The sequence below is a fragment of the Lysinibacillus sp. NPDC047702 genome, from assembly GCF_050272555.1.
In the GTDB taxonomy this organism is placed as follows: Bacteria; Bacillota; Bacilli; order Bacillales_A; family Planococcaceae; genus Lysinibacillus.
This window is the reverse complement of sequence record NZ_JBNNMG010000040.1, coordinates 1-48,838: the sequence shown is the minus strand read 5'-3', so window position 1 is coordinate 48,838 and position 48,838 is coordinate 1. Positions and strand designations below refer to the sequence as shown.

Here is a 48,838-nt window from a genome sequence, read left to right as displayed (position 1 = left end):
GAAGCCTTGCTCTGCGCGAAAGCGAAGCGTCAGCGGCAAAGCGAGTAGCCTGGAACGGAAATCACCTTCATTTAACTTAGTAGTGTTCACAAAGAGTCCCTTGACCATTTAGTTTTTCAACACAATGAAAACAGTATGATGTTTAAATAATCATACTGTTTTGGAGTTTCTTCCTATCATATCGTTACAATGATTCACGAATAACCTTTTTATAATAGCCAACAGAGAGGATTGCAAAGATAGCATATAAAGTTATATAGCAGCTCATAGCGATCCATAACGGTGCTGTTAACTCTGAACCAAATAAAAACCATCCTGATTTTACTGCAAAATAACTATGAAGTAGCCCAATGATTAATGGAACACCAAAGTTAAAGGCCTGTTTCATATAAATTCCTTTCATAATATCTCTTTCGGCAAAGCCTATTTTTCTTAATATTGTGTAAGACCCACGCTCTTCTTCTGCCTCAGACATTTGCTTAAAGTATAAAATGCTGCCTGTTGTCATTAAAAATGCTAAGCCTAAAAACGCAGTCGTAAAGATAGTTAGCCCTAAATCTTCAATATTCTCTTTGTGTTCGCTCTCAAAAGATGATTGAATATATTGTTTTGATGAACCATCACTATTCAACGCTAAAATAACCCCTGCACCTGTTTGAATATATAGTTTCTCTGCTGTTGTTATGTCTTCCTTTGATTTTAAATTAATTGTAGCTTGTTTATGCCAAAGAAAAGGCTCTGATTGTGCTCCTAGCTTTTCAAACATTTCATCTGTAACGACAAAAATGGGTCCTCCACCGCCAGCTGTTACAATTCCACTTATGATACTTTTATCTTGAACATCTATAACATGAAATGTCTCCTCATGTTTACCAGTCGATACTACAACCTCACGATCCTTTTCTAATGGAAACATCTCTGCCATGTAACCGCCATAGTTTGTTAATATCACACTATTGCCAGACAATTTTGCCTCAGGTACACTTTGCTGATAATCACTTAGCGGGATAGTATATATTGTTCCTTTCATGGTATAAAATGGGCTGTCCTTCTGATCTTTAGACATTAATTGGGCTATAGAAGCTGTTACCGCCTGCAAACGGTAATCTACTTTGTCATAAGAAATATTGCTTTCCTCAAGTTCTTTCAAAAATTCCTGACCATTGTCCTCAAGTAAGATAAAATCTCCAGGTACTCGGCTAAATGCTGACGACTCTGAGGAATAATACCCAATATATGATAGTGTTGTAATCCCAAGAGAAACACCCGTTAAAACTGTAATTAATGTTAAGGATTTTGCGTTACTTTTCATACGATGCATAATGGGTGTTAATGCTAAAACATCGAGAACTGTTAAATGTCCATTTTTCTTTAAACGGATAGAGTTCATTATAAACGCTACAGAGAAGCGGAATACTAAAAATGTCCCGCCTATAGTAGTAGCTAAAATTATCATCATATTAACAAATAAGTTGCCAGGAGTTTCAATATCGAAGAGCTTTGTTGATGCATAGTAGCCATATACAATCAATACAAGCCCTATAAAACCGATCGCCATTTGTAATGGGCTAAAACGTTTGACACGCTCGTCTGCTTGCTTAGCAGCGCTGAATAAAGATAGCAGTGACACACGGTGAATCATCCAAGCCATCTGAACAAGCACAATTACTAAGAGTATAGCGAAGACGATAATAGATTTCTGTAATGCCTCGATACTAAATGTCATCGTGACAAGCGCCTCTTTTTCTAGAACACGTAATAATATCATGGCAAATAATCGAGAACTAAAGAAGCCTGCGAGCATACCTAAAACCACTGCACCAACAAATAATAAAATACTTTCAATTGCTAATAAACGTACAATTAAACCCTTTGTCATACCGATTAGTTGATACAAGCCAATTTCTTTACTACGACGCCTCATAAATAAATGGTTTGCATACAGTACGAAGAATAACACGATAAAATACAATATATATGTTGCTGCTTCAAATCCCGCTGTGGCTGTACCACTCTTATTAACAGTTTCCAGTACATCAGCATTGTTTTGCAAAGTCACAAAGGAAAAATATAAAGTCACACTGAAAATAAGGGCAAAGAAATATAAGTAATAGTGCTTCATATTTTTCTTCATGCTACGTAATACAAGCTTACTAAGACTCATAACCGTCACCACCTAGCACACTTTGCGTATGCATGATTTCCTGGAAAAACGCCTGCCTTGTTTTATCACCTTTATATAACTCACTATAAATAAGCCCATCCTTTAAGAATAAAACACGCGTGCAAAAGCTTGCTGCTACTGCATCATGCGTAACCATCATAATTGTAGCCTTTTTCGCCTCATTAATACTTTGTAGATTTTTTAAAAGTGCTGTGGCTGATTTGGAGTCAAGTGCACCAGTAGGCTCGTCTGCAAATACTAGCGATGGATTTGTAATTAGCGCACGAGCTGCAGATGTACGTTGTTTTTGCCCACCTGATATTTCATTGGGATATTTATTTAGAATCTCAGCAATCCCCAATAAATGTGTAAGCTCTTTTACACGACTGTCTGCAACAGCCTTTGGTAGCTTGCCAATAGCTAACGGTAATAGTATATTTTCTTTTACCGTTAATGTATCTAATAAATTATAATCCTGAAATATAAAACCTAATTGCTCACGACGGAAATTAGCTAGTGCCTTTTCCTTCATTCCTCGTAAGTTTTGACCATTTATTTCAATAACACCTTCTGTTGCAAAATCAATAGAGCACAGAACGTTTAATAATGTTGTTTTTCCAGAACCTGATGAACCCATAATCCCAACAAATTCTCCTTGATTAACCTCTAAATCTATACCCTTCAAAACCTCTTGAGCTGTTGATTTTTTACCATAGACCTTCTTTACTTTACGACCAATTAAAACTGTCACTTATAAACGCCCCTTTCTATAGTTCAAGTGTACCCTGTCTTCTTTGCTTATTCGTGCGTTTTACATGACAATATAAAAAGGTAGGTGACAATTTCGTCATCTACCTGTTAGTTTGACATATTCATTTTGTAATGGAAAACGCAAGGTAAATATGGAGCCTTCCCCTACATTGGATTGAACCGTAATACGAATCCCAATCTTCTGTGCGACATTATGTGCTAAGTATAAACCCATACCTGTTGACTGACTAGATTCCCTTCCAGCTGTCCCTGTATATGACTTCTGGAAAATTCGGGGTAAATCCTCTTTACGAATGCCCATACCATTATCCTTAATATGTAATAGTGTTGCTCCGTTTGGGTCTACCTCTGTAAATATGAATATTTCTGAGTTAGTGGGACTATATTTAATCGCATTAGACAAAATTTGTCGAACGATAAAGGCTAGCCATTTACCGTCTGTCATCACTGTATCTGTTAACTCTTCAACATCAAAACCGATACCCTTTTCAATGCACCATGCCTGCATAGCTTTTATTTCATTATAGACAGCAGCTCGTAGCTCCATTTCTAACATATAATTATCTTTTTCAATGGAAGATAATCGTGTTTGGTGCAGCTGCTGATCAACCAATAAATGTAGCCTTAGCCACTCTGCCTCTAATTTACGACGTAATGACAAATCTTCTATATGATCCAGCATTAGATTAATAGTTGTTAATGGGGCTTTTACTTCATGAACCCATGCGAGAAGCTCATCAGTATACTCTTGTAATTGAACTTTTGCTTGATTTAGCTCTGCATTTTTATCATAAAAAATATCTTCTATTTTCGTAAAGTAAGCTGTTTGAAAAGGGGAAAGCACCAGGCTTCTGCTATGTGCATCATCGAGTTGACTATCTACATTTCCCAGGAAATCATTAAGTTGCTTTATCTCGACTACATATCTCCAAAAAAGAAACATTATAAAACTAACAAGCAAAATCACATTTACATACCAAATAGATACCCCTACTAGACCAACGTCTAATGAAAATAAAATGTTGAGTACAGCAATCATAAATAGAAAGTAACTTATCCATGCTAAGCGTTCTCTTATAAATAATAATGGCATCTTCATCACGTCCCTTGTATGACGGCAATATAACCAAGTCCCTTTTTGGTTAAAATAACATCCTGTAAACCTATATCCTCAAGCTTAGAACGTAAACGATTAACATTCACTGACAAAGTGTTATCATTAACAAAGCGCTCATCATCCCATAACTTTCTCATCAAATCATCTCTAGAAACAATTTGATTTGTTTTTTCCACTAAAATACGTAAAATAAAGAGTTCGTTTTTAGTTAAGGAGGCAATGTTTCCATTATACATAATCTCACTTCTAGCATAGTCAATAACCGCACCATTGAATCGTGTAACATCCAAAGATTCTTCTATATAATCATACGTACGACGTAAAATAGCCTGAACCTTAGCTAGCAATACTTCCATGTGGAAAGGTTTTTGCACAAAATCATCAGCACCCATTTGCATTGACATAACCATATCCATCGGATGGTCTCTTGATGATAGAAAGAGGATTGGCACCTTTGATATATGACGAATTTCACGACACCAATGAAAACCATCATAGGCTGGTAATTGAATATCAATTATGACTAGATGCGGCTTTTCCTCAATAAAATCATCCATCACCTTTTGAAAATTTTTAGGTCCAACCACCTGTAACGACCACTGCGTAAATCTTGTCTGAATCATTTCAAAAATTGATGGATCATCCTCTATCAATAATATCTTCAACTCCATTTTAAAGCACTCCTTTTTAACAAGTAGGATATCTTGCTTTTAACGTTGCAAGCCCGAAAATATCAGTTAATTTAACTTAAATAAGTTATCATAATGCAGTCTGTTATTAACCACACTAAATGAACATAAAACAATTTAATTTAAATGTAAATTGTATATTTGTTAGCTATATTAATTTTAACATAAAAAACCAATCTGTAAGCGTCCCTACAGATTGGTTTAGAAAAATTAGCTTAAGCTAAAATTATTTTTGGATAGTAGCTACTACGCCAGCGCCTACAGTACGGCCACCCTCACGGATAGAGAATTTAGTACCTTCTTCAAGAGCGATTGGAGCAATAAGTTCTACTGTCATTTCAATGTTATCACCAGGCATTACCATTTCAACGCCTTCTGGTAAGTTACAGATACCTGTTACGTCAGTTGTACGGAAGTAGAACTGAGGACGGTAGTTAGAGAAGAATGGAGTATGACGGCCACCCTCTTCTTTTGATAAAACGTAAACTTCAGCTTTGAAGTTAGTGTGTGGAGTGATTGAGCCTGGTTTAGCTAATACTTGACCACGTTGGATTTCTTCACGAGCTACACCACGAAGTAATGCACCGATGTTGTCACCAGCTTCAGCGTAGTCTAATAATTTACGGAACATTTCTACACCAGTTACAGTTGTAGATTTTGCTTCTTCAGTAATACCAACGATTTCGATTACATCGCCGACTTTAACTTGACCACGTTCAACACGGCCAGTTGCTACTGTACCACGACCAGTGATAGAGAATACATCCTCTACTGGCATCATGAATGGTTTGTCAGTTTGACGTTCTGGAGTTGGGATATAAGAATCTACAGCGTCCATTAATTCAACGATTTTTTCTTCCCATTCTGCTTCGCCTTCAAGAGCTTTAAGAGCAGAACCTTTAATTACAGGGATATCATCGCCTGGGAAGTCATATTCAGATAGTAGGTCACGGATTTCCATTTCCACTAATTCTAATAATTCTTCGTCGTCAACCATATCACATTTGTTCATGAATACTACTAAGTATGGAACACCAACTTGACGAGATAAAAGGATGTGTTCACGAGTTTGTGGCATTGGACCATCAGCAGCAGATACTACTAAGATACCACCGTCCATTTGTGCAGCACCAGTGATCATGTTTTTAACATAGTCAGCGTGTCCTGGGCAGTCAACGTGTGCATAGTGACGAGATTCTGTTTCGTATTCTACGTGAGAAGTATTGATTGTGATACCACGTTCTTTTTCTTCTGGTGCGTTATCGATGTCAGCGTAAGATTTAGCTGTACCACCCATTTTTTTAGAAAGAACTGTAGCAATTGCAGCAGTTAAAGTAGTTTTACCATGGTCAACGTGTCCGATTGTACCAATGTTAGCATGCGTTTTTGAACGGTCAAATTTTTCTTTAGCCATTAGAGATTGCCTCCTCAAAATTATATGTTTTATTTTTGGAATTTATAGAATGAATGCTGATAGAGAACGGGCCCATCCCCTATCCTGCAATCATAGCTTACAAATTAGTTATACTTTATGCAAGATGAAAATTCAATTATTCACCTTTATTTTTTTTGATGATTTCAGCAGCGATTGATTTTGGTACTTCTTCATAATGATCAAATGTCATTGAGAATACACCACGACCTTGCGTTGCAGAACGAAGAGTCGTTGCATAACCAAACATTTCCGCTAAAGGAACCATTGCACGAACAACTTGTGAGTTACCGCGAGCATCCATACCCTCAACGCGTCCACGACGAGAAGTAATGTTACCCATGATATCACCAAGATATTCTTCTGGAATTACAACTTCAACTTTCATCATTGGTTCTAAGATAACAGCGTCACATTGTTTCGCAGCTTCTTTAAGTGCCATAGATGCAGCAATTTTGAACGCCATCTCATTCGAGTCAACGTCATGGTAAGAACCGAATACTAATTTCGCCTTAATGTCGATTAGTGGGTATCCAGCAACTACACCGCGGTCAAGAGAGTCACGAAGACCAGCTTCTACTGCAGGAATGTATTCACGAGGTACTACACCACCAACGATAGCGTTTTCGAATTCAAAGCCTTTACCTTCTTCATTTGGAGAGAACTCAATCGTTACGTCTCCGTATTGTCCACGACCACCAGATTGGCGAGTGAATTTACCTTGAACTTTTGCAGAGCCACGGAATGTTTCACGGTAAGATACCATTGGAGCACCTACGTTAGCTTCTACTTTAAATTCACGGCGCATACGGTCAACTAAGATATCAAGGTGAAGCTCACCCATACCTGAGATGATTGTTTGTCCAGTTTCTGTGTCAGTGTGAGCACGGAAAGTTGGATCCTCTTCTTGAAGTTTAGCTAAAGCTTGACCCATTTTATCTTGGTCAGCTTTTGATTTTGGTTCTACAGAAAGAGAAATTACTGGCTCAGGGAATTCCATTGATTCAAGAATAACTAGGTTTTTCTCGTCACATAGAGTGTCACCAGTAGTAGTATCTTTAAGACCTACTGCTGCTGCGATGTCCCCAGCGAATACTTTAGAAATCTCTTCACGAGAGTTAGCGTGCATTTGTAGGATACGACCAACACGTTCACGTTTACCTTTAGAAGAGTTTTGTACGTATGAACCTGAATCTAATGTTCCAGAGTACACACGGAAGAATGTTAATTTACCTACGAATGGGTCAGTCATAACTTTGAATGCAAGAGCTGAGAATGGCTCTTCATCAGAAGATTTACGTTCTAACTCTTCGTCACCATCAACTGTAGTACCTTTGATTGCTGGTACATCAACTGGAGATGGTAAGTAATCGATAACTGCATTTAACATTGGGCGTACGCCTTTGTGTTTGAATGCTGTACCACAGATTACTGGGTAGAATTCTACTGCGATTGTAGCACGACGAATAGCCGCTTTTAGCTCAGCAACAGTAATTTCTTCGCCTTCTAAATATTTTTCCATGATTTCTTCATCAACACTTGCAACGGCGTCGATTAATTTTTCACGGTATTCTTCAGCTTGTTCACGGTATTCTGCAGGAATTTCTCCTTCAGTTACTGCTGTACCCTTCTCATCACCGTAGAAAGTAGCTTTCATTTCAACTAAGTCAATGATAGCAGAGAACTGATCTTCAGCTCCGATAGGTAATTGGACAGGGTGAGCATTTGCTTGTAATCGCTCATGTAGAGTTCCTACAGAGTATAAGAAATCTGCTCCTGTTTTATCCATTTTGTTAATGAATACAATACGTGGAACACCATATGTTGTAGCTTGACGCCATACAGTTTCAGTTTGAGGCTCAACACCTGATTGAGCATCAAGTACTGTTACAGCACCGTCAAGTACGCGTAATGAACGTTCTACTTCTACAGTGAAGTCTACGTGTCCAGGAGTATCGATGATGTTTACACGGTGACCTGCCCATTGTGCTGTTGTTGCAGCAGAAGTGATTGTAATACCACGTTCTTGCTCTTGCTCCATCCAGTCCATTTGAGAAGCGCCTTCATGTGTTTCACCGATTTTGTGAATCTTACCAGTGTAATAAAGGATACGCTCAGTTGTTGTTGTTTTACCAGCATCAATGTGAGCCATGATCCCAATATTACGAGTATTCTCAAGTGAGAATTCGCGTTTCATAGGAAATTTCTCCTTCCATATTGGGGTAAAGATTGTATAAAAGACCTTGTGTTAGCCAATTAGCTAACACATAGGTTAAATTACCAACGGTAGTGAGCGAATGCTTTGTTCGCTTCTGCCATTTTGTGCATATCTTCACGTTTCTTAACTGATGCACCAGTGTTGTTTGAAGCATCTAGAATTTCGTTAGCTAAACGCTCTTCCATAGTTTTTTCACCACGAAGACGAGAATAGTTAACTAGGTAACGAAGACCTAAAGTTGTACGACGTTCTGGACGTACTTCAACTGGTACTTGGTAGTTAGAACCACCAACACGGCGAGCGCGTACTTCAAGAACTGGCATTACGTTATTTAGAGCAGCTTCGAATACTTCAATTGGATTTTCACCAGAACGTTCTTTAACAATCTCGAACGCACCGTATAAAATCTTTTGAGAAGTACCTCTTTTACCATCAACCATCATTTTATTGATTAAACGAGTTACTAGTTTTGAACTATAAATTGGATCTGGTAACACGTCACGTTTGGAAACAGGACCTTTACGAGGCATGTGTTTTCCTCCTTTCGAATAGTTATCGATTTATTTTTATAAAGTTGACCTTGTCGTATTTGTCAGTCAATATCAAATCTGCTAGCAAGATTTGATATTTGTGACAACTAGTATGAGGCTCATTTATGAAATAACGTTAATTAAACGTTAAATTATTTTTTCTCTTTAGGGCGTTTTGTTCCGTATTTAGAACGTGATTGTAAACGACCGTTTACACCAGCTGTATCAAGAGCTCCACGTACGATATGGTAACGAACACCCGCTAAGTCTTTTACGCGTCCGCCACGGATAAGAACAACACTGTGCTCTTGTAAGTTGTGGCCTTCACCTGGGATATAAGCTGTAACCTCAATTTGGTTAGTTAAACGTACACGAGCGTATTTACGTAACGCTGAGTTTGGTTTACGAGGTGTCATTGTACCAACACGAGTACAAACACCGCGTTTTTGTGGAGACTTAACATCAGTTAAAGATTTTTTAAATGAGTTATATCCTTTGTTTAACGCTGGTGATTTTGATTTCGTGCTTTTAGATTGACGAGGCTTACGTACTAATTGGTTAATTGTAGGCATCGGTATTTCCTCCCTTCATTTATTCCTTGTTAATACCACACATCCAGGTGGTTCATTTTTTGGGTAAAAACAAAGTCTTTGTGTTTTATACACAAAAACTACTCTACAGCAATAGCAACAACCGCTGCTCCAACGTGGATTCCACAGGCCTTGCCCAGTTCCTTTTTGGACTCAACAAGAATAACTGGCACACCGATTTCTCTCGCGAAAGTAATGGCCAAATCGGTTACCCAATTGTCTGCATCAAGTGCCACAAAAAGTTCTTTCACTGAACCATCGCGCATTGCTTTTACTGCTTGCTTTGTACCTATGATTGTTTTACTAGCCCTTACTTTATCATAAGACATTTGCATATCCTCCGAAGTACAGACAGTTAACTATCAACCTTCAATATATTATCATTACCAATTACCACTGTCAACTAATATCTTTAAAAAGTCCGAAGAGATGGGTTTTTACCATCTCTCCGGAGCTCATTTTAATAGTTATTCAGCAGAAATAGTTTCTTCTAAATCAAGCTCATCTTTTTCAATGCGGATTTGACGGTAACGTTGCATACCAGTACCTGCAGGAACAAGTTTACCGATAATTACGTTCTCTTTTAATCCTAGAAGTTCGTCACGTTTACCTTTAATTGCAGCATCTGTTAAGACACGAGTTGTTTCTTGGAATGATGCGGCAGATAAGAACGATTCTGTTTCAAGTGAAGCTTTTGTAATACCAAGAATTACAGGACGGCAAGTTGCAGGGTTTTTGCCGTTTATAACAGCATCTGCATTTGCCTCTGAGAATTGGTGGATATCTAGTAATGAACCAGGTAATAATTCTGTATCACCAGCTTCAATTACACGCACTTTACGAAGCATTTGACGTACCATTACTTCGATATGTTTATCTCCAATTTCTACCCCTTGCATACGGTATACTTTTTGTACTTCTTTTAACAGATACTCTTGAACTGTTGAAACGTCTTTAACTTTTAGTAATTGTTTTGGATCGATAGAACCTTCTGTCAATACCTGACCACGTTCTACAAAGTCGCCTTCTTGTACTTTCAGACGCGCATTGTAAGGTGCTGGGTATTTACGTGTTTCTACATCACCTTCAATTGTAATTTCTTTTAGACCTTCACGGATTTCAGTGATGTCTGAAACAGTACCCGCGATATCAGAAATAACTGATTGACCTTTAGGATTACGTGCTTCAAAGATCTCTTGGATACGCGGAAGACCTTGTGTAATATCATCCCCGGCAACCCCACCTGTATGGAATGTACGCATTGTTAACTGTGTACCTGGTTCACCGATTGATTGAGCAGCAATGATACCAACTGCTTCTCCAACTTCAACCTCTTCACCTGTTGCTAAGTTCATGCCGTAACATTTTTTACATACGCCATGTTTTGTATTACATGTAAATGCAGAACGAATTGTTACTTCTTCAATACCTAACTCAGTAATAATACGAGCGATATCTTGATCGATTAATCCGTCTTTTGCTAAAATCACTTCGCCTGTTTCTGGATGATAGATTGTTTTCTTCGTATGACGACCAACAATACGTTCGTCTAACGCTTCAATTAACTCTGTACCTTCCATTAACGCGCCGATTGTTAAACCGCGGTCAGTTCCACAATCATCTTCACGAACGATAACATCCTGTGCTACGTCTACTAGACGACGAGTTAAGTAACCTGAATCGGCAGTTTTTAGGGCTGTATCGGCAAGACCTTTACGGGCACCATGTGTAGAGATGAAGTATTCCAATACCGTTAAACCTTCACGGAATGAAGATTTGATTGGAAGTTCAATGATACGACCAGCCGGATTGGCCATCAGACCACGCATACCTGCTAATTGTGTAAAGTTAGAGGCATTACCACGGGCACCTGAATCAGACATCATGAAGATTGGGTTTGTTTTCTCAAGTGATTTCATTAGTTTTGATTGGATTTCATCTTTCGCAGCACTCCAACTAGAGATAACGCGGTCATAACGTTCTTCCTCTGTGATGAAACCACGACGGAATTGTGCTTGCACTTTATCTACTTTGTCTTGTGCTATTGCTAAAATATCGCCTTTATCTGGTAATACAACAATGTCAGAAACACCAACTGTAATACCAGCGCGTGTTGAATATTTGAATCCTAGGTTTTTCATGCGGTCAAGCATTTTAGATGTTTCTGTAATGTGGAAACGTTTAAATACTTCGGCAATGATATTTCCTAAGAATTTTTTACGGAACGGGTTCACAACTGGTACTGATGCAAAGTATTTGCGTAGTACAGCTATACGTTGTGCATTAATTTTGCCCTTTTCATCAAGTGCATTATAAGTCGCATCAGCCTCAAGCTCTTTTAACGTTTCTTCGTCAATTGTTAAGTTAACAAAGAATTTGTCTGGTGTTTCTTGCTCTAAGTTGAAATCAGTTGGCTCATTAATATACGGGAATGATTTAGGCAAGATTTCGTTAAAGATTACTTTCCCAACAGTTGTTAATAAGAATTTATTATTTTGTTCTTCTGTAAATCTTGGATTGCTTAACGAACTTGCTTTAATGGCAATACGAGTATGCAAGTGAACATGACCTGTATCATATGCAATTAACACTTCGTTTGGACCATAGAAAACAGAGCCTTCCCCTCGAGCACCTTCACGCTCAAGTGTTAAGTAATAGTTTCCTAATACCATATCTTGAGAAGGTGTTACAACTGGTTTACCGTCTTTCGGGTTAAGGATATTTTGTGCAGCAAGCATTAATAGACGAGCTTCTGCTTGTGCTTCAGCTGATAATGGTACGTGAACCGCCATTTGGTCACCATCGAAGTCAGCGTTGTAAGCTGTACATACCAATGGATGAAGACGAATAGCACGACCTTCAACTAATGTTGGTTCGAACGCTTGAATACCAAGACGGTGAAGTGTAGGTGCACGATTCAGTAACACTGGATGCTCACGAATTACATCTTCTAAAACGTCCCATACGTCGTTGTTTAAACGTTCGATTTTACGTTTAGCAGATTTAATATTATGAGCAAGACCACGTTCAACTAATTCTTTCATAACAAACGGCTTGAATAATTCAATAGCCATTTCTTTTGGTAGACCACATTGATACATTTTTAAGTTTGGACCTACTACAATAACGGAACGACCAGAGTAGTCAACACGTTTACCTAGTAAGTTTTGACGGAAACGACCTTGTTTACCTTTTAGCATATGTGAAAGTGATTTTAGCGGACGATTACCTGGACCTGTTACAGGACGACCACGACGACCGTTATCAATTAATGCATCAACAGCTTCTTGTAACATACGTTTTTCATTTTGAACGATAATGCTTGGAGCACCAAGGTCTAGTAAACGTTTTAAACGGTTGTTACGGTTGATTACACGACGATATAAATCGTTTAAGTCAGAAGTAGCGAAACGACCACCATCTAATTGCACCATTGGACGAAGCTCTGGTGGAATAACAGGTAGTACATCTAAAATCATCCATTCAGGTGAGTTACCTGAGTTACGGAAAGATTCAACAACTTCTAGACGTTTGATGGCACGCGTACGACGTTGACCTTGTGCAGATTTCAGCTCTTCTTTTAAAGATTGGGTTTCATCCTCAAGATCAATTTTGCCCAATAATTTCTTGATTGCTTCTGCACCCATAGATGCTTCGAATGTGTTACCGAATTTTTCACGATATGCACGATACTCTTTTTCAGAAAGTAGTTGTTTGCTTTCTAAGTTTGTTGCACCTGGCTCAATAACAACATAGGATGCAAAGTAAATTACCTCTTCTAATGCACGTGGGGACATATCTAAAATAAGACCCATACGGCTAGGAATACCTTTGAAGTACCAGATATGAGAAACTGGTGCTGCTAATTCGATGTGGCCCATACGTTCACGACGTACTTTAGCACGTGTTACCTCAACACCACAACGATCACAAACTACGCCTTTATAGCGTACACGTTTGTACTTACCACAATGACATTCCCAGTCCTTTGTTGGACCGAAAATACGCTCACAGAATAAACCATCTTTTTCTGGTTTTAATGTACGATAGTTAATTGTTTCTGGTTTTTTTACTTCACCGTATGACCAAGAGCGAATCTTGTCAGGAGAAGCTAAACCAATTTTCATATATTCAAATTCATTAACGTCTATCAAGGAGCCTACCTCCCTCTAGTATAGGTCTTTATAAAGACTCTTTTACGCAGCTCGACAATCGTTTGCAAAAAAATGTACTTCTTTGACAAAAGATTAAAATAGTTATTCATTAAAAAGAAAAAGTCGGACAGGGCATTAAATCCTGCCCGACTAATTTGAAATTAATTATTCAAATGACTCTACTGGCTCTTCTTCTTTATCTACATTTGGTGCAATGTTAAGAGCATCAGCTGGCTGAAGATCTTCTTCTTCGTCTAAATCACGAAGCTCTACTTCTTCATCATTGATTGTTAACATTTTTACATCCATACCTAGAGATTGAAGTTCTTTAATCAATACTTTGAATGATTCAGGAACGCCTGGCTCTGGTACACTTTCACCCTTAACGATGGCTTCGTATGTTTTCACACGACCAACAACATCATCGGATTTAACTGTTAAGATTTCTTGAAGTGTGTAAGCAGCACCGTATGCTTCAAGTGCCCATACCTCCATCTCACCAAAGCGTTGTCCACCGAACTGTGCTTTACCACCAAGCGGTTGTTGGGTTACAAGTGAATAAGGCCCTGTTGAACGTGCGTGAAGTTTATCATCAACCATGTGAGCAAGTTTAATCATATACATGATACCTACTGATACACGGTTATCGAACGGTTCACCTGAACGTCCATCATACAGGATTGTTTTACCATCACGATTCATGCCAGCCTCTTCCATTGTTTCCCAAACATCTTCCTCGTTGGCACCATCGAATACTGGTGTTGCCATATGAACGCCTAGGTAACGGGAAGCCATACCTAAGTGTAGTTCTAAAACTTGTCCGATATTCATACGAGATGGTACACCAAGTGGATTTAACATAATATCGACAGGCGTTCCATCTGGCATGAATGGCATATCTTCTTCTGGTAAGATACGAGAGATAACCCCTTTATTACCGTGACGTCCGGCCATTTTATCCCCAACACGTATTTTACGTTTTTGAACAATGTAAGCACGAACTAATTGGTTAACACCTGGTGGTAATTCATCGCCATCTTCACGATTAAATACCTTCACGTCAAGAATAATACCGCCTGCACCATGTGGTACACGTAACGAAGTATCACGAACTTCACGCGCTTTTTCACCGAAGATCGCATGTAATAAGCGTTCTTCTGCTGTTAATTCTGTAACCCCTTTAGGCGTTACTTTACCAACAAGAATATCACCATCACGTACCTCAGCACCGATGCGGATGATTCCACGTTCGTCTAAATTACGAAGTGCATCTTCCCCAACGTTTGGAATATCACGTGTGATTTCTTCAGGTCCTAATTTTGTATCACGAGACTCTGATTCATATTCTTCAATATGAACAGATGTATAAACATCGTCTTTTACAAGGCGTTCGCTCATAATAACAGCATCCTCATAGTTAAAGCCATTCCATGTCATGAACGCAACAAGTACGTTACGACCAAGAGCAAGTTCGCCTTTTTCCATAGAAGGACCATCTGCTAAAATATCACGAGGCTTCACACGTTCCCCAACTTTAACAAGTGGACGTTGGTTGTATGAAGTACCTTGGTTTGAACGAATGAATTTTTGTAATTTATATTTTGTTAAATCGCCTTTAACCTCTTTACCTTCAACGACTTCAATTCGGCGAACATGGATAGAGCGAGCTTCGACATGCTCAACGATACCGTCATATTTCGCCACGACAGCCGCACCTGAGTCACGCGCATCAACATGTTCCATACCAGTACCAACGAATGGTGCTTCTGGGTTAAGTAGAGGAACCGCTTGACGTTGCATGTTGGCACCCATAAGTGCACGGTTAGAGTCATCGTTTTCTAAGAACGGGATACATGCAGTCGCAGCCGAAACTACTTGTTTTGGTGAAACGTCCATGTAGTCCATTTGCGCTTTATTGAATACTGTATTATCCCCACGGAAACGGCCTACTACTTCGTCATTCGCAAATGTACCATCAGGATTTAATGGTGAGTTTGCTTGTGCTACATAGTAGTTGTCTTCTTCGTCAGCTGTTAAGTAATCAATTTGATCTGTTACTTTACCTGTTTCATGATCAATACGACGATAAGGTGTTTCAATGAATCCAAATTTATTAACTTTGGCAAATGAAGATAATGAGTTAATTAAACCAATGTTTGGACCCTCTGGCGTTTCAATTGGACACATACGCCCATAGTGAGAATAGTGAACGTCACGCACTTCGAAACCTGCGCGCTCACGTGTTAAACCACCAGGCCCTAATGCGGAAAGACGGCGTTTATGTGTTAACTCTGCCAATGGGTTTGTTTGGTCCATGAATTGTGATAATTGAGAGCTACCGAAGAACTCTTTAATTGACGCAATTACTGGACGAATATTAATTAATTGCTGTGGCACAATAGCAGCTGTATCATTAATGGACATACGCTCTCGTACTACACGCTCCATACGAGATAAACCGATTCGGAATTGATTTTGTAATAACTCCCCAACCGAGCGCAGACGACGATTGCCTAAGTGGTCAATATCATCTGTAGCCCCTACATGGTACAGTAAGTTAAAGAAGTAACTTACAGAAGCTAATACATCAGCAGGCGTGATATTTTTCACTTCCTCATCAATATACGCATTACCAATAATATTGATTTCTTTTTGTGCTTCATCTTTAGGTGCATAAATTTTAATAGATTGGATTGTTACATCATCTTCAAGCACTCCACCAACTTGTGATAAAGCACGGTAACCAATACCTTTAGATGAATCCTCAAGGAAAGGTAAGATTTTATCTAACGTACGACGATCAAGAACTGTACCCTTCTCTACTAAAATTTCGCCTGTTTCTGGGTCTACAAGCGTTTCAGCAATCGTTTGGTTAAATAAACGATTTTTAATATGAAGCTTTTTATTCATTTTATAGCGACCAACATTCGCTAAATCATAGCGTTTTGCATCGAAGAAGCGAGAGTATAATAAGCTCTTTGCACTTTCAACTGTTGGCGGCTCACCTGGACGTAAACGTTCATAGATTTCTAAAAGCGCTTTTTCAGTACTTTCAGAGTTATCCTTTTCTAACGTATTACGTAAATACTCGTTATCACCAATAATATCGATAATTTCTTGGTCTGAACCAAACCCTAATGCACGAAGTAACACTGTTACTGGTAGCTTACGAGTACGATCGATACGTACATACACTACATCCTTTGCATCAGTTTCATATTCTAACCACGCACCGCGGTTCGGAATAACTGTAGCTCCAAAACCTTTTTTACCGTTTTTATCAGTTTTATCATGGAAATACACACTCGGTGATCGGACTAATTGTGAAACGATTACACGTTCAGCACCATTGATAATGAACGTACCTGTTTCAGTCATTAATGGGAAATCACCCATGAATACATCTTGTTCTTTCACTTCGTCTGTTTCTTTGTTATAAAGACGTACTTTCACACGTAATGGAGCTGCGTAAGTAACATCTCGCTCTTTACACTCATCGACTTCATACTTAGGATCTCCTAATGAATAATCAATGAATTCTAATGAAAGATTGCCTGTAAAGTCCTCGATCGGCGAAATGTCACGGAACATTTCACGTAAACCTTCTTCAAGGAACCACTCGTAAGACGCCGTTTGAATCTCAATCAGATTTGGAAGCTCAAGCACCTCTTTAATACGCGCAAAGCTTCTACGCTGGCGGTGTTGTCCATACTGAACTAGTTGACCTGTCAACTCATTCACCCCTCAATAAAGCGATATTAGGTCTTTGCAAAATCATACAAATAGTGTATGATTTCGAAAGACAAAAAGAAAACGAGTCTTCAAAAAGATCTCATTTTCGGTTAACTAAACTTATCTTGGCAAGTATACCCATATTAAAACAATCATATACAAAAAGGGCACACGACCTCAAAATAATATTTTTGCATTGTATCATATTATCATAGCCAATTTGTCAAGTCAATATTTTATACATATTTCATTTATTTTTTTGCACATACTATCCAATACCCTTTTTTCTTCTCCACAACATCGACTTCAGAAAATTTTTCTTCTAAGTAACTTACTGTTGATGGCGCACCTTGTTTTTTCTGAATTACTACCCACAGCTCACCAGATGACACTAACTTATCGTAAGCTCCATCGTAAAAACGGAAAATGGTTTCTTTTCCTGCGCGAATTGGAGGATTGGTTAAAATAGCTGCGGCTTTTACATCCTTGTCAACCATCGATAGTCCGTCACTCACAAATATCCGTACATTTTGAACACCGTTTACTTGCGCATTTTTTTGTGAGAGTGCAACTGCACGCTCGTTTATATCCATCATAAAAACAGTACGATCTGGATTTGCTTTGGCAATCGATAAACCGATTGGTCCATACCCACACCCCACATCAAAAATTGCACCATCAATATCAGGCATTTGAAAAGCATCTATTAACACACGGGATCCAAAATCTACTTCGCTTTTACTAAAAACACCTGCATCCGTCTCAAAGGAAAACGAATGTCCCAATAATTTGAATGTCCAGTGGCGAGGTTTACTTTCAGCTTGAGGCTTATTTGTATAATAGTGATCTGCCATTTTCACGCCTCCTCAGAATGAAGAAAAAAGCTCGCCAAAATGACGAGCTTTCCTTTTGTTAAAAAGTAACGCGAGATTACTTAACTTCTACAGAAGCGCCAACTTCTTCAAGTTTAGCCTTGATTTCATCAGCTTCATTTTTAGAGATGCCTTCTTTAAGAGCTTTAGGAGCGTTATCAACTACTTCTTTAGCTTCTTTAAGACCTAAACCAGTGATTTCACGAACCACTTTGATTACTTTGATTTTTTCTGCACCAGCAGATGCTAATACTACATCAAATTCTGTTTTTTCTTCAGCAGCGCCAGCAGCACCACCAGCAACTACAGCTACAGGAGCTGCAGCTGTTACACCGAATTCTTCTTCGATAGCTTTTACTAAATCGTTTAATTCAAGAACTGTCATAGCTTTGATAGCTTCTAAGATTTGCTCTTTATTCATTATAATTTCCTCCTAAATTGGATAGTATTTGTTTTTGCGGTTTAAGCCGCAGAAGTAATGATGCGTTTAAAATTATGCACCTTGTTCTTCTTTTTGTTCTGCAACAGCTTTTGTTGCAAGTGCGAAGTTACGCACTGGAGCTTGAAGTACAGATAAAAGCATTGAAAGAAGACCTTCGCGTGATGGAAGTTCTGCAAGTGCTTTAACATCTTCAACTGAAGAAACAGTACCTTCGATAATACCTGCTTTAATTTCTAAAGCGTCATTTTTCTTTGCGAACTCGTTGATGATTTTAGCAGGAGCTATTACATCTTCATTTGAGAACGCAATTGCGTTAGGACCAACTAATACGTCGTTGATTCCTTCAAGACCAGCAGCTTCAGTAGCACGACGAGTTAATGTATTTTTGTATACTTTGAACTCAACGCCAGCTTCACGAAGTTGTTTACGAAGCTCTGTCACTTGTGCAACATTAAGACCACGGTAATCCACAACTACTACAGAAGCAGCGTTTTGGAATTTTTCAGTAATCTCTTGAACTTGTACTTGTTTGTTTTCGATTGCTTTGCTCATTATGACACCTCCTATAAGAATGGGTCATTTATACCGACAAAAGAAAAGCCTCTGGGTCAAAATAGACACAGAGGCTGAAAGTCATCATCTTTAAATAAGAATCCGAATTCCGATGTCCTCGGTAGGAACATTAAGTGACAAGTCACTCCTACTGTCTACGGTACAAATGGATGATTCACAACAGCAAACATCATATCATAGATACAAGTTCACTGTCAATATATTTATATGAAAAGTTAGATTGATTATTTTACCACTACGTTAGAAGCATCGATTTTAACAGCTGGACCCATTGTAGTTGTAACGTTTACAGATTTCATGTAAGTACCTTTAGCAGCTGCAGGCTTTGCTTTTTGTACTACATCAAATACAGTTAAGAAGTTTTCTACTAATTTATCTGCTGCAAAAGAAACTTTACCAATTGGAGCGTGGATGATACCAGCTTTATCAGCACGGTATTCTACTTTACCAGCTTTAATTTCTTCGATTGCTTTTGTTACATCAAAAGTAACTGTACCAGTTTTAGGGTTTGGCATTAAGCCTTTTGGTCCTAAAACGCGACCAAGTTTACCAACTTCACCCATCATGTCAGGTGTTGCTACGATTACATCGAAATCAAACCAACCTTGTTGGATCTTTTGGATGTACTCTGCATCGCCTACATAATCAGCACCAGCTGCTTCAGCTTCTTTAAGTTTTTCGCCTTTAGCAAATACTAATACGCGTTGAGTTTTACCAGTACCGTTTGGTAGTACTACAGCACCACGGATTTGTTGGTCGTTTTTACGAGTATCAATACCTAGACGGAAAGCAACTTCTACAGTAGCGTCGAAGTTTACTGTGCTAGTTTTTTGAGCAAGTTCAATTGCCTCTTGTGCGCTGTAAAGTGTGTTACGATCGATTAATTTTGCTGCATCTTGCAGTTTTTTACCTTTTTTAGCCATTATATAATTCCTCCTTGATTGTGGTTGTAGCGGATTTTACCTCCCACGAATAAAGGTTGCGCGTTCACAAAGAAACTTCGCAACCTTCCAAAAAACAAAACATCAAGTAACAGGGATTAGTCTTCGATAACAATTCCCATGCTTCGTGCAGTACCTTCAACCATTAACATAGCAGCTTCTACTGAAGCAGCGTTAAGGTCTGGCATTTTAGTTTCAGCGATTTCGCGAACTTTATCACGTTTAACCGTTGCCACTTTTTTACGGTTTGGTTCACCAGATCCAGATTGGATACCAGCTGCTACTTTAAGTAGAACTGCTGCAGGTGGAGTTTTTGTAATGAAAGTGAAAGAACGGTCTTCGAATACTGAAATTTCAACTGGAATAATAAGACCAGCTTGATCAGCCGTACGCGCATTGAATTCTTTACAGAATCCCATGATATTCACACCTGCTTGACCTAATGCAGGACCAACCGGTGGAGCTGGATTTGCTTTACCAGCAGGGATTTGAAGTTTTACAACTTTAATAACTTTTTTAGCCACGAGACACACCTCCTTAAGTCCGTGATGTGGTAATTGGGTTGCCCCTCCCACTCAATATCTGTCTGTCAGCTAAGTGCCGATAACATTAAAATTATCATTGCAGACGCCAAAACAAAGTATGACAGTCTGACCTATGAAATGATACCACTTTTAATTTTTTTAAGCAAGTAGTAATTTACAAAATCTGCGAAACTTACATCTAAGTATTTTACAATGCGGTTTCTCACATTAGATTTTCTTTATTTGTTCAAAACTTAGCTCCATAATTGTTTCACGACCAAACATATCAACAGTCACTTTCACTTTTCCTTTTTCGGTGTCAATTTCTTCAACACGTCCTTGGAAGTGTGCAAAAGGCCCTTCCAATACTTCGACAGCCTCTCCCACCGAAATATCTACTTCAACAACTTTTTCAGACATACCCATTTGTTGTAGCAGACGATCCGCTTCTTCCGGTAATAAAGGTGTTGGTTTTGCACCACCGCCCGACGAACCGATAAAGCCCGTTACACCTGGTGTATTACGTACAACATACCAAGAGTCATCCGTCATGATTAGTTCTACTAATACATATCCCGGAAAGACTTTACGCATCATTGTACGTTTTTTTCCATCCTTCATTTCTGTTTCCTCATGTTCAGGCACGATTACACGGAAAATCTTATCTTGCATCCCCATTGTTTCAACACGTTTTTCTAGGTTTGCTTTTACACGATTTTCATACCCTGAATACGTATGAACAACATACCAATTTTTCTCCATAACTACTAGGACTTCTCGTCCGTCCCTCCCTTACAAATAAAAGTGAAAATGAATCGCAAAATGCTAAAGCACCCATCACTCTTTTCACAAACTACTCATTTAGAAAAACATAGCTTTCGCTAATAGCTAGCGAAAGCCTGATGATATATACCGAAACTAGCATAGTCATCTATAGCTACGCTCATACTCTCACTCGTAGCCTACTTAATCATAATGAGAATATTTTACTGCTGTTTACTTCATAAAACAAACGAAAAAACCCGTTATTGCATTGGACGGGCTATTTCAGAAGTATTAACATGCTATTTACTAAATTATAAATCTAAGTACCAGCGGAATAATGATGAAATACCTAGGTCTACTAACACAAAAAATAAAGCCATAATTACAACAGTTGAAATTACAACGACTGTATATTTCGTCAGTTCTTTACTTTTTGGCCAGCTTGTTTTGCGCATTTCCGACATTACATTGCTCAAAAAGTCTTTAATTTTGCCCATTCTAGCCTAACCTCCGAATCAATCATATCTGTCTATTTACAAGTTACTTTATAGCGTTTGTTTATGCACTGTATGTTCATTGCAATGCGAGCAAAATTTCTTTAATTCGAGGCGTACAGTTGAGCCTTCTTTAGCTGGTAACGTGTAATTTCTCGACCCGCATTTTCCACAATTTAACACGACTTTTTTTGCCATATAATCACCTTTTCGGCACTTTGTCTTTTAAAGACTACCACCTAAAATTGCCCATGTCAACAAAGGTATGCAATCGTTAGGACATTTCCTCGAGGACTAAATGCCTCTCTAATTTACGCTTTACTCTTTGCAGTGCATTGTCAATGGACTTCACATGGCGATTTAATTTAGCAGAAATCTCATGATAAGATTGTCCATCTAAGTATAAAGCTAGTACTTGTAATTCTAGTTCACTTAAAATCTCACTCATCTTTTCTTCTAAATAGCCAAACTCTTCTCTATGAATCATCAATTCTTCTGGATCATCCATAATAGCGCCTGTTAACACATCCATTAACGTGCGATCTGATTCTTCATCAAAAATCGGCTTGTCCAAGGATACATAAGAATTAAGTGGAATATGTTTTTGTCTAGTTGCAGTTTTAATCGCTGTAATAATTTGCCTTGTAATACACAGCTCAGCAAATGCTCTAAAAGAAGCCAGCTTATCTCCTTTAAAATCTCGTATCGCTTTATACAAGCCAATCATACCTTCTTGCACAATGTCTTCCTTATCTGCTCCAATTAAAAAATAGGATCTTGCCTTCGCTCTTACTAATAAACGGTATTTTGTAATTAAATAATCTAACGCATCTGTATTACCTTGATGCACCATTTCAATAAGTTCTTCATCATTGAATCGTTCAAAATCTTGTGTCACTTGTACAATGCTATTTTTAAACATGGTATCACCTCAGCCACAACAGATAATTAGGAACAGTATAACGGAATTGGAAAATATGCGTCAATCAATCATTTCAAACCACGTCGCCATTTTTCAAAGGCTAATGCAACATCTGGCTTTAATTCTATGCGAGAAGGCGGTTTGGTATCTTGTTTCCGCTTTACATCATGTGAAATTTTTTGTTGGATAATGCCCATATCAATTTCGAGCTCTCTTGCGGATTTTCGTAAAGCACCATTACCAAAAATAACGCTTTGCTCCGCCATATCAGAAGTTGCTACATAGATTTGAACATTTCTAGCCTTTAATTCATGTGTCATTTTTTCAATACGTTCATCTGCTGTTTCGTTTTTCCGTGTATAAATGACTTCCACATCATTTTCTATATAAGATTGCTCCACACCTGGTACAAGATGTGCATCAAAAACGATAATGACACGCCATCCCATTGCTGCCTTATACTCGGCCATCAATTCACTCAATCTTCTACGCGCATCTGCAAAATTCGCATCACGTAAAGGCCGCAGCTCTTTCCAAGCCCCAATCATATTATAGCCGTCAACAAGCAAAATGTTTTTCATGCCTACTCAATCGCTTCTTGACGTTTACGATACACTTCGTACATTAAGAGTGCAGCAGCTACTGATGCATTTAGTGATGTGACATGCCCAACCATGGGTAGATGGTACAAAAAGTCACATTTCTCTTTTAGCAGGCGACCCATTCCCTTGCCTTCACTACCAATAATAATCGCAAGCGGTAATGTAGCATCCATTTTTCGATAGTCTGCAGAACCCTTTGCATCTGTACCAGCTATCCATACACCTCGTTCTTTAAGTTCATCGACTGTCTGAGCAAGGTTATTCACACGTACTACAGGTACATGCTCAATAGCTCCTGTCGAAGCCTTTGCCACCACTGCCGTTAAGCTTACTGAACGACGCTTTGGTATTATAATCCCATGTGCTCCTATCGCATCCGCAGTTCGCATAATAGAACCTAGATTATGGGGGTCCTCCAGCTCATCTAATATTAAAAAAAATGGATCCTCCTGTTTATTTACTGCTGCAGCAAATAAATCCTCTAGCTCTGCATATTTATATGCTGCAACGGAGGCAACAATTCCTTGGTGATTAGCATCTGATAATTGATCAACCTTTTTTTTCGGGACAAATTGAACAATGACACCACGTTCTCGTGCTAAATCAAGTAATTCATTTACGCCTGATTTTTTCACACCTTCTGCAATCCATACTTTATTCATATCACGGCCTGAACGAAGTGCTTCTAACACTGGGTTTTTACCGGCAATTATTTCACCATTTTGCTCTGCCATTATTTCGACACTCCTTTCGATTCCTCGATTATTTGAATAGCGTATGCAATAATTTCATAAACGCGTTCTAGTTCATTTAACAAATACAAACTTCCAAGCACTGCCTCAAAACCTGAGCTATTACGATAAGTTTGAACATCTGTATTTTTTGGCACAGAGCCGGATTTGGCATTGCGTCCGCGACGGAACACAGCCAATTCCTCCTCTGTTAAAAAGCTTTCCTCTATCATCCGATGAACAATCATAGATTGCGCTTTTGCTGACACATAATGTGTGGCTTCTTTATGAAGCGTGTTTGGTTTGACACGGCCAGCGCGTAGTAAATGCTCACGAACCTTTTGTTCTAAAACGGCATCTCCCATATAGGCTAACGCTAGCGCATTCAATTGTTTAACATCTTTGTTACGGAGTTTATCCAAGTTACTTACCCTCGTTTCCATCTAGTTCCTTGTCGCGTATCTTCTAAAATGATACCTTGTGCTTGCAAATGGTCACGAATTTCATCTGAACGGGCAAAATCACGGTTTTTACGTGCCTCTACACGCTCTTGTAAAAGGGCTTCAATTTCTTCATCTAACAGCTCTTCTTCTTTAGCAAATTCAATACCTAAGACGTCACCTAGCGCCTCAAAAGTTTCCATAAAATGCGATAATACTTTTTCATTAGTGTTTGTTTCATTTAAATAAATATTAGCAATACGGGCTAATTCAAACAATACAGAAATACCATTGGCTGTATTAAAATCATCATCCATTGCTTCTTCAAAATGAGCTTTTTGTTCCTCAATTTTTTCAAGCCATTGTTCTGAATGATCACCTAAGCTAGCAGTAGCTGTTAATCGATGCTTGATATTGTTGTAAGCAGTTAGGATTCGTTCTAATCCAGTTGCAGCAGCATCCACTAAATCTTTTGAAAAGTTAATTGGGTGACGATAGTGCACAGAAAGCATAAAGAATCTTAAAATTTGTGGGTTAATTTGTTTGCGGATATCATTGACAAGTATAAAATTCCCTAGAGATTTGGACATCTTTTCATTGTCAATATTAATATACCCATTGTGCATCCAATAACGCGCAAATGTTTTATCATTATGAGCTTCAGATTGAGCAATTTCATTTTCATGATGTGGGAATGTTAAATCTTGGCCACCAGCATGAATATCAATTGTATCTCCCAGATGCTCTCTAGCCATTACAGAGCACTCTATATGCCAGCCAGGACGACCTTTTCCCCATGGACTCTCCCAGTAAATTTCACCTGGTTTAACAGCTTTCCATAAAGCAAAATCTAATGCATCGTCTTTCTTCTCACCAGCTTCAATACGAGCACCGATTTTTAAATCATCAACTGATTGATGGGACAATTTACCGTACCCATTAAATTTACGCGTTCGATAGTACACATCACCAGCAGACTCATAAGCATAACCCTTATCCATTAACACCTGAATGAATTCAATGATATCATCCATATGCTCTGTAACGCGTGGATGCACGTCAGCTTTTTTACAGCCTAAAGCTATAACATCTTCAAAATATGCGTTAATAAAGCGCTCTGTTAATTCATGAACTTCTTCACCTAGCTCGTTAGCAGCCTTTATAATTTTGTCATCTACATCTGTGAAATTTGATACAAACTTCACATCATACCCTTTGTACTGAAAATATCGGCGTACTGTATCATAGACAATTACAGGTCGTGAATTCCCAATATGAATATAGTTATAAACCGTGGGACCACAAACGTACATTTTCACTTTGCCTTCTTCTAGCGGTACGAAAGGTTCTTTTTGTCGTGTTAATGAGTTAAAGATTTGTATACTCATCGTGTTTCTCTCTCCTTTTGTAAGCGTTCGATCTCTTGTTACAAGGTAGCAATCTGCTTCTCGAAAACTTGACAACGTTCTTCTACTAAATCAGGTATATTTTGATGGTCAAGTTTTTTCTCTAGACGAATTCCATCCTTAATCACTATTTTACCAGGTATACCGACAACTGTAGCATTTGGTGGCACTTCTTTTAAAACAACTGAGCCTGCGCCAATTTTACTATTCTCACCAATTGTAATCGAGCCTAATACTTTTGCGCCTGTTGCCACAAGTACATTATCCTCTAATGTCGGATGACGTTTTCCTTTTTCTTTACCTGTACCGCCTAAAGTCACACCTTGATATAAAGTTACATTATCGCCAATTTCACATGTTTCACCAATCACAACGCCCATCCCATGATCTATGAAGAAACGTCGACCAATCTTCGCCCCAGGATGAATTTCAATTCCAGTGAAGAAGCGACTAATTTGTGAAATGGTACGGGCTATAAAATAAAAACGCTTTTTAAAGAACCAGTGAGCAACTCGATGCGCCCAAGTAGCGTGCAGCCCCGAATATGTTAGCACAACTTCAAGCACACTGCGCGCAGCTGGATCATTTTCAAAAATGGTTTCTACATCTTCCTTCATTCTTTTAAACACAAAAAACTCCCCCTTTTCTTTTTGATCTGCCTTGATCCTTTGAAATTTTCACATAATCAACTGCATCCTTGGACTTTGAAATACTGTGCTGATGTTGATTGTTCTACAGAGTTAACTAGGATGCGAAGATTTTTAGGCTAACATCCTTTTATTCATTCCTTTGAAAATCCGTGACATCCGCCAGAGGCTTTGGGCCAACATATGTTTTTTGTGCGAAAGCGTAGTGCTAACGTAGCGGCAGCAACATATGTTGAGCACTCAGTCGTGTGTTGCTGCCGCTTCGCTTTCGCACAGATAAATTGCCACAGGACGTGGCTTTCTTAGACTGAGTTCCTCTATTTCAGTTGGTGTTTGGACACCCACTGAAAAGGAAACAAAACTGCATTCATCTCACCACCTGTAGAGGTGGGAGTCTTCTGTATCTGCCGCTGCCGCTATGCTTACACGCATAAAACATCTGCCGCTATGCTTTCGATACAAAAAACATTTGCTGAATGAAGATAAATAAAAAACGTCCCCATCATTCCCATAAGGAATGACAGAGACGCTAAATTTAAATTGCGCGGTTCCACTCTGATTGAAGGCATAGCCCTCCACTCTGGACGTTCTGTAACGGGAACGAATCGATAAAGCCTACTATTGTTCAGCCTTATGCTCAAAGGTGCATTTCAGTTTTGCCTAGGCTCAGACCACTTTCAGCCGGTGATGGTCCTCTCTTTAGAGCATGCGCCACTTACTTCTCCTTATCAACGCTTTCTCAATGTAAATTCATTTTACAACGAACTAATAAATTGTCAATAAAATTCTATTTATTGCGCAAATTTTTCTACACGGTCAATTGCTTTCTCTTTACCAATTAAACAAATAGCATTTGGTAGCTCTGGGCCGTGAGTTTCTCCAGTTGTGACAACACGGATTGGCATAAATAAATTTTTACCTTTATGACCCGTCGCTTTTTGCACAACTTTAATAGCAGCTTTTACTGCATCTGGTGTAAATTCTTCTAGCTCTTCAAGCTGTGACTTAAATGCTGCCATGACCTCAGGTACTTGCTCACCTGCTAAAACAGCTTTTGCTTCTTCATCATATTCAATATGATCGTTAAAGAATAGGCTGGATAAATCTACTATTTCAGCACCAAAGCTCATTTGGTCATGATACAGTGCAATTAAATCTGTTGCCCATGCATGTTGTTCTGGTGTCAGCTCTTCTGGTAATAAGCCGGCTTTCTGTAAGTGCGGTAAAGATAATACCACCACTTCTTCTAAAGATAATTTTTTAATGTATTGGTTATTCATCCATGTAAGTTTTTGCTTATCAAACATTGATGGTGATTTTGACAGACGTTTCTCATCAAAGATTTTAATAAATTCTTCTTTGGAGAAAATCTCATCTTCTCCTTCTGGAGACCAGCCAAGTAATGCAAAGAAATTAAACATTGCCTCAGGAAGGTAGCCTAAATCTTTATATTGCGTTACGAATTGAATAATGGATTCATCACGTTTTGATAATTTTTTACGGTTTTCATTAATGATCAATGTCATATGGCCAAAGCTTGGATACTCCCAGCCAAATGCATCAAAAATCATCATTTGTTTTGGTGTGTTAGATAAATGCTCTTCGCCTCGGAAAACATGAGAGATTTCCATGAAGTGATCATCTAGAACTACAGCATAGTTATATGTTGGAATACCGTTTGCTTTAACAATTACCCAGTCACCAATATCTTTTGATTCAAATGTAACTTGTCCACGTACTAAATCCTCAAACTCATAAGTTACATTCTCAGGTACACGCATACGTATTGTATAAGTTTCACCAGCAGCCTCTTTAGCAGCAACTTCCTCTGCTGATAAATGACGACAAGTACCGTCATACGTTGGTGCAGCTACTCCTCGTGCCTTTTGCTCTTCACGAGATGCTTCTAATTTTTCAGAAGAACAGAAGCATTTATAAGCTACGCCCTGCTCTAAAAGCTTTTCAGCATGCTCTTTATAAATATCAAGACGCTCCATTTGACGATAAGGTGCGTATGGTCCACCAATATCGATGGATTCATCGTATTCAATACCTAACCATTTTAGGTTATCTAGCTGAGACGCTTCTCCGCCCTCTACATTACGCTCAATATCTGTATCCTCAATACGTACGATGAATTTACCGTTATGATGTTTTGCATATAAATAATTGAATAACGCTGTACGCGCACCACCGATATGTAAGTAACCAGTAGGGGATGGCGCGTAACGAACACGAACTTCTTTCGCCATAATTAAAAGCCTCCTAAATTTTCGATCAAAAATTGATTTTGTTCATTTTACCACTCTGCTACAGGAAATAAAAGCGCTGATAGCCTGCTTTTACTTCTTAATCAATAGAATTGTCGCCATTGCGGCAATCCCTTCCTCACGACCTGTAAAACCTAATCGTTCAGTTGTTGTCGCCTTGACATTAACTTGTGAGGGCTCTGCGTTCAACAATTCCGCAATACGATTTTGCATTTGCTCAATATACGGTGCCATTTTAGGTCGCTGCGCCATGATAGTGCAATCAACATTACCTAGAACATACCCTTTATCCTCAACAATTTTCCAGATGTGCTCTAATAATTTTGCTGAATCTGCATCTTTAAATGCAGGGTCTGTATCTGGAAAGTGTCGACCAATATCTCCTTCTCCAATAGCCCCTAATGCTGCATCTGTTACAGTATGTAATAAAACATCTGCGTCAGAATGGCCTACTAGCCCTTTTTCATGAGGAATTGTTATACCTCCGATAATTAATGGACGTCCTTCTTCAAATGCGTGTACGTCAAATCCTTGTCCAACTCGAAACATATTCATCTTCCTTTAATTAATATTTATCATTATCATATCAAAGTTTGCCAAAGGGTGTTTGAAAAGCGCTTTAATAATTATCCTCCTCTAGCAGTAATGGGCAGTTTAGAAAGCTATACTCCCTAGACTGCCCAACGTTTTTTAAATATGATACTCTATATTTTTCATTTGACTATTGCTAATATTCGGTGATGGCTGTGAATTATAAACACGCGAATAAGGGGGAACAGAATGTGTTAGCCAAATATTGCTCCCTAAGACGGAATCATGCCCAATCGTCGTCTCGCCCCCTAAAATCGTAGCACCAGCATAAATGACAACATTGTCCGCAATATTCGGATGACGCTTAATGCCCTTAATCGGATTACCATTTTCATCTAATGGGAAGCTTAATGCACCTAATGTTACACCTTGATAAATTTTCACATTCTTTCCGATAGCACAAGTTTCACCTATGACGACACCTGTTCCGTGGTCAATAAAGAATGATTCCCCTATGGTAGCCCCCGGATGAATATCGATACCAGTTAACCGATGCGCATATTCTGACATAATACGAGGTACAATTTGTACGCCCATCTCATATAGCTCATGCGCGATTCGGTGAATATAAACAGCCACAATAGATGGATAGCTTAGCAAAATTTCTTCTGTGGAAAGAGCTGCTGGGTCACCATTATATGCCGCTTGAATATCTGTTTGTAAAACTTGGCGAATGGCAGGAAACCGATTAATCAAATCCATAACAATTTTATCTGCTTGTTCACGACAATACTTCTCGCAATTGGCAGGATCACGGTCCTCCATATTATAAAACAATACTTTTTCGATAATATCCCGTAAATCTAATGCTGTTTCACGCAGCTTATTACTGCAAACTACATTCACCCTTGTTTCATCAATAGGCTTTACCGTAAAAATGCCCGGAAACAGTACTTCATGAAAATTATCTATTATTTTAAAAACACTATCTCGTCCAACAAAGCCTATTGAATTGTCAACGTCGATGTACTGTTTATTTATACTAGTTAATGAACCTGTAATTTCTGGAACCTTTTGATTTAACCATTCATTTAATGACACAATAAACACCCCTCACATCTTTTTCATCTATTCTATTACCTTATTAAACATATATCCACTATTTCATTTTACACGTAAAAATCCCTTTCTTGATCGTTTTGAAACTCTTAGTATACAAGGAGTCACGCTGACTCCACTCCAATCAACAAGTATTTTATTAAAATGTCATCCCTAACTTTTGATGATGATCCATATTATGTAATATATCCTGAGCACAAAAATGTCTTTTTCAAAGGGTATACTTAGACACAGCGAAGGTTTTTCATCAAAATTTCATCGAGTTCATTTTTCTTATTCACCCAAAAATATAATTGAGACAAAAAAAGAATCGCATTTAGCCAAATTGTCAAATGCGATATAACATATTTTTAAATAAGCACCCTATTGATTTTGGCAAATGACCTTTTTATCGTTTAAAAATTATTGTGCAAAAAAATCAACACGTATCCTCCAATACTCTTCATACTATATACCCTTTGCCCATCATTTTTGATATTCTTGTTCTAAAGGCATAACAAAATGGGGGTTTCCATGAACATTAACACTTTCGAAAAACAATTCAACAAAACCATTTTAAAACGTGGACTCGATTATTATACAAACGGCCTTGTAGAGGATATCATACAAATTGACGAACATAATTGGCAAGCTGAAGTCGCTGGCTCATCTACATACATTGTCGATATACGCATGAATAGGAAAGGAGATATTTTATATGCTGATTGTGATTGCCCCTATGATGATGATTGTAAACATATCGCTGCCGCCTTATATGCAATTCAGCATCAGCAGGGCACTACCTCAGTACAAACAACAGCCAAACCATCGCTTCAACAATTATTACAATCACAAACGAAAGAACAATTAGTAGAAATCATTATGAAAGTAGGGAAAAATCACCCTACCTTTATAAAAGAGTTGGAGATGCTCATCACAGCACCGGATGACGCTTTAAATGCTGCTGAAAAGTTAATCGTACATCATATCAATGCCGTCCAAGATCGCCGCAGCAGTTTCATTCCATGGAACCAATCGTCTAAAGCATTACGGGGAGTCAAAACGATACAAGGTCACATCGGAGAACACATCGAAAATGGTGAATATTTCACCGCCATTCAACTTAGCCTACTCTGTTTCAAACATACATTCGATGCTTTACACTATAGTGATGACTCAAATGGTGATTTCGGTGATTCTATAGAAGAAAGCCTAGCATTTATTGAAGACGCCATTAGGGAGGGTGGAGATGTTTGGAATACAGAGCAGTATGAAACAGTGTATGAATTAATTATAAAAGAAGCGATGCATACAGGTTTAGACAGCTGGCCGGACTGGCGTATATCCTTCCTCCAATCATGCATTCCTTTATGCCACGATGATGCGATCGAAAAGAAATACGTTGCCCTCCTACATTCTCTTAGTACACAAGGAGATAGTTGGAATGCTAATTATATGAATAAACAACTAAAAGAATTGCAATTCCAAATAATATCCTCCAAATATAGCAACGAAGATGTGGAGAAGTTTTTAGAGCAAAATATAGAAGATGCAGGTATGCGTGAACGGGTTATTTTATCTGCTATAGAGCAAGGTGATTATGCAAAAGTATTGCAACTTTCTCAAGATGGTCAACAACACAACCATGATTTCCCAGGAATCGTGAATGAATGGAAGCGCTATGCCTTTACAGCACATAAAGCATTAGATAATAAAGAAGATATGTGCGAATTAGCCTTACAGTTATTGTTAGACGGTGACAACGAATATTATGACGAATTCAAAAAACTCCATTCAGCACAGCAATGGTCAAAAACATTCAACCAACTACTAGAGCAATTAAAAAAGCACAATCCCTACTTTTATGCCACACTCATTGTAGAGGAAAAACAATACGCACACATTCTGGACTATTGCAAAGAACGACCAATGCGAATCGAACAGTACTATCCACATATTAGAGAGCATTATTACGAAGAAGTTTGCGCACTTTTCATCGATACTGTTACTTCAAGCGCAAAGCAAGCATCCGACCGCAGACGCTATCAAGAAGTTTGCCGTACTATTACAATCATGCGTAAAGCCGGCTATATGCTCGAAGCAACCCAACTAATTGCAGATCTACTACAAAGCTATCCAAAACGCCGTGCTTTTGTGGATGAATTGCGGAAGTTGAAGTGATGAGCAAGGACAACTTGCAAATGAAGAAGAGTAAACCACTAAAATTAGAGTCTTTTTCTTTTTTTATAGGACTGTCGAGTGATCATAATTGTGTAGGTGTTCCTGTTTTTCGTCTTAAACATAATTGGATAAACATAGCATAAAAGGGACTTTATTCGACTAACACCCACCATCATAATTTTGGAAATAGCCACCTCACTATGGCACCAGATGATGGCTATTTCTTTTTGTTTTGATGAAACAAACGACTTATTACTTAATCTTCTCTAATTCCTTCGCCATTTATACTAACCGATCTTCCTCTCACAGCCATAGTATTCAATACCCGTTCTGAGTACATTTTCATCTTCTATGGGAAGCGCTGATTTTTGCGCTACATGGATGGTTAACAGGGCTTTGGTTCAATAAAGGTAAACAAATTGATCGAGCTTTTTTTATAAATGGATTCATTTAATTTATAATTAAGTCAATGTTCTTGTGAAATTATTAATCAAACTTTAATTTCAAGCTACAGTTAAATATTAAATATATAAATAATATTTCTTAAAGATTGCATGATCCACGCTTACGCAAGATTGCCTCACCAAATACTAAGTCTTCTTGCGTCGTCATTTTTACATTTTCATAACTACTTTCTATGATGTGTACTTGGTGTCCAAGACGCTCCATCAACATCGCCTCATCTGTACCGAGAAAACCTACTTTTTCAGCTACGTCCTCCGCTTCCATAATTAACTCAAAACGGAATGCTTGTGGTGTTTGCACCATCCATAGGCTTTCGCGATCAACCGTTTCCTCAATAATGCCATTCGTTGATACTTTTTTCATCGTATCCTTCGCTCGAACCCCTGCAATAGCTGCACCGAGTTCATGTGCGCTTTGTACAAGATTAGCGATAATATCATGTGTAATAAAAGGGCGTGCTGCATCGTGTACAAGCACAATATCTACCTGTTGCATCTCTTTCATACACGAATGAACCGAATGTTGACGCTCAGCACCACCATCAGGCAAGCCCTTCACTTTTGTAATTTCAAATTGCTCTAGCAGTTTTTGAATATGCGCACGTTCTTCTGGTTTTACAGCCAGCCAAATACCTGTGCAAGATGGATCTTGCTGAAACACTTCTAGCGTGTGTATCAGAATAGGCTTCTCCAAAAGTTTTAGAAATAATTTATTTTGCCCTGCACCCATGCGCTTTCCACTTCCTGCTGCAGGTAGAACTACTTCATATTGCATTTTCTCACATCCTAATCATCCTTCGGCTTCGCAAATATCATACGACCTGCTGATGTTTGCAGCACACTTGTTACCGTAACCGTTATTGCCTGTCCGATATAGCTGCGTCCACCTTCAACCACAATCATTGTGCCATCGTCTAAATAAGCCACTCCCTGATTATGCTCTTTACCATCTTTAATAACCATTACTTGCATATTCTCTCCAGGGATAACAACAGGCTTTACAGCATTAGCTAAATCGTTGATGTTTAAGACTCTTACGTGGTGTAGCTCGCATACTTTATTAAGATTGAAATCATTTGTAACAATCTGTGTATCATTGCTCATTTTCTTTGCAAGACGCACTAATTTTAAGTCAACTTCCTGCACATCCTCAAAATCCTCTTCGGATATTTCCACATTCGTCATACGCTCATCTTGCAATTTTTTCAAAATATCTAAGCCACGACGACCTCTTGTACGTTTTAAAGTATCAGAAGAATCTGCAATATGCTGAAGCTCTGTAAGAACAAATTGAGGAACCACTAATATACCTTCTATAAACCCTGTTTCAGAAATATCCGCAATACGACCATCAATAATAACACTTGTATCCAGCAGCTTGTAGCTCCCTTTTACTTCTTGGGCTTCTACACCCTCTACTAGCTTTTTCTTTGTATTGTTACCACGCAATGTAAAGAGCTGGATTAATTCATCACGCTTCTTAAAGCCCACACGGAATCCTAAATAACCAAGTACAAAGGACATGATAATCGGTAAAATCTCTGAAACGAATCCCAGTTGAACACTTTCAATGGCAAAGCCTAAGAAATAGGCAACAATCAGCCCAATTATAAGCCAGAGCGTTCCAAATAATAAGTCTCCTACAGGTACCTTAAATAGCACCTCTTCCATCCAGCCAATGAGTCGCACAAAATAATCCGAAAAGGCAAACGATAATGTAAACAATAAAATTGCCCCTAAAGCTACTGATACATAGGGATTATCAAGCCAAGGATTAGAAGATAAGTGAAGCAATTCGTATAATGGCGGTAAGAAAACAAAGCCTAATGCTCCCCCAATTAGTAAAAAGGCAATTTGAACAAATTTTTTCATAAGCTGTCACCTCCAATTCTTAGCTATAATTATACATAGTTTACTTTAGAAAATCTTTCATGAGCCTAACAAACCCCGTTAAATTTCTTTTCTTTTTAACCGCTGGCAGCACCTTCAAAGAGAGGTGGAAATAAAGAGGTTTTCTTTAAACAAAAATGCCAGCTATAACGTTGTAAATAGAGGTATCGTATTAGGGTGTTATGTAGGACGCTTAAAACCCTTTTTTAGTTCCGTTTTTTACACTAACCATCTAAAAAACGATTGAAAAGGAAAGTGCATGTCAGAAACTTGTCCAACATGCACGCTTCGTTTATAGCTCCCTAAAGCACGCATTCAGTGCATCTTTAATTGTTTCTACCCCAACAATCTCGATACCTTGCGGAAAATCCCAGCCGCCAATATTTGAAGCTGGTATAAACACTCGCTTAAATCCTAGCTTTGCCGCCTCTATTACACGTTGTTCAATACGGGAAACACGGCGTACCTCCCCGGTCAATCCCACTTCTCCAACAAAACAATCTGTAGCTCTAACAGCTTGATCCTTAAAGCTCGAGACAATGCTTGTCAACACTGCTAAATCAATGGCAGGTTCATCTAGCTTTACACCGCCAGCGACTTTAATATATGCATCCTGAGCCTGCAGCATGAGGCCCATTCTCTTTTCAAGAACAGCCATTAATAGCTGCACACGATTTTGATCTACACCCGTTGTCATACGCTTTGGATAGTTAAAGCTTGTAGGTGTTACGAGTGACTGAATTTCAACAAGAATTGGCCGTGTACCCTCCATAGAAGCCACTATGGTTGACCCCGCTGCACCCTGTGAACGTTCCTGTAAAAAAAGCTCAGATGGATTTAATACTTCCTTTAAGCCCCCCTGAAGCATTTCAAATATAGCAATCTCGTTTGTTGAGCCAAAACGGTTCTTTTGACTGCGCAAAATACGGTGATTATGATGGCGCTCCCCCTCAAAATACAGTACAGTATCCACCATATGCTCCAAAATACGTGGTCCTGCAATTTGGCCCTCTTTTGTTACATGCCCAACTAAAAATATAGCGATTCCTTTCGTTTTAGCGATTCTCATCAACTCTGCTGTACACTCACGTACCTGTGATACACTGCCAGGGGCACTGGTTACCTCAGGATGAAACACAGTTTGAATGGAATCGACAATGACAAACTTTGGTTGTACATCCTCAATAGTTTGATTTAAAAATTCTAAATTTGTTTCTGAATAGATATAAAGCTCCTGTGATACCACTCCTAAACGCTCCGCACGCAGCTTTGTTTGACGGATTGATTCCTCACCAGAAATGTAAAGCACACGATGACCATTATTTGAAAGTAAAGCGGACACTTGTAATAATAACGTCGACTTCCCAATACCAGGGTCACCTCCTATTAGTACAAGAGAGCCTGGTACGATTCCTCCGCCTAGCACTCGGTTAAGCTCACCCATTTCTGTTGTAATTCGAGACTCCTCAGCAGCCTCAATCTGCATAATAGGAAGAGCTTTTTGCGTAACTGTCGCAGAATGCTGGAAGGCTCCGCGAGGTCCTTTTGCTACGACCTCTACTTCTTCAACCATCTTATTCCATTCCCCGCAGCCTGGACATCTTCCCATCCATTTTGCAGATTCATAGCCGCAGCCTGAGCATACAAATTTCGTTTTTTTCTTTGCCAAATCACATTCACCTCGAATATTTGTTCTTATTATCAATTGTACATAAAAAAGGACAGCTTGGCACTATAGCCTGCTGTCCTTTTGAGATGAAGCGTAGCCGTTAGAAATTAATTAGATGCAGAAACGCCCTCTTTTTTCTTTACTACAAAATCTTCATTCACATAATCAATAATCACCTGATTGCCCTTCTCTACATTGCCTTTCAGTAATTCTTCTGATAAGCGGTCTTCTACTTGTTTTTGTAGTGCACGACGTAGAGGACGGGCACCGTATTGAGGGTCATAGCCCTCCTGTGCAATTTTCTCAAGCGCCGCATCTGTTAGCTCTAAGGAAATATCTTGTTCCTTTAGACGCTTTGTTAAAGCTTTTGCCATCATAGAGACAATTTCTTTTAAATGTTCTTTCTCTAATGAGTGGAACACAATCATCTCGTCGATACGGTTTAAGAACTCTGGTCGGAATGCTTTTTTCAATTCCTCAAGCATTGTTCCCTTCATGTCTTTATGTTTAGATTCCGCACCACCAACATTGAAGCCTAAGTTTTTCTGGTATTTTAAAGCATCTGCCCCAACGTTTGATGTCATAATTACAACTGTGTTACGGAAATCCACTACACGACCTTTAGAATCAGTTAAACGACCATCTTCAAGCACTTGTAGCAGAATATTGAAAACATCTGGATGGGCTTTTTCAATCTCATCTAGTAAAACAACTGAATATGGTTTACGGCGAACTTTTTCAGTTAACTGACCGCCATCCTCAAAGCCTACGTAGCCTGGAGGTGAACCGACTAAGCGCGAAGTTGAATGTTTCTCCATATATTCAGACATATCTACACGAATCATTGCATCTTCGTCGCCAAACATTACCTCAGCCAGTGCTCTCGCAAGCTCTGTTTTACCAACCCCTGTTGGTCCTAAGAAAATAAATGAGCCAATTGGTCGTTTGGGATCTTTCAAGCCTGCTCTTGCACGGCGAATAGCGCGAGAAATCGCCTCCACTGCCTCTCCTTGACCTACCACTCGCTTGTGTAACTCTTCCTCGAGCTGTAATAGCTTAGATGATTCCTCTGAAGCAATTTTTGAAACAGGGATTCCAGTCCACATAGATACAACAGCTGCAACATCATCCACCGTAACTTTTGATTCAGATTTCCCTTGCTCTTCTTTCCAGTTCTTTCTAGTCGTTTCAATTTCATCTTTTAGCTTCTGTTCAGTATCCCTTAATGAGGCTGCCTTTTCAAACTCTTGACCAGAGACTGCAGCATTCTTTTCAGAGCGCACATTCTCGAGCTTATCTTCAAGTGCTTTTAGATTTGGTGGAACTGCAAATGAACGTAGGCGTACTTTTGAACCTGCTTCATCGATTAAGTCGATGGCTTTATCTGGTAAGAAACGATCAGAAATATAGCGGTCACCCATTTTTGCTGCAGCCTCGATCGCTTCATCTGTAATTTTTACACGGTGATGTGCCTCATAGCGATCACGTAAGCCTTGAATAATTAGAATCGCCTCTTCCACTGTTGGCTCATCAACTTGAATTGGTTGGAAACGACGCTCTAAGGCCGCATCTTTTTCAATATATTTACGATATTCATCTAATGTAGTCGCACCGATACATTGAAGTTCACCACGTGCCAACGAAGGTTTTAGAATATTTGATGCATCAATTGCTCCCTCTGCACCACCTGCGCCAATTAATGTATGCAATTCATCGATAAATAAAATAACATTGCCTGCCTGGCGAATTTCATCCATCACTTTTTTCAAGCGATCCTCAAATTCACCACGGTATTTTGTACCTGCGACCACTGTTCCCATATCAAGTGTCATGACGCGTTTATCACGAAGAATCTCCGGCACTTCATTATTAATAATTTGCTGTGCTAAGCCTTCAGCAATAGCCGTTTTACCAACCCCAGGCTCACCAATTAATACAGGGTTATTTTTTGTACGGCGAGATAAAACCTCAATAACACGTGTAATTTCCTTGCTTCGACCAATCACAGGGTCTAAAGAGCCTTCTCGCGCAATTTGTGTTAAGTCACGAGCAAGACTATCTAATGTAGGTGTATTGGCAGCCTGTGCAGCTTGTTGACCAGATTGTGCATTATCATTATTCCCTAGCAGCAATAGTACTTGCTGACGCGCTTTATTTAAGCCGACACCAGCATTGTTTAATACACGAGCAGCGACACCCTCGCCTTCACGAATAAGAGCTAATAGCAAATGCTCCGTACCGATATATGAATGACCTAGTTTGCGTGATTCATCAACTGAAAGCTCTATGACCTTTTTCGCTCTAGGTGTGTAGTGGACAATCGGACCCACGTCCTCTTTTCCTTTTCCAACTAATTCTTCTATACCCGCTTCAATCGTTTGAGGACTAATGTCAATGGCTTCTAATGCTTTCGCAGCTATACCGCCGCCTTCACGAATAAGCCCTAATAGAATATGCTCTGTTCCTATTGATTCGTGTTTCCAACGAATTGCCTCTTCCTGTGCAAGCTGTAATACTTTTTGTGCGCGTTGTGTAAAACGATTAAACATCATATGAATCCTCTCCTTTTTCCCCTATAATAGGCTTACTCATATTTTCACGAAATAATGCCTCACGAAGCATTTCCGCTCGTACGCGATCACGCTCGGCAGGTGGTAAAACCTCTCCTGCATAATGTTGTAAAAATCCTGGCTGCATACTGACAACACACTCGTTAAGAGTCGTCGCCTTAATGCCCTCTATCAACTGTAAATCTACCCCTAAACGGACGTTGGACAAGCAGGTAGCCGCCTCTTCGCTCGTTAAAATACGAGCATGTGTTAAAGTACCTAATGCACGATATACTCGATCTTCTAGGGCAAGTTCTGCTTTTTCCATTAATCTGCCTCTTGCATGTCGCTCTTTTTGAATAATTTTTTCAGCGACGCTTTGAATGTCTGCCAAAATGTCTTCTTCTGTTTTGCCTAGTGTTATCTGATTCGACACTTGGTAAACATTACCTAAATTTTCACTACCTTCCCCATATATCCCTCTTACCGTCATTCCCAGCCTTGTCATGGCATTAATAATTTGACTCATTTGACCTGTTAATGTAAGGGCAGGCAGGTGCATCATAACGGATGCTCGTAAACCAGTACCAATATTTGTCGGGCAGCTTGTTAAATATCCAAAAGTATCACGAAATGCATAAGGTAAAGCTTTTTCTAGGGCTCGATCAATTTTATTGGCCTGCTCATATGCCCTTTGTAGCTGAAAACTCGCTGTCATACATTGAATGCGTAAATGGTCCTCTTCATTCACCATAATGCTAATTGATTCATCATCAGATAATAGCATGGAGCCAACTTGTTCTTTTTTGGCAAGCTGAGGACTTATTAAATGCTTTTCTACAAGAATTTGACGCTGTAAGGATGTTAAGTCTTTGATGGCAAAATATGAGTAATGATCTTGGAGCTTTGTGCTATCCTGCACGGCATGTGTTACAGCCTGCTCTACCTGCAATGCCTCATTCTCTGTAAAGGATAGTGGAAAACGATAGCCATCTAAATTTCGTGCAAGACGGATACGTGTACTGATGACTATATCTGAATAATCGTCCTCCACGCTCATCCATGTGGGTGTAGCTCGTTCTAGAAACGATTCAATCATCACGTCACATCACCACCTTCAAATTGTAGCTGTTTCTCCAGTTCCTTCACTTCATCTCGCAGTTTGGCGGCCTCCTCAAACTGTTCATCATCTACAGCTACTTTCATAAGTTTCCGAATATCTTCTATTTGTTTTTTAATGACATAAATATTACTATGGGCGCCTGGCATCTTACCAAGATGTTGAGGTCCTGCCTGTATTCTATTAAAGAGCTTCGGCAAGTGCTCACTAAAGCTGTCATAGCAGCTAGGGCAACCGAATTTTCCTTCTTTTAAAAATCGTTTATACGTAAATCCACACTGTGGACAAGTTTGTGGTTGTGGCTGCGCCTGTTGTTTTTCATCCACTTTTTGTTGTTGCCATGTCGGTGAGCCAAACCAATTAGATAATAGCTGTTGAATAGATACAGGCTCTTGTTTAAATTCTGCATGAAATGGATGGAACTGCGAGGCGCAGACGTCACAGTAATGGTGCTCTACCTTTTGTCCATTTTGAACTTGTGTTACAGTTACCGTCGCATTACGCTGCTTGCAATGTTCGCAAATCATTTCCATCACCTCTCTATTTTTGCTGTTCGTATTTGATTGTTGTTAGCATTGCTCGTAATATTCTTGCTCGAATGGTATCCCGTAATGGGAGTGGCAAATCCAAAGTGGAGCGATCAATGGCTGCTAACATTATTTTCGCTTCTCGCTTTGAAATTACCTGCTCATCAATAAGCCGATAAACTAAATCTTCTGCCATTGTTTGCGATGCCCCTCCCTCTATCTGCCTGAGGACATCGTCAATCAAATCAATTTGTGAATTCGCGCGGACACGTAAAATTCGTATGTATCCACCACCACCACGTTTGCTTTCAACAAGATAACCTCGTTCGGCAGTAAATCTAGTATTGATCACATAATTTATTTGTGAGGGCACACATTGAAATTTATCAGCAATTTCACTGCGCTTAATTTCAATATGCCCTTCTCCACCTAATTCAAGTACTTGCTTCAAGTAGCCTTCTATGATGTCTGATATATTACGCAATAGGAATACACCTCGCTTACTTCACTGACTTTGACTATCTTTGACTTTCTTTGAGTATATTATACAAAACGCTTGAAAAAAATTGCAATGATTTCGCCTATAGAAAAATTAAAAGCAGTCATCTTTTCATTCAAACGCTTGAAAAATCACCATTCATGCTAGATATCTTTGAGTCATATGTCTAATGTACCCTTTTTAGTGATGAAAAAAACGCAAGCACATGCAATCAGCATATACTTGCGTTGATCAATTTCGCCTTGGCGTAATTGCGTCTGGATTTTCAAAGGTTGTGAAGATCTTAGCCTGAGTCCCTCTATTTCAGTAGGTGTTTGGTCACCCAACTGAAAAGGAACCAAAACCGCACTCATCTCCACCTGTAGAGGTGGGAGTCTTCTGTATCTGCCGCTGCCGCTACGCTTATGCGCATAAAACATCTGCCGCTATGCTTTCGATACAAAAAACATTTGCTGAATGAAGATAAAAATTATACCCAGCGGCCAACAATTGGGTAACGCCATGGTTCATCAGATATAGCCTTTACAATACCAATAATCGGTACGACAAACACCATAATACCGAAAATGATTAAAAACGGTAAACCAACTAGTACAAAACTGAGTGCCACAGAAATTGCAATTAAAACACCCATAACAATCTGGAACAGTAATGCTTGAATGGAAATAGCCTTTACCTCTTTATCAGAACTAATTAAGAAAAATAAAATTGGCACTAACCATGGCGCAAAAAATGCACTTGCGTGTATGATTACCTTAGACCATTTAGCTTCCATTTATATCAACCCTTCTTTTTTAAATTTTCTTTTGTTTTATGTACTACTATTTACGGAACTATACCCTTAATAGTTTCATTGTATGTTGTATTTTTTTAAAAATTTTTGGGAAAGGCATGTGAGACACAATGGAATTTAATAACACACTTGCAAACGAATACGAAAAAGGTATTCGTCGAACCTTACCTAGTTACGATGCCATGCTACGTTTAACACAAACCTTTTATCATTCCACACTACCTGAGAAAGCTAAACTCTTAGTAGTTGGCTCTGGAAGCGGCAATGAAATTTTACAGCTTGCAGAGCATAAGCCAGCTTGGTCATTTGTTGGCATCGATCCTTCTGAGGCTATGCTACATATAGCGGAGGAGCGTTTAAAATCTTTACCTAATCAAATTTCTTTATACCATGGAACTATACTGGAGACGAAGTTACCCTCTGGGGAGTTTGATGCGGCTAGCTGTATTTTAGTGCTGCATTTTATCAATGGGACTCAAGAAAAGCTTGCAACATTAAAAGAAATAGCAAATAATTTAAAGCCTGGTGCACCATTTGTTCTTGTTTCAAAATATGGGCAGCCCGGCTCTTTAGAAACCGAACTACAATTTGATTTATGGCGGGCCTATTGGCTGCAACATACAAAGCTAACTTCCTCAGAGGTAGCTGATATGGAAAAATCCATACGCTCTCTTTCTTTTATGCCTGAGGAGGATATTTTAACATTACTTCAAGAGGCAGGATTTACAAAGCCATCCAGATTTTTTGCCACTACTTTATTTGGTGGTTGGATATGCTATAAGGGAGTCTAAAAATAAATGTATTACTCTATGAAGACGACTACTCCTACAAAGTTATAATCAACAGAATTGAGGTGAATGCTGTGATACGCACAATCGGAATTACAAAAGATCAACAACTTTTAAAGGATTTTCCTATCGAGGATATACACAATAATCATTTTGAATGGTATTGGGTCGATTTTGATTGCCCTACTACTGAAGAAGAGCTCCTATTGGATACATTTTTCCATTTCCATCCACTTGCTATAGAAGACTGCTTAATGCGTTTACAGCGACCAAAGCTCGATTTTTATGATGATTTCCATTTCTTTGTTATTCATAGAGTGAATGAAGAATTAGCAGCAGAGGAAGTTAATATTTTTGTTTCAAATAAATTTATTGTAACCTTCCATAAAAATACTGCTCCCGAAATCGATAGAGTACAAAATATGCTAGAAAAACAACCGAAAAATTGGGAACGAGGTACAGTGTATTTAACCTATCAGGTAATTGATAAAATCGTTGATAATTATTTTCCGCTGGCCTATAAAATTGAGGATCATTTAAACGCTCTAGAAGATGAATTAAACTATCAAAGTAATTTAAATGCCATGAAAATCGTATTCGAATTCCGTAGTGATTTGCTCGATTTACGGCGCACCATCCTACCAATGCGTGACCTATTATACCGTATTCTTAATTCCTATCGATTCTCACTAAAAAAATCTGAACGAGCTTATTTCGGAGATATTTACGATCATTTGCTAAAGCTGACAGAAATGGTTGAATCTAACCGTGAGCTAACAGCTGATATGCGTGATAGCTATATGGCAATGAGCTCCAGTCGTATGAATGGCATTATGATGACCTTAACAATCGTGTCAACTATCTTTATTCCATTAACCTTTATTGCTGGTGTGTATGGGATGAACTTTGACAATATGCCTGAGTTACATGGCAAATACAGCTACTTTATCGTCTTAGGCATTATGATTCTTATTGTTATCTTTATGCTGGCAGTCTTTAAATGGAAAGGCTGGTTTAAGTTATTTAAACCTTAATGAATATTTAACAGGCATCTTAGAAACTTATCTAGGATGCCTGTTCTACATTAATAGGGCCCACGATCATCAATTTTGTTTTCCCCTTGCTGTGGGAATAAAAAGTATGCAAGTACACCAGAGACTAATGTTGCACAAATGGTAATTAACAACCGCTCTATGTCTGGCACTTCAGCATAATAGTTACGCAGCATATAAACCGAACCGATTGCGACAATTACCATCACAGGTATGACAAATTTGAAACGTTTCTTCTCCATTTAATTAATACCTCCTCACTCTTTTTTTACGCACAATTATAACTGCTAAACAGTTCGTATTTTACAGGTTTCCAATATTAAATACAAACCACCCAGCGCTCTTTCAATCGTTTATTTCATGACATTTAAACAACAGCCATTTACAAGACTTAAAAAATAATAGAAATAAACGAAAATTTTAACCAAATATACTACAAAAAATAGTAGAATAAATTAAATACCATATATTTCGCCAATTTACAAACGTAACAATTCCAATGAGGGGCAAACAGTTTAAGTTTACTTTAAATTTATATACATAAAATGGATTTATAAAGAATGGAGCAAACAACAATGAGTTGGTTTACAAAAAAGAACGATTCTAGCTACTCAATTACATTAGCACCTGAAAATTATAAAAAAAATGTACAGTTGGATGTCTCTAACCATCCAAAACTTCAAAAACAATTACAACTTTTAAATTTAACAGTTGAAGACTTAGCAATTATTAAACAGATGCAGCCTTTAGCAAAGGATCTAATCCCTGAAATGGTCAATCAATTCTATGCAGCCATTAGTTTAAGCCAAGATTTATTAGATATTATTAATAGAACTTCACAGATTGATCGTTTAAAGGTTACTTTACATAAGCATCTTAGTGATATTTTCGAAAGCCGTATCGACGACTCATATATTGACGAACGAAAGGCAATTGCAGAAACTCACGTTCGAATCGGCCTTCAATCAAATTGGTATATCGCCTCATTCCAGTCTTTAACTTCAACATTTACAAGCTTTGCTAACAAATTGGATATTTCTAAGCATGATGCGATTCTTGCCATCAATGCCTTCTGTAAAATTATTAACTTTGAGCAACAGCTTGTCATTGAAGCCTACGAAAAAGAGGAAGAACGTATTCGCACGGCAGCAGATGAAACAAAGCACGCACTTGTGACAACTATTCAAAGCACTGCTGAGGAGCTGAACGCTATTAGTGAAGAAACAGCCGCTTCCCTATTAGTTATCTCCTCTCAAACGGATGATATTGCAGTAGCTACTAAGCAAGGTTTAAGCTTCGTTGCTGATACAAAGGAAAAATCTAAACGCGGTCAACAGCAATTACAAGAGCAAAACGATTTAATACAGATTATTTTACAAAGTGTGAATGGCCTTGAGGTCACAATGAATCAGTTACGCACCTCCTCTCAAAAGATTTCAGAAATTGTTGGACTGGTAACAGGTATTGCCGATCAAACAAATCTATTAGCATTAAATGCATCTATTGAGGCTGCTCGCGCTGGGGAGCACGGTAAAGGCTTTGCTGTTGTGGCAGAGGAAGTTCGAAAGCTTGCTGAAGAGACAAAAAATGCCGTACAAAATGTTTCACATCTCATTAAAGAAACAGAAGGTAATATTACAACCATGTCGAATTCTGTTATTAATGTGGATCAAAAAATTCAACATAGTGTAGATACACAAAATAGCCTATCCAAATCATTTAATGATATTGCTGAAGCTGTATCTGGTATTCAGCAGCAGTATGTCAATACATCAAGAGATATTTCTGCCATTTCTAATTTAATTACTGAGCTATCTCAAGGTGCCACACTTGTTTCTTCTTCATCTGACTCCCTCATCAATGTGGTGAATGAATTAAATATGTGAATACGTAAAAAGGGAAATTGACTAGGTTGTCAATCTCCCTTTTCTTTAATGCGGTAATGAACGTTTTTGTTTGCGATGCTCTCGTCGCACCGGTCCCGTTTCAAAAAGACGTTTCTCTTCATCTGTCTCAGGGTAGATTGCAGGAACAGGCTTCGGCTTCCCATCATCATCTACTGCAACCATCGTTACAAATGATTCTGTCGTTAATTTTTCCTCACCAGTTTCAATGTTTCTAGAAATAACTCGAACATAGACCTCCATTGAAGAACGTCCTGTTGATGAAACAATACTTTCAATTTCTAAAATATCTCCTACATGGGCTGCTGATAAAAAATCAACGGAATCAATAGAGGCTGTCACAACATGCCCTTTAGCATGCTTCATTGCTGTAACAGCAGCAATTTCATCAATATAAGCTAACACTCTTCCACCAAAAATGGAATTGTGGTTATTGGTATCTGGCGGTAACACGAGACGCGTTTGAACAGTACGTGACTGACTCATCGGTACAGCGTTGTTTGTCATAATTCTTGCAACTTCCCTTCATGAATGTTCTTTCGTCATCGTAACGCAGAAAAGAAGTTGATGCAAATTAGAATGATTTTCGAATTACGAATCTAAACGAATCCTTGTAAATCCAAAAGTGTGTGTTGTAGCCCGTTTTTGTCCACAGACATTCCAATGGGCTACACCTAAAACCAAAGAAATCTGTATTTATCCGAGTGCTTGGTCGCTTTTTGGTCGCCCAAAGTCGCCTATTTTTTCTATTGAAACAAACTTTAAGACCACCCTTCACTGGAGTGGTCTTAATTGTTGTTAAGTACATGTTTCATTGAAGATCATTAATTTTTAATACTCTCTTTTGTATTTCTTTTATAAACGTGAAAATATAATTTTAAACTTACATATATACTATATCCCATTAATGCCCCACCTATTGAGCTAATATGGAAGCTCCAATCGTCTCTAGAAACATAAATCCCATAATAACTAATTACAGATCCAATTAAAAATAAAAATAAAAAATTAGTAATAATAAATTTTTTCAATTCACAATAACCTCCACCTGTTTTTGATTGAGCATCGAACTATTTTACAAATTTTATACATTATGGTAATATATGACTTGTAATTAACCAGTATAATACTATATTAACAAAAGGAGTAATTTATATGTTAAAAAAACCATTTTTTCTATCTTCTGCACTAGTACTTTCTTTAAGTCCATTCACTTCAACATTTACAGCACAGGCTGCAGAGAATAATGATGATTTAATGAATGCGATACCATTAACTGAAAACTTCTCTCAAGAAGAAAATTCAACTTACTTGCCGTTAGAAACGTATATTCATGATAATAATTTACAAAATTTTAGTGTGCAATCACGCGCTACTATGACTATACAAACTGGATATTACATAAAAGAACAAGGTTACCTAACAAATAAACAATTAAGAGATTATGTGGACTATGTAGACCAACAATCAAATATATTAGGATGGAATTTTCTTATTTCCGGATTCTTAACTTTAAATCCAGTCGCAATAGCACCAGCAGTTTTAATGCAATTTGCTGGAGGTGCATCAAACTTTGATATTGTTAAGGAACAGGCTTATGCAGGAAAAGGAATGGGATGGGCACATATGTATGCAGATGGTCCTAATACATTAAGTATAATACCTAGAAGAGATTTTTCTTCACTCACAATAAAATATACAAGATAAAATTCCCCTTTCATAATGTAAATTGAATAGTACTGTATTGACAGATTTAAAACATTTGTTACCATGTGACCGCCAAAATATGGCGGTCTATTTTTTATTTACCTACACACGATATGCCCAACCTTACGAGGCACAACCACAGTCTTTTTATCAACAGGTTTACTAACATTTGTGGATGCTTTTTTAAATTCCATTTCTTTGTATTGATCCACTAAATCAAAGATCGATAATTGCCCTTGCTGCTCCATAAATTCAAAATGAGTCATCTTCTGTTTCCCCTTTCATCATTCCAGCCAATTATCTAACGATAGTTCACCATGCACTATTGATCGTGTATGACCATCACGTTCCTCTAACCAATTATAGAAAGGTACTGGACGTTTTTTATACGGTGTTTCTTCTATACGTGATGATTTACTAGGATTCTTATTTGAACGCTTTACAGCCTTACTATACGCCCCCAAAAATACGGCTCTTAATGTGCTTGCAACCTGTTATGTATTATCTTGTGGAAGTTATTGTCCTCAACCATTTATATTTATAGCTCTGGTTCATCATGTACCAGACCTCTCAAGGCATAATAAAAAGCACCCCTTAAAAGGGTGCTGGATTACTAAAGTATCTTGAACATTTTAAGAATTTGAAGTATAGATACTGTAAAAACTGATAAGTTAATAAGTAAAAGTGGAATCTTTAATAATATATTTTTCCCGTTAAAATTAGATAGAAGAACAATTTTAAATACCCCTCTAAAAAAACCATATATAACTATCAATAATAATATAATTATTACCCAATTACACTAGCATTGCATAAATATTAACCGAAATTTCAGTTTTATTTTTTTCTACTATTAGAAGAAAAACAAAGACACGTAAGCAGAGGTAGTGAACATCCATTTTTTTACTATAACCTTTAACGAGGACAACAGAGATGAGAAATTCTTTATGGTACGCATTTTCCTTTGATTTTTCGAAGCCAAATGTGGGCAGATTTCCACCACGATACCTTCAAGAAACGACCGATTTCTAAATATGTAT

At 38.4% G+C, this 48,838-nt stretch carries 46 protein-coding genes and 2 other annotated features; of the genes, 5 read left to right on the top strand and 41 right to left on the bottom strand.

Annotation, left to right across the window (positions count from 1 at the left end):
- Positions 1 to 184: 184 nt before the first annotated feature.
- The 28 genes from ACQKIM_RS17755 to epsC (ACQKIM_RS17620) all read right to left on the bottom strand — a co-directional run bounded on the left by ACQKIM_RS17755 (position 185) and on the right by epsC (ACQKIM_RS17620) (position 30,658).
- Positions 185 to 2,164, bottom strand: a complete 1,980-nt coding sequence (locus tag ACQKIM_RS17755) for an FtsX-like permease family protein (RefSeq protein ID WP_427546279.1) — start codon at positions 2,162 to 2,164, stop codon at positions 185 to 187.
- On the bottom strand, positions 2,154 to 2,915 hold the full coding sequence (locus tag ACQKIM_RS17750) for an ABC transporter ATP-binding protein (protein ID WP_427546277.1): 762 nt from the start codon (positions 2,913 to 2,915) through the stop codon (positions 2,154 to 2,156). Before ACQKIM_RS17750 ends, ACQKIM_RS17755 begins: the two co-directional genes overlap by 11 nt.
- A gap of 96 nt (positions 2,916 to 3,011) precedes the next feature.
- The gene (locus ACQKIM_RS17745) at positions 3,012 to 4,028 is read right to left on the bottom strand and encodes a sensor histidine kinase (RefSeq protein WP_427546275.1); all 1,017 of its coding nucleotides are present in this window, start codon (positions 4,026 to 4,028) and stop codon (positions 3,012 to 3,014) included.
- A 5-nt stretch (positions 4,029 to 4,033) separates the two neighbouring features.
- Positions 4,034 to 4,723: a response regulator transcription factor gene (locus ACQKIM_RS17740; protein WP_427546273.1), complete on the bottom strand. Its 690-nt coding sequence runs from the start codon at positions 4,721 to 4,723 to the stop codon at positions 4,034 to 4,036.
- A 244-nt stretch (positions 4,724 to 4,967) separates the two neighbouring features.
- On the bottom strand, positions 4,968 to 6,155 hold the full coding sequence (gene tuf / locus ACQKIM_RS17735) for an elongation factor Tu (protein WP_219361369.1): 1,188 nt from the start codon (positions 6,153 to 6,155) through the stop codon (positions 4,968 to 4,970).
- A 136-nt stretch (positions 6,156 to 6,291) separates the two neighbouring features.
- A complete protein-coding gene (fusA, locus tag ACQKIM_RS17730) occupies positions 6,292 to 8,370 on the bottom strand; it encodes an elongation factor G (RefSeq protein WP_427546271.1) in 2,079 nt (692 codons plus the stop codon).
- A gap of 80 nt (positions 8,371 to 8,450) precedes the next feature.
- The gene (gene rpsG, locus ACQKIM_RS17725) at positions 8,451 to 8,921 is read right to left on the bottom strand and encodes a 30S ribosomal protein S7 (protein WP_010860612.1); all 471 of its coding nucleotides are present in this window, start codon (positions 8,919 to 8,921) and stop codon (positions 8,451 to 8,453) included.
- 152 nt (positions 8,922 to 9,073) lie between these two features.
- Entirely contained in the window at positions 9,074 to 9,493 is a 420-nt protein-coding gene (rpsL, locus tag ACQKIM_RS17720; RefSeq protein WP_008181595.1) for a 30S ribosomal protein S12, read from the bottom strand.
- 98 nt (positions 9,494 to 9,591) lie between these two features.
- Entirely contained in the window at positions 9,592 to 9,840 is a 249-nt protein-coding gene (locus ACQKIM_RS17715) for a ribosomal L7Ae/L30e/S12e/Gadd45 family protein (protein ID WP_427546269.1), read from the bottom strand.
- Positions 9,841 to 9,978: 138 nt separating this feature from the next.
- Positions 9,979 to 13,665, bottom strand: coding sequence for a DNA-directed RNA polymerase subunit beta' (gene rpoC, locus ACQKIM_RS17710; protein WP_427546267.1), 3,687 nt, complete (start codon positions 13,663 to 13,665; stop codon positions 9,979 to 9,981).
- A 165-nt stretch (positions 13,666 to 13,830) separates the two neighbouring features.
- A complete protein-coding gene (rpoB, locus tag ACQKIM_RS17705; RefSeq protein WP_427546265.1) occupies positions 13,831 to 17,406 on the bottom strand; it encodes a DNA-directed RNA polymerase subunit beta in 3,576 nt (1,191 codons plus the stop codon).
- Between the two features lie 242 nt (positions 17,407 to 17,648).
- Positions 17,649 to 18,251, bottom strand: a complete 603-nt coding sequence (locus ACQKIM_RS17700) for a class I SAM-dependent methyltransferase (protein ID WP_427546263.1) — start codon at positions 18,249 to 18,251, stop codon at positions 17,649 to 17,651.
- Positions 18,252 to 18,327: 76 nt separating this feature from the next.
- Positions 18,328 to 18,690, bottom strand: coding sequence for a 50S ribosomal protein L7/L12 (rplL, locus tag ACQKIM_RS17695; protein WP_427546261.1), 363 nt, complete (start codon positions 18,688 to 18,690; stop codon positions 18,328 to 18,330).
- A 72-nt stretch (positions 18,691 to 18,762) separates the two neighbouring features.
- Positions 18,763 to 19,263, bottom strand: coding sequence for a 50S ribosomal protein L10 (gene rplJ, locus ACQKIM_RS17690; protein WP_427546259.1), 501 nt, complete (start codon positions 19,261 to 19,263; stop codon positions 18,763 to 18,765).
- 32 nt (positions 19,264 to 19,295) lie between these two features.
- Positions 19,296 to 19,442, bottom strand: a sequence feature (ribosomal protein L10 leader region).
- 66 nt (positions 19,443 to 19,508) lie between these two features.
- A complete protein-coding gene (rplA, locus tag ACQKIM_RS17685; RefSeq protein ID WP_427546257.1) occupies positions 19,509 to 20,207 on the bottom strand; it encodes a 50S ribosomal protein L1 in 699 nt (232 codons plus the stop codon).
- A 116-nt stretch (positions 20,208 to 20,323) separates the two neighbouring features.
- Entirely contained in the window at positions 20,324 to 20,749 is a 426-nt protein-coding gene (gene rplK, locus ACQKIM_RS17680; RefSeq protein ID WP_004233593.1) for a 50S ribosomal protein L11, read from the bottom strand.
- A gap of 228 nt (positions 20,750 to 20,977) precedes the next feature.
- On the bottom strand, positions 20,978 to 21,511 hold the full coding sequence (nusG, locus tag ACQKIM_RS17675; protein ID WP_427546255.1) for a transcription termination/antitermination protein NusG: 534 nt from the start codon (positions 21,509 to 21,511) through the stop codon (positions 20,978 to 20,980).
- A gap of 314 nt (positions 21,512 to 21,825) precedes the next feature.
- Positions 21,826 to 22,011 (bottom strand): preprotein translocase subunit SecE, encoded by a 186-nt coding sequence (secE, locus tag ACQKIM_RS17670; protein ID WP_427546253.1) that lies wholly within the window; start codon positions 22,009 to 22,011, stop codon positions 21,826 to 21,828.
- A gap of 48 nt (positions 22,012 to 22,059) precedes the next feature.
- On the bottom strand, positions 22,060 to 22,206 hold the full coding sequence (rpmG, locus tag ACQKIM_RS17665; protein ID WP_427546251.1) for a 50S ribosomal protein L33: 147 nt from the start codon (positions 22,204 to 22,206) through the stop codon (positions 22,060 to 22,062).
- Positions 22,207 to 22,282: 76 nt separating this feature from the next.
- Entirely contained in the window at positions 22,283 to 22,930 is a 648-nt protein-coding gene (gene sigH, locus ACQKIM_RS17660; RefSeq protein ID WP_286925554.1) for an RNA polymerase sporulation sigma factor SigH, read from the bottom strand.
- A gap of 68 nt (positions 22,931 to 22,998) precedes the next feature.
- The gene (locus tag ACQKIM_RS17655; protein WP_427546249.1) at positions 22,999 to 23,511 is read right to left on the bottom strand and encodes an NYN domain-containing protein; all 513 of its coding nucleotides are present in this window, start codon (positions 23,509 to 23,511) and stop codon (positions 22,999 to 23,001) included.
- Between the two features lie 2 nt (positions 23,512 to 23,513).
- Positions 23,514 to 24,266, bottom strand: a complete 753-nt coding sequence (rlmB, locus tag ACQKIM_RS17650) for a 23S rRNA (guanosine(2251)-2'-O)-methyltransferase RlmB (RefSeq protein WP_427546247.1) — start codon at positions 24,264 to 24,266, stop codon at positions 23,514 to 23,516.
- Positions 24,266 to 24,706 carry a Mini-ribonuclease 3 gene (locus ACQKIM_RS17645; protein WP_427546245.1) on the bottom strand — a complete coding sequence of 147 codons (441 nt, stop codon included), beginning with the start codon at positions 24,704 to 24,706 and terminating at the stop codon, positions 24,266 to 24,268. The genes rlmB and ACQKIM_RS17645 overlap by 1 nt, the downstream gene beginning before the upstream one ends.
- A complete protein-coding gene (gene cysS / locus ACQKIM_RS17640) occupies positions 24,691 to 26,091 on the bottom strand; it encodes a cysteine--tRNA ligase (RefSeq protein WP_427546243.1) in 1,401 nt (466 codons plus the stop codon). The genes ACQKIM_RS17645 and cysS overlap by 16 nt, the downstream gene beginning before the upstream one ends.
- 38 nt (positions 26,092 to 26,129) lie before the next feature.
- Positions 26,130 to 26,738 (bottom strand): serine O-acetyltransferase EpsC, encoded by a 609-nt coding sequence (gene epsC / locus ACQKIM_RS17635; protein WP_427546241.1) that lies wholly within the window; start codon positions 26,736 to 26,738, stop codon positions 26,130 to 26,132.
- Between the two features lie 537 nt (positions 26,739 to 27,275).
- Positions 27,276 to 27,497, bottom strand: a binding site (T-box leader).
- Between the two features lie 50 nt (positions 27,498 to 27,547).
- Positions 27,548 to 29,008: a glutamate--tRNA ligase gene (gene gltX, locus ACQKIM_RS17630; RefSeq protein ID WP_427546239.1), complete on the bottom strand. Its 1,461-nt coding sequence runs from the start codon at positions 29,006 to 29,008 to the stop codon at positions 27,548 to 27,550.
- Positions 29,009 to 29,098: 90 nt separating this feature from the next.
- Entirely contained in the window at positions 29,099 to 29,575 is a 477-nt protein-coding gene (ispF, locus tag ACQKIM_RS17625; protein WP_286925548.1) for a 2-C-methyl-D-erythritol 2,4-cyclodiphosphate synthase, read from the bottom strand.
- A 141-nt stretch (positions 29,576 to 29,716) separates the two neighbouring features.
- Entirely contained in the window at positions 29,717 to 30,658 is a 942-nt protein-coding gene (epsC, locus tag ACQKIM_RS17620; protein WP_427546236.1) for a serine O-acetyltransferase EpsC, read from the bottom strand.
- A gap of 531 nt (positions 30,659 to 31,189) precedes the next feature.
- Between epsC (ACQKIM_RS17620) and ACQKIM_RS17615 the strand changes: the two genes are divergently transcribed.
- On the top strand, positions 31,190 to 32,836 hold the full coding sequence (locus ACQKIM_RS17615; protein ID WP_427546234.1) for an SWIM zinc finger family protein: 1,647 nt from the start codon (positions 31,190 to 31,192) through the stop codon (positions 32,834 to 32,836).
- A 543-nt stretch (positions 32,837 to 33,379) separates the two neighbouring features.
- Here the strand turns inward: ACQKIM_RS17615 and ispD are convergent.
- The 8 genes from ispD to ACQKIM_RS17575 form a co-directional block, all read right to left on the bottom strand.
- On the bottom strand, positions 33,380 to 34,075 hold the full coding sequence (ispD, locus tag ACQKIM_RS17610; RefSeq protein ID WP_427546232.1) for a 2-C-methyl-D-erythritol 4-phosphate cytidylyltransferase: 696 nt from the start codon (positions 34,073 to 34,075) through the stop codon (positions 33,380 to 33,382).
- 11 nt (positions 34,076 to 34,086) lie between these two features.
- The gene (locus ACQKIM_RS17605) at positions 34,087 to 35,172 is read right to left on the bottom strand and encodes a PIN/TRAM domain-containing protein (RefSeq protein ID WP_427546230.1); all 1,086 of its coding nucleotides are present in this window, start codon (positions 35,170 to 35,172) and stop codon (positions 34,087 to 34,089) included.
- Between the two features lie 310 nt (positions 35,173 to 35,482).
- A complete protein-coding gene (radA, locus tag ACQKIM_RS17600) occupies positions 35,483 to 36,859 on the bottom strand; it encodes a DNA repair protein RadA (protein WP_427546228.1) in 1,377 nt (458 codons plus the stop codon).
- Between the two features lie 107 nt (positions 36,860 to 36,966).
- A complete protein-coding gene (locus tag ACQKIM_RS17595; RefSeq protein ID WP_427546226.1) occupies positions 36,967 to 39,411 on the bottom strand; it encodes an ATP-dependent Clp protease ATP-binding subunit in 2,445 nt (814 codons plus the stop codon).
- Entirely contained in the window at positions 39,401 to 40,510 is a 1,110-nt protein-coding gene (locus tag ACQKIM_RS17590; protein ID WP_427546224.1) for a protein arginine kinase, read from the bottom strand. The genes ACQKIM_RS17595 and ACQKIM_RS17590 overlap by 11 nt, the downstream gene beginning before the upstream one ends.
- A complete protein-coding gene (locus ACQKIM_RS17585) occupies positions 40,507 to 41,055 on the bottom strand; it encodes a UvrB/UvrC motif-containing protein (RefSeq protein ID WP_427546222.1) in 549 nt (182 codons plus the stop codon). Before ACQKIM_RS17585 ends, ACQKIM_RS17590 begins: the two co-directional genes overlap by 4 nt.
- Before the next feature lie 13 nt (positions 41,056 to 41,068).
- Positions 41,069 to 41,539, bottom strand: a complete 471-nt coding sequence (locus ACQKIM_RS17580) for a CtsR family transcriptional regulator (RefSeq protein ID WP_427546220.1) — start codon at positions 41,537 to 41,539, stop codon at positions 41,069 to 41,071.
- Between the two features lie 484 nt (positions 41,540 to 42,023).
- The gene (locus tag ACQKIM_RS17575; protein WP_427546218.1) at positions 42,024 to 42,329 is read right to left on the bottom strand and encodes a DUF4870 domain-containing protein; all 306 of its coding nucleotides are present in this window, start codon (positions 42,327 to 42,329) and stop codon (positions 42,024 to 42,026) included.
- Between the two features lie 128 nt (positions 42,330 to 42,457).
- Here ACQKIM_RS17575 and ACQKIM_RS17570 point away from each other — a divergent pair, with 128 nt between their 5' ends.
- Together ACQKIM_RS17570 and corA are read left to right on the top strand one after the other, a co-directional pair.
- Positions 42,458 to 43,138, top strand: coding sequence for a class I SAM-dependent methyltransferase (locus ACQKIM_RS17570; RefSeq protein ID WP_427546216.1), 681 nt, complete (start codon positions 42,458 to 42,460; stop codon positions 43,136 to 43,138).
- Between the two features lie 71 nt (positions 43,139 to 43,209).
- A complete protein-coding gene (corA, locus tag ACQKIM_RS17565) occupies positions 43,210 to 44,169 on the top strand; it encodes a magnesium/cobalt transporter CorA (RefSeq protein ID WP_427546214.1) in 960 nt (319 codons plus the stop codon).
- A 50-nt stretch (positions 44,170 to 44,219) separates the two neighbouring features.
- On the opposite strand, the gene ACQKIM_RS17560 is transcribed toward corA, so the two are convergent.
- Complete coding sequence (locus ACQKIM_RS17560) at positions 44,220 to 44,429, bottom strand: hypothetical protein (protein ID WP_427546212.1); 210 nt, start codon at positions 44,427 to 44,429, stop codon at positions 44,220 to 44,222.
- Between the two features lie 333 nt (positions 44,430 to 44,762).
- On the opposite strand from ACQKIM_RS17560, the gene ACQKIM_RS17555 reads away from it, so the two are divergent.
- Positions 44,763 to 46,073 (top strand): protoglobin domain-containing protein, encoded by a 1,311-nt coding sequence (locus tag ACQKIM_RS17555; RefSeq protein WP_427546211.1) that lies wholly within the window; start codon positions 44,763 to 44,765, stop codon positions 46,071 to 46,073.
- 45 nt (positions 46,074 to 46,118) lie between these two features.
- Here ACQKIM_RS17555 and ACQKIM_RS17550 read toward each other — a convergent pair whose 3' ends face one another.
- Together ACQKIM_RS17550 and ACQKIM_RS17545 are read right to left on the bottom strand one after the other, a co-directional pair.
- A complete protein-coding gene (locus ACQKIM_RS17550) occupies positions 46,119 to 46,598 on the bottom strand; it encodes an acyl-CoA thioesterase (RefSeq protein ID WP_427546209.1) in 480 nt (159 codons plus the stop codon).
- A gap of 317 nt (positions 46,599 to 46,915) precedes the next feature.
- Positions 46,916 to 47,122, bottom strand: coding sequence for a hypothetical protein (locus ACQKIM_RS17545; RefSeq protein ID WP_427546207.1), 207 nt, complete (start codon positions 47,120 to 47,122; stop codon positions 46,916 to 46,918).
- 124 nt (positions 47,123 to 47,246) lie between these two features.
- Between ACQKIM_RS17545 and ACQKIM_RS17540 the strand changes: the two genes are divergently transcribed.
- Complete coding sequence (locus ACQKIM_RS17540; protein WP_427546205.1) at positions 47,247 to 47,798, top strand: hypothetical protein; 552 nt, start codon at positions 47,247 to 47,249, stop codon at positions 47,796 to 47,798.
- 98 nt (positions 47,799 to 47,896) lie between these two features.
- Here ACQKIM_RS17540 and ACQKIM_RS17535 read toward each other — a convergent pair whose 3' ends face one another.
- The gene (locus tag ACQKIM_RS17535) at positions 47,897 to 48,064 is read right to left on the bottom strand and encodes a hypothetical protein (RefSeq protein ID WP_427546203.1); all 168 of its coding nucleotides are present in this window, start codon (positions 48,062 to 48,064) and stop codon (positions 47,897 to 47,899) included.
- Positions 48,065 to 48,082: 18 nt separating this feature from the next.
- Positions 48,083 to 48,262, bottom strand: a complete 180-nt coding sequence (locus tag ACQKIM_RS17530; protein WP_427546201.1) for a hypothetical protein — start codon at positions 48,260 to 48,262, stop codon at positions 48,083 to 48,085.
- Positions 48,263 to 48,838 lie beyond the last annotated feature (576 nt).

Coding starts and splice junctions, on each gene's coding strand:
- ACQKIM_RS17715 (WP_427546269.1), bottom strand. CDS start 9,840: ATGTCTTATGATAAAGTAAGGGCTAGTAAAACAATCATAGGTACAAAG.
- gltX (WP_427546239.1), bottom strand. CDS start 29,008: ATGGCGAAAGAAGTTCGTGTTCGTTACGCGCCATCCCCTACTGGTTAC.
- ACQKIM_RS17540 (WP_427546205.1), top strand. CDS start 47,247: ATGTTAAAAAAACCATTTTTTCTATCTTCTGCACTAGTACTTTCTTTA.
- ACQKIM_RS17700 (WP_427546263.1), bottom strand. CDS start 18,251: ATGGCAGATCACTATTATACAAATAAGCCTCAAGCTGAAAGTAAACCT.
- rplA (WP_427546257.1), bottom strand. CDS start 20,207: ATGGCTAAAAAAGGTAAAAAACTGCAAGATGCAGCAAAATTAATCGAT.
- ACQKIM_RS17755 (WP_427546279.1), bottom strand. CDS start 2,164: ATGAGTCTTAGTAAGCTTGTATTACGTAGCATGAAGAAAAATATGAAG.
- ACQKIM_RS17555 (WP_427546211.1), top strand. CDS start 44,763: ATGAGTTGGTTTACAAAAAAGAACGATTCTAGCTACTCAATTACATTA.
- tuf (WP_219361369.1), bottom strand. CDS start 6,155: ATGGCTAAAGAAAAATTTGACCGTTCAAAAACGCATGCTAACATTGGT.
- fusA (WP_427546271.1), bottom strand. CDS start 8,370: ATGAAACGCGAATTCTCACTTGAGAATACTCGTAATATTGGGATCATG.
- ACQKIM_RS17655 (WP_427546249.1), bottom strand. CDS start 23,511: ATGAAAAACATTTTGCTTGTTGACGGCTATAATATGATTGGGGCTTGG.
- ACQKIM_RS17745 (WP_427546275.1), bottom strand. CDS start 4,028: ATGCCATTATTATTTATAAGAGAACGCTTAGCATGGATAAGTTACTTT.
- rpsG (WP_010860612.1), bottom strand. CDS start 8,921: ATGCCTCGTAAAGGTCCTGTTTCCAAACGTGACGTGTTACCAGATCCA.
- nusG (WP_427546255.1), bottom strand. CDS start 21,511: ATGGAGAAAAATTGGTATGTTGTTCATACGTATTCAGGGTATGAAAAT.
- ACQKIM_RS17535 (WP_427546203.1), bottom strand. CDS start 48,064: ATGACTCATTTTGAATTTATGGAGCAGCAAGGGCAATTATCGATCTTT.
- ACQKIM_RS17615 (WP_427546234.1), top strand. CDS start 31,190: ATGAACATTAACACTTTCGAAAAACAATTCAACAAAACCATTTTAAAA.
- secE (WP_427546253.1), bottom strand. CDS start 22,011: ATGGGCAAAATTAAAGACTTTTTGAGCAATGTAATGTCGGAAATGCGC.
- ACQKIM_RS17550 (WP_427546209.1), bottom strand. CDS start 46,598: ATGACAAACAACGCTGTACCGATGAGTCAGTCACGTACTGTTCAAACG.
- ACQKIM_RS17575 (WP_427546218.1), bottom strand. CDS start 42,329: ATGGAAGCTAAATGGTCTAAGGTAATCATACACGCAAGTGCATTTTTT.
- ACQKIM_RS17740 (WP_427546273.1), bottom strand. CDS start 4,723: ATGGAGTTGAAGATATTATTGATAGAGGATGATCCATCAATTTTTGAA.
- rplJ (WP_427546259.1), bottom strand. CDS start 19,263: ATGAGCAAAGCAATCGAAAACAAACAAGTACAAGTTCAAGAGATTACT.
- ispF (WP_286925548.1), bottom strand. CDS start 29,575: ATGTTTCGAGTTGGACAAGGATTTGACGTACACGCATTTGAAGAAGGA.
- cysS (WP_427546243.1), bottom strand. CDS start 26,091: ATGAGTATACAAATCTTTAACTCATTAACACGACAAAAAGAACCTTTC.
- sigH (WP_286925554.1), bottom strand. CDS start 22,930: ATGTTTAAAAATAGCATTGTACAAGTGACACAAGATTTTGAACGATTC.
- ispD (WP_427546232.1), bottom strand. CDS start 34,075: ATGCAATATGAAGTAGTTCTACCTGCAGCAGGAAGTGGAAAGCGCATG.
- ACQKIM_RS17595 (WP_427546226.1), bottom strand. CDS start 39,411: ATGATGTTTAATCGTTTTACACAACGCGCACAAAAAGTATTACAGCTT.
- ACQKIM_RS17570 (WP_427546216.1), top strand. CDS start 42,458: ATGGAATTTAATAACACACTTGCAAACGAATACGAAAAAGGTATTCGT.
- ACQKIM_RS17585 (WP_427546222.1), bottom strand. CDS start 41,055: ATGATTTGCGAACATTGCAAGCAGCGTAATGCGACGGTAACTGTAACA.
- ACQKIM_RS17560 (WP_427546212.1), bottom strand. CDS start 44,429: ATGGAGAAGAAACGTTTCAAATTTGTCATACCTGTGATGGTAATTGTC.
- rplL (WP_427546261.1), bottom strand. CDS start 18,690: ATGAATAAAGAGCAAATCTTAGAAGCTATCAAAGCTATGACAGTTCTT.
- rpmG (WP_427546251.1), bottom strand. CDS start 22,206: ATGGCAAAAAAAGTCGTGTTAAATTGTGGAAAATGCGGGTCGAGAAAT.
- ACQKIM_RS17605 (WP_427546230.1), bottom strand. CDS start 35,172: ATGAAAAAATTTGTTCAAATTGCCTTTTTACTAATTGGGGGAGCATTA.
- ACQKIM_RS17645 (WP_427546245.1), bottom strand. CDS start 24,706: ATGGAAACGAGGGTAAGTAACTTGGATAAACTCCGTAACAAAGATGTT.
- rlmB (WP_427546247.1), bottom strand. CDS start 24,266: ATGGCAGAGCAAAATGGTGAAATAATTGCCGGTAAAAACCCAGTGTTA.
- rpsL (WP_008181595.1), bottom strand. CDS start 9,493: ATGCCTACAATTAACCAATTAGTACGTAAGCCTCGTCAATCTAAAAGC.